Source organism: uncultured Veillonella sp. (assembly GCF_905209685.1).
Taxonomy (GTDB): Bacteria; Bacillota; Negativicutes; order Veillonellales; family Veillonellaceae; genus Veillonella.
This window is the reverse complement of sequence record NZ_CAJLUB010000001.1, coordinates 1-57671: the sequence shown is the minus strand read 5'-3', so window position 1 is coordinate 57671 and position 57671 is coordinate 1. Positions and strand designations below refer to the sequence as shown.

Sequence of the window (57671 nt, the reverse complement as noted above, 5' to 3'; positions counted from 1 at the left end):
CTTGGATAATTCGCCATCCATCAATTCTTCTAGCTCTTTTAAGCTCGCTTCTGGATTGTCCCATCTCAGTCTGGCTACAATCCTCAACTTGTCAGGCAATGCATCAATGCCAATTTCTCTATCGATGATTCGAATTGCTTTTACCTGACGTACTGCAGCATCTACAACCTTTTGTAAATTGGCGGTCTCACAGTTTACTTGCCGATTGATTTGATTTCGCACAGTCTTCATAATGCGCACATTTTCAAACTCCATCAAGGCTGATTGAGCGCCCATGATCTGCAAGCAATTCGTTACTGCGTCGCCTTCTTTAAGGTATACCACATATTCTTCTTTACGCTCCGTCAATCCTGCATGAATGTGAAAGAGTCGCAATACGTGAATAATTTCCTTTGCAAAATTCTCATTACCGGTCATAAACTCAAGATGATAATCACTTTGTGGCTTATTAACAGAGCCTCCACCTAAAAAAGCGCCCCGTAAAAAGGCACGTCGTGCCTCCATAGATTTAAGCCAACTACGAGGAATTTGTTCAGTTACAGGCCATAAAGCAAGATCTTCTAAAGCCTGTCGCCCTTCTATGGATGGCTCCACAGATAAGGTATACATATTTTTCTTACGCAAGTTAAGCCCTTGTCGTACTAATACATTGGTAGGCAATTCATATTGTTTCTTTAAGATGCCTAACAAGCGACGAGCTACTGCATTATTTGCAGTAGCTAATCTAATACCAACAGCGCCCTTCATCCCTAAAATGATAGATCCACCCATGCGCAATAAGCAAGACGCTTCAATTTTCATGGCCACATCTGCATCACTAGAGGATTCATATTGGCATAATTCATTTTTTACATCTTCAGCAAATGACATAGGTATCCCTTCTCATTAATGATCATCTCGTTGGAGATAATACTCTAAGATATGTGGTTCAGTATCCGATTGCATGGCGTGAACAATATCCATAATTACTTTACCCAACCGTTCTGGATCATGAACAGCTGGCTTTTTCGGACTAATTAAAGTAGCCCGAATCGTGCGAATCCCTTTAGCTTGTAGTTTCTTAGTATCTAATGCTACAGGCTCTGAACCTACGGCACTATATTGTTCTACCATTTGAATTGGTAGTGGACCATCGTTTGCCAGTACAGTATCTACAATACCTTCCCCACCATGAGCGATGAGTGCCTCTACGTGATCACTAAGCGTATAACCTGAAGTTTCTCCAGGTTGAGTCATAACATTGGCAATATAAATTTTATTTGCCTTACTAGCACGTATATGAGATGCAATTTTATCAGTTAACAAGTTTGGAATGATACTTGTATATAAACTACCAGGTCCAAAAATGATGACATCTGCTTCATCGATAGCACGTAACGCAGCACCTTCCGGCTTTGGTTGCGCCGGTTCGCTATACATATGGCGAATAGTTTTACCAGAGTTTGGAATATTACTTTCACCTTCTACAATGGTACCATCTGTCATCTCAGCTACCAATTTAATGAACTCTGTAGATGAAGGAATTACACGACCGCGTACACGTAGTAATTTACTAGCTGCTTCAAGCGCTTCCTCCACATCGCCATCGTATACTTGAGCAAGTGCTGTAATAAAGAGATTGCCAAAACTATGTCCAGATAGCTCATTTTCCCCTTCAAAGCGGTAGCGGAAAAGATTTTCCATAACCCCTTCTTGTTCTGCTAATGCGACCAAGCAGTTTCGCAAGTCACCAGGGGCAATCATTTTAAAATCTTCCCGTAAACGACCTGATGAACCACCATCGTCAGCTACTGTAACAATAGCTGATAAATTAGATGTGTGTGTTTTCAATCCACGCAATAGGTTAGACAAGCCTGTACCACCGCCGATAACAACGATTTTAGGACCTTTATCAAGTCGTATATTTTGGAAGATAATATCTGATACCTTACTATCAGGATTAGGCAATACAGCACGAATAATCGTTTTAATAACCTTACTAGTGCCGATTAGCATTAGAACGGCGCCAATCGATAATATAACTGCACCCACAGCAATGAGCACATTATAATTGTAAAAGCCCGTCATATTATAAGAAAAGGCCAGTACAACATCTTCAAGAACGGCAAGCCATTGATAGTTAAACATCAAGGAAATGCCAATGATTAAAAGACCTACACCACAACTAAATAGGGCAAGCCAACGTTTTATATTTAGGCCCGGTATAAGCCACCGAAACCATCTTTTTCGCAACATAAGAACCCCTATCTAGTTACCAAGTGTTTTAATTTCATGAGGATTATAATCTTCTTCTACATTATTTTTCATCATATCTCGATGTTCTACAGAAACACGATACCCCTTTTCTAATAGATGGGAATATAATGCTTCTGCCATGGCTACAGATCTATGCATACCGCCAGTACAACCTACAGCCACGATAAATTGAGATTTTCCTTCTTGCTCATAATTAGGCACAAGAAAATCTATGGTATCAAAGTATCGCTTTTTAAATTCCTCTGTAACCTCAAAGGAATGAATATATTCATTTACAGCTTTTACACGGCCTGTTTTATGACGGAAATCTGGAATATAGAATGGATTTGGTAAGAATCGAACATCCCAAACCATATCAGCATCTAAAGGGATTCCATATTTAAAACCAAAGCTCACTACTGTAATAGACATGCCATGACCTTCGTCTACTTGAGTAAAGCGAGTTTTTAAATACTCTTTCAAGCTAGCTGTCTTCATATTAGTTGTATCAATAATAAAGTCTGCTTTATGACGTACAGAATTTAAAATTTGACGTTCTTCTTTTAATCCTGTAGTAATCATTCCATCTGGAGCTAACGGATGGCTACGACGACTTTCTTTATATCGTCTAATTAAAGTCTCATCAGTAGCATCCATAAAGACGATTTCATAATCCACCTTCATTTCTCTCAATGTTTCAAGAGAGGAGGAAAGAGCTTCAAAGAATTCACCGCCCCGAATATCTACAACCAAAGCCACACGGTTTGTACGTTCCCCACCTTGTCGACAAATCTCACTTAACTTAGGAATAAGTACAGGCGGAATATTATCAATACATAGATAACCCATGTCCTCTAATGCTTGAAGAACCTGCGTTTTACCGGCACCTGACATACCTGTAACAATTAATAAACGAAATGCTTCCATAGTTTTACTCCATTATAAAAGATTCTTTTCTATCCAGTGAGCTACACCATCTTCATTATGATGACCACATACCTCATGAGCCACAGCTTTTACATGATTCGTAGCATTTGAAACAGCTACTGAATACCCCGTTTCACTGAGCATAGAAATATCATTTTCAGCATTACCAAAAGAAATTATATGTTCTAAACCAATGTTATTATCCATGGCTAATTGGGCTAATGCACGTCCTTTTGATACATTAGGGGCAGTGATTTCAAGAAAATCTCGTTGACTGCGTACCAATGTAACTTCATTACCAACTGAAGGCGTTAAGATATCAATAATTCGATCAATACCCTCTTCTGTATCGATAACAATAAGCTTGTTAGGTTCCGAGGAAAGCGTATAGATTCTATCGCCTAAAAACTCAGCTACAGCTCCAGTCTGCTGTTCATAACGATCAGATTGCCAATTTCTATGATGACATAATAAATGATCATCTACATACGATTGTATATGCCAATCATAGTGTTGACCGAGTTCAAAAATGCGATGTACTACATCGATAGGAACCGTTTGTTCGAATAGCTTATATCCCGTTTCTAACTCCTGAATTAATCCACCGGAAAATAAAATCATCGGTACATTACCAAGCTGTAATGCAGTACCAATTGGTTTTGCTGTCTGATACATGCGCCCCGTAGCAATAGTTATACTAATCCCCTTCTGCTGTAAACGCTGCAATACATTTACCGTATACTCAGAAACCGTATTATCGCTACGTACCAAGGTTTCATCACAATCTATGGCGACCATTTTTATATGAGAAAAAGAAGGATTCATTCTTACCTCCTTTACAAGAAAATCTAATACTCTTTATTATACCATTTATAGTGCTTATATAGATAGAATATGCAGTAATGCACTAACATAAAAATATTTGCACACCCCAATAACAGTATTTATAAATCATACAATTTATGACTTATAAATATAACAGCTAATAAATGTAATATCTAAAATTGTCTAACATTACCAAAATTGCATAATAAAGAGTATTCTTATATCAATTTATTATAGGAATATATATTAATCATAAAAAAAGAGACTCCCGAAGGAGTCTCTTTTATATGGTTAACTATCAAATTAGAATTTGTAGTTAAGGTCTGCACGGTAGAAGTCGTTAAGATCGTTACCGGATTGAGTTTTCCAGTCGAAACCGTAGTAAGCGGACAAGCCAACGTTGTTTTGCAATGCATAGTCAACAGTTGCCAACCAACCTTTGGAATCAGCACCATATTTTTGGTTCCAAGTGGAATCAATGATAGGAGCGTTTTCTTTTTGGTTGAAGTATTGACCTTTAACACCCCAAGTACCTTGTTTTGCGATGTTGTAGTTACCAAAGCCAAGACCTGCAGTCCAAGCTTGAGAATGATCAACATGGGAATCTCTCAACCATTCGCCACCAACCCAAACTTTGTCGAAGTTAGCATCAGCGTTGAAGCCATAGATATTTTTGTAACCATTAGTGCTATCTTGGTTTACACGATCGTAGAAACCACCAACCATAGTGTGTTTACCTACTTTACCTTTTAAGCCAAGGTAAGTGTTAGTTACGTTTTGGTCTTTAGTCAAGCCAGCTGCTTCGCCGGATACCATGTAACCGTAAGCTGCTTGAGCCATAATTTTGTCGTTACCAGCGTTCAATTGAGCACCGTCGAAAGTACCGTCAAATGCTAAACCGCCACCGATAGTTTGGCCGAAACGACCAGCTTTCAAGGATACGCGTTCGCCGAATTTATGGTTTACATAAGCGCGGTCGATTGTAGCGTTTGCATTACCACCGTTTTGGGAGTTACCCAATTCGAAGCTACCAGAAGACAAACGAACAACTGCGTCAGTGCGATCGTTTACTTTTGCGTTGAATTGTACACGAGCACGAGCGTCGAATTTGGATTTAGCATGTTCAGCATCTTGGTAACGAAGACGAGCATCGCCAGTAACTTTTACGTTACCTACGCGGTCTTCCAAGCGAGCTACACGAACGCCCAAGTTGTTCAATTCGTTGGAGAATTCATCAGCCAAACGGTTGATCATAGCTTGTTGTTCAGCGTTAGCACGGTCTTGGTTAGCCATAGCTTTAGCTACCATTTGAGCCATTTCGTAACGAGTGATGTTGTTTTGGCCTTTGAAAGTGCCATCTGGGTAACCATTAACGATACCAGCGTTTGCCAATTGGGAAACTGCTTGGTATGCCCAAGAATCTGGAGTTACATCGGAGAATGGGTTAGCTGCGAATGCAGTAGTTACACCCAAAACTGCTGTTGCTGCAAAGATTGCTGCGAATTGTTTTTTCATAGTTGAATTCCTTCTTTCTGAAAAATAGAAATATAAAATGTTACAAGTCATAACATTCACATTCTACTCTGTTCTTCAGAATAAGAATTTCTGGGAGTGTCCACGTTTCCTCGCCACATTCTACATCGAAGTTCTTCGTTTCATGTGTTTGTTACTTCTTGTAGGGTGATATTAGCATAACCAAATTTTCGTGTAAACCCTTTTTTCTCAATTTCATTCTCATTATAAAAATTTTATAATTTAAAATGACCTCAAATTCAGATTTTATCTGGTTTTATAAGGTCTAATTTTTTTTAGTAAAAATATCAAATTTATCTTTTTTTCTGCTAAATGAGATTTATTATCATATATATTATTAAGTTCTACTAATTAATTGAACCTGTATTAATTAGCTAGCGCCTATTTTATGCATAAATGGTTCATAAACACCTCATACAATATATTGTGTGACAGATTCATATATATACTAATCAAATTAATTTTTAAGGTTCACTATATATAGATTTATTTTACTATATATATACTATTATATACAAAAGAAAATATTACCGATTTATATACAACAAAAAAAGACTTCCGAAGAAGTCTTTTTTTGTTTGTGAGGGAATTAGAATTTGTAGTTTAATTCTGCACGGTAGAAATCGGAAAGATCGTTACCTTTTTGGTCTTTAGAGTTGAAACCATAACCAGCGGATAAGCCTACGTTATCTTGTACTGCGTAGTTTACGCTAGCCATGTAACCTTTGTAACCATTAGATGTATTTGTTAAGTCATATGCTTGGTCCCAAGTGGAGCTTACGATTGGAGCGTTAGCTTTTTGGTTGAAGTATTGACCTTTCACATCCCATGTACCTTTTTTAGCGATGTCGTAGTTACCATAACCAACACCAGCTGTCCAAGCTTGGGAATCATTTACGTTGGAAGCTTTTAACCATTCACCACCAACCCAAACTTTATCTTTACGGAAGTCTGCATTGAAGCCGTATACGTCTTGGCCATCAGAGCTTACTGTGGAACCGTTATGGTTCAAGTTACCGCTAGATAATTTAGAGTAGAAACCACCAACTGTAGATTCTTGACCAACTTTACCTTTAACACCTACATAAGCTACGGAAGGATTATCGGATTTGGAGTTACCATCAGCAGCACCTGCCATCATGTAACCATAAGCACCTTGTACTTGAACTTTGTCATTACCTACGTTCAATTGAGCACCATCAAATGTATCATCGTACATTAAACCGCCACCAATTGTTTGTTGGAAACGACCACCTTTAGCAGATACTCTATTACCAAATTTGTGATCTACATAAGCACGATCGATTGTTGCATCAGCACCTTTTGTAGAATCACCGAATTCGTAATTACCTTTTACACGAACAACAGCTTCAGTTTTATCATTTACTTTACCGTTGAATTGAACACGTGCACGGCCATCTGTTAAGGATTTACTGTTATTTTTGTAAACGCCTTTATCTTCAGAACCTTGATAACGGATACGAGCATCACCAGTTACTTTTACATTACCTACGCGGTCTTCCAAACGAGATACGCGAACGCCTAAGCTGTTCAACTCATTGGAGAACTCGTCAGCCAAGCGATTAATCATTGCTTGTTGTTCTGCATTAGCACGATCTTGGTTAGCCATTGCTTTAGCTACCATTTGAGCCATTTCATAACGAGTGATATTGTTTTGGCCTTTGAAAGTGCCATCTGGGTAACCATTAACGATACCAGATTGTGCTAATTGGGATACAGCTTGGTATGCCCAGCTATCTGGAGTTACATCGGAGAATGGGTTTGCAGCGAATGCTGTTGTTACACCTAATACTGCTGTTGCTGCAAAAATTGTTGCGAATTGTTTTTTCATAATGAATTCCTTCTTTCTTATAAATAAGAATTTATATTATCAGAAGACATTCACTGTATAAGTGGTATAACTATGAAAGATATATTAGGAGTGTCCACGTTTCCTCGACTATATTTTCTATCACAGTCTCACCTCTTTATTAGTGGTGCCTTGCTGTGATTAGAATATATCACCGTCCAAATTTTTTGTAAAGCATTTTGTACAACTAAATTTTATGAAATTTCTTTCATGAATAAAAATGAGCTTATAAACATAGATTTTATCTATATTTCTTGAAATTAAATTTTACACAATTTCATTTCATTTCTTAAAAATATGACAAAATCAGACACAAAATTCATAATTTTTAATTACTATAATTAATATAAAGTGTATATATTAATACATATTTCTAATATATTGCTTTCAATACCTAATATTAAATAGAAAAAGCCTCCCTATAGTAATACTATAGGAAGGCTTTTATAAGCATTAAATTGCATAGGATACAAAACCTAATACGTGATCAACTGGAACAGGACCGATAAAACGACTATCGCTAGAGTGATTTCGATTGTCCCCCATCACAAATACATGCCCTTCTGGAACAGTAACCGGTGTAGAACGTGTATAATTCATTATTGTATCTTTAGTATATGGTTCTTGTAATTGTTCACCATTACGCCATACATGACCATCTTTAAACTCTAATACATCACCTGGACGACCAATAACACGCTTAACCCATACATCATTTGTTTGAGCAGCTTTATTAAAGACAGATGCATAGTTCATCAATGGTTCTTCTACATCATCTACCCAAGTACGTGCACGATTAACACGACTATCAATGATTACAATTTGTCCATAATTTGGCATTTCATTCATAATATGATGCCACTTCGTTACAATTAAATATTGACCATTATGTAGTGTATCCTCCATTGATTCACCAGATACCCGTGTTGGTTGAATCAAGAAGATATGGATTACCATAGCAATAACCAATGCTAATACAATGGCATAAATCCAATCTAATATTTCTTTTACTATTTTATTACTCATATTAACTCCTTAATGACCGTTTTTTGTAAATCTACCACCGAATACATCATGTACATCCTGAATCGTAATAAATGCCGATGAATCTACTTCATAAACAGTATTTTTTAACCTCATAATCTCAAGTCTTGTCACCACAGAATACAAAACATGTTTAGGTTGCTTTAAATAGCCCCCTTCACCATACATGATGGTAACACCACGATTTAGGTTCGCATTTAATGCATCTGCAATCTTTTTAGAATTCTCTGCATCGGTAATAATCATGACCCCTTTAGATTCATCAAGGCCTGTAATTGTAATATCAATCATCTTATAGGCAATGAAGTATGCAATCAAGGAGTACATAGCACTATTCCAACTATATACAAAACCCGCTGCGCCGAGAATAATAAGATTCATGGCCATTACGATTTCACCTACAGAGAAGGTTGAACGTTTATCAAATATAATGGCTACGATTTCAGAGCCGTCCAAAGAACCACCGTTACGTATAATGAGGCCAACCCCAATGCCTAAGATGATACCACCAAAGATAGATCCTAAAAATGGATCCGATGTAATCGGTGTGAAATCATGAGCAAAGGTTGAAAAAATAGCCATCCATACGATGGAGAACAGTGTAGAAAATGTAAAGTTTTTACCGTTAGCTCTATAGCCAAGATACAAAAAAGGCAAGTTCAAGAGTACAACGAAAATACTGAAAGAAATTCCTGAAAGCTCTGCAGCCATCAAGGAAATACCAACTACACCACCATCGATGATGCTATTCGGTACTAAAAATAAATCTAAGCCTATGGTGTAAATTAAGGCCCCTAAAATCATCATTAAGCAACGCATAATAAAGTTTGACCAGTTATGCGTTGAAGTTTCATTTGTCATGCACTTCTCCTTTACCGTACAACTGCTCCATAGCATGTAATCGCTTTTCTTCTAACTCACTAGCGTCTATGATGTCCCCTTGTATATCGTTAGCAGCTTGACGTAACTGTTTTGTATACCGTAAGCCAATAACAAAGGCTGTTAAATCATCTACTGGCTCCGGTGGAAATTGCATAGATGTAGGGATAATCTTACGCCATCCTGTAGGAGGATTATATTTCCAATATAATTTACGAGCCTCCTCTGTGCTATGCGATTCATCAATTAAGCTAGTAGTGATTCTGTGATTTCGTCCAATTTGTTGAAGAGATGGATATAAATATTTATGATTTGTACCATTTCCACATACGATATGAACAATACCATAATATTCAGTTAATGTACGTTCAATTTCATCATTGAACTGTTTTGTCATAATAATTTTACGACACACCATAGTACCAGAAGGTGTTACAATTGCTACACCAGTTTTCTCATTGCCTGGATCTACGGCTAAAATGTATGTAGTATCAGTCATATAACTATCCTCGCTTTAAATACAGCAGTTATATTTTAACACAAAATAAAGGTCTTATGTAAAAAATTACATAAGACCTTTATTTAAAGTATATAAAACCAAAGTACTATTTTTTAATAAGCTGGCAATTTTGCCTTATCATTAAAGACAGGCATTTGAGTAATACGCAACTTAAGATGTACAGGACCAGATGAATATGTATCACCATCAACATATGCTTCTACATGAACCTTGCCATGTATAGTAGCAACACGTCTAATAGCAGTAAATAAATCATCCCCTGGTATAGTTCCAATATCACCAGATAAGGAGTCTGGAATTATGCCTTTCGCTCTCGCCTTTTCATTTACTTGCTTCAAGAATTGAAGCATAGCTGATTGAGCATTAGGCCCACCATCCATTACGGCAGAATGGATTACTTCTCCATTTTTATAAATAAATTGTTGTGGATATACTTGGATAATAGCCACTGCAGGTTCGCCAGCAATGATATTGCCAGCCGCTACAACTTGAACGACCATAGGTGTCTTTGCACTATTAAGCTTTTGTGTAGCCACCTCAATATTTTGACGCTCTACATATACAACAGCTTGCCCTTGATCTTCGATACCAAGGCGGCGTAGCACCAATTTATTGGTATCATCAATAATATTTTTGATGGCTGCTTGGCTATCTTCTTCACTTAACCCAGGTCGAACAACAGCTTGTGCCAACAATTGATCAACTTGGAAAAGAATAGTTCCTTCACGCAAATGAATAATGCCATTTTGCAATTGTTCTTGCGTTGCTTGTAAATCCTTAATATGAGCTTCCATCTTAGCTCTTGTAGCTTCTAAGTCAGCTAACTTTTTAGATACTTCATCATATGAGGCTTGAAGTGTTGCTAACTCGGCTTCAGTGGCATCTTTAGCAGCTTGTGCACTAGCTAATTCCGCTTTGGTAGCTTCAACTTCACTGCGAATTTGTTCAATTTCAGCCATGCGTTCTGCTAATTCTTGCTTATTTTGCTCAAGCAATGCTTGACCTCGAATGAGCTCTTGTGTCTTAGCAGCCACCTCATCATTGAGTTGCTTCATATCTGCTCGCAACTGGTCCATTCCAAAGAGTGCTGTTCTTACACTTTGAGAAGTAATGGTTAATACCCCTACTGTAGCAGCAGCAACTAATAAACCTGTTACGATAGTAACAATAATCGATGTATGCTTAGGCCTTAATCCAAAGAGGGACATGCGACGCTTACCAACTTTGGTGCCTAACTTATCCCCCATGTAGGCAATAAGTCCACCCATAAGGGCGATAATAACTAATATTTTAACACCTACTAACATCGAGTCCCTCCTTTCCTAAGATTACACAATTATTTTGTTCAAAAATACGATATTTCGTAAGTCAAATTTATTTCTTTATACGCTAAGTTACTTGGATACACGCCAATTTAAATATAAACCGGCAATGATACCTAATGTATCTGGAATTAATGCGGCAAATACAGTCGGCAATGCACCACCTTTACCTAATGCACCAGCAAATGTCATCACACCATAGTAGATAAAGATGATTAAAATACTGATACCAAAGCCAATAGATGAGCTAGAGCGTTGTTTTTGAAGGCCTAATGGAGCACCTACAAGAGCAAATACAAAGCTAGCTAATGGAATTGTAAAACGTTGGTACATTTCCATTTCTAGTTTATTTGCATTCGTATACGCCGCCTTATACGCTTTAATTTGATGACGTAATTCTTTGATTGTTAATTCTTCTGGTTTACGTTGATCTTGTTGAATATCCTTTGGTGCAGATTTAATTGGCAAGGATTGCTCCTTGAATTTCATTGTACGTTCTACACCATCACCAGCGGAAATATCATAAATGATGCCGTTTTGCATCACCCAATATTGACCATTCCAAACGGCAGTATCTGCATTTTCAACCTGTTGTAGCTTGCCACCTTCACCAAATTGTTGCACCGTAATCATGCTTAACTTTTTAGTTTCTGCATTGTAGCTTTTAGCATACATCAATGTACCTAAATCATTACCATTCATCGTTTTTAAAACGATATGATTTTGTGTTTGAGGTGATGCATTTTTCATAATCTGTTCCCGTACAATTGTTTGATACATATTATTTGTACGTGGTACAACAAATTCATTAAATGCGACAGCCCCAATTGAGATGATGAGAGCGATGATATATACCGGCATCGCTAAACGTAAAAAGCTAAGACCACCGGCACGCATAACAACAATTTCACTGGTGCTACTCAAACGACTAAAGGTCATAAGAGAAGCCAATAAAACTGACATAGGGAATGTTAAGATAACAATGCTTGGTAAAGCCAATACAAAGGCTTTCATAACAAGCAATAATGGAGCCCCATATTCAGTAATATATTGAGCAATTCTAAACAATGTACCGGTACCAATAAAGATACTGGTAAAAGCAAATACCCCAAATAGGAACGGGCCTACAAAGGCTTTTAGTATATATTTATCTAATAATCTCATAGTCCCCTCCTATAATCTAAAGTTATCCCCTAAGTAATGCTCACGAGCGATTGGATTGTTCGCGATTTCTTCAGGGGTACCTTCTAGGAGGATTTTACCACTACTCAAAATATAAGCCTTGTCTACAATCCCCAATGTTTCACGTACATTGTGGTCTGTAATCAAGATGCCAATACCTCGATTTTTAACATGCAAAATAATTTGTTGAATGTCAGCAACCGCTATAGGATCGACACCAGCAAAAGGTTCATCGAGAAGAATAAAATTCGGTTCTAACGCAAGGCAACGGGCTATTTCTACACGACGACGTTCACCGCCAGATAGTTGCATGCCCATACGATCCCGAACGTGGCCAATATGAAATTCTTCAATGAGGGATTCCACAATCGCTTCAATTTCATCAGATTTCTTTGATGTTGTTTGTAACATTGCACGAATATTATCCTCAACGGTCATAGAACGAAAGATTGATGCTTCTTGTGGAAGATACCCAATACCTTCAGCAGCGCGTTTATACATTGGAATATTCGTAATATCCTTGCCATCAACGGTAATGATACCAGAACTAGGTCGTTCAATGCCTACAATCATATAGAATGATGTAGTTTTCCCTGCCCCATTAGGACCTAGGAGCCCAACGACTTGCCCCTTATCAACGCGTAGACTAACCCCGTCTACTACATTGCGCCCGTTAAAGGTTTTGACTAAGTTTTTGGTTTCTATATACATATTTAATCCTTATTGATTTGGAACAATGATAAGTGTACTACGACCACCTAATGTTTCAGCAGAATCATCGGCAAGACGGATTTTGAGCTCTGGTGCATTGAGCACATTACCATTTTGAACAGCATGAGCAGAACCAGATAAAAGTACAACGCCATCATTTTGATTTGGAGTTTGTGTATAGGTAGCACGTTCTGCAGAGCCAGATACATTTCGTTCTGGGTTAGAGAATGTTACATCCCCTTGTGCCACTGCACGAATTTCTTTTAGCCAACCTTCTACTTGATTACCTGTCAATGTAGTCCCTTCTGCAATCAAGCGAGCATTGCCAGATACAAGGCCATATTCTGTATCTGTATTGTATTCAACTTTATCGCCAAAAATTTGACGATCACTACGTTGTAAATGAACACCACCATTAGCAATGAACTTATTGTTATTGTAGCTATGCACTGATTGAGCAGACATAGCCATATCAGAACCAATCATGGATACGCCACCATCAAGGTTTGCTTCTTGAGTTTTTGTGTTGTACCAACCATTAGCACCAGTCATTGTTTTATCAGCTTGTGTAATTACCACATTACCATTTGCATCAGCACGCCCTGTATTGCCATCATAAGATAATGTATCCGCGCTAATAGTCAAAGGATCATTTGCGGCCCAAGCTGTAACAGATGCTGTCATAAGCATAGCTAAGATAGCCATACCAATCTGTTTTTTCTTATTCATTATATTTCCTCGCATTACTTCTTCGTTAACTTCGCATTACCAATAGCTTTAATTTTCTTCAAGGACATGTTGCCTTCAAGTTTATCACCAGTTAATGTTATATCTTTACTGTTATAAGTAAAAGCAGATTTAGATGTCAACGTTTTTGTCTTATTATCAAAATGAAGTGCATCGGTTTTAAACTCGGCACCATCAGTATTTGTGGCTGTAACACCTTGATCAATATCAAGGGAATTGCGATCGCCTGTCAATACGGCATGAGGTGCTGTAATTGTTGTCGTAACATCATCTTGATAGAAAAGACCTTTTAAATTAGTCAGGACAATAGCTTTTGTACGTGGGTCATATTCAATCTTTTCAGCTGATAAAGCCCACACTAGCTTGCCATCTTTTTCCTCTTGTAAGTCAGCTCCTTGGAAGTTAACAAGTTGTCCATTCTGATTTTGAGTGGTACTAACATCACCAGAGTCTTTCATAATATATACGATAAGACCAATTAGAGCCAACACTATAGCGGCCACAATGGCAATTAATTTTTTATTGTTTTTCATGTGCCCTCTCCCGTGCAGCTACCTTCTTATCATAATCAATAATTTGATCCATCTTAGTCATCCAACGATGTTGGAACCATAGCCACTCATCTGGATGTTCCTTAATAAATTCTTCTGTAACGCGTACACATTCTTCAGTCAAGCGGTACATATCTACATCTTCATCACCTGTATCAACATAATGTAAGGCTGGTAAAATATGTACAATATGACCACCTTCAGGCTTACGAGATGCAAAAATTGGAACTACTGGAGAGCCAAATTTTTTTGCAAATGTAGCTGGTCCTATAACCGCTGAAGAGTCCTGCCCCAAAAACGGAACAGGTAAGCCATTAATATAACCATCTTGGTCAGCTAAAAAACCAAGTAATTTTTTCTTTTTTAACGCCTTAGCAGCAGAAACGATTTCATTACCACCGCTAGCAAACACATCAAGACCTACCATCTCACGATATTCATTCATGAGACGTGTAAATTGTGCATTAGGTTGTTTCTTAACAATTGTAGTAGATGGATATCCATGAGCAGCCATGGCAGCCCCCATCCATTCCCAGTTGCCAACATGTCCAGTAAGAACAATGACACCTTTATCTTCAGCGATGGCTTTCTCTAAATGTTCTACGCCTCGCATTTCAATATGTTTATTGATAAAGGACTTTGTCAGATTTGGCATATATAAGACTTCCATAACACTACGGCCAAGATTCTTGAACAACTTTTCAATTAATTGTTCTGCCTCTTGATCATTCATGTTCATGCCAATCTTTATATTTTTTATACCTCTAAGTTTTTGCTTCTTCGCTATGAGGCCATATACGGGCCCTAGACTAGCGCCTATGAGCAAAATGAGCTTGTATGGCAGTCGGCAAACAAGCCAACTAATGCCTTTAACTAAATGGTATTGCCATTCGTTATTCATTCTGCCCACCTCCTTATTGTCCATGAGCATGGGCCTCTCGTGCATAATCTGCTACAACAGTTTCCCATAGTCCTTGTTTCTTCAAGATATATTCTACAGCCTCTCTAACGGCACCATGGCCTCCATTGACGGTAGATATAAATTTAGCTAATTGTTTGACCTCTGGTACCGCATTATTGGGTGCCATCGGTAATCCTACAATTTGAAGAGCCCCTAAATCATTTAAGTCATCCCCCATATAGGCAATTTCCTCTAAATTGATTTGATGCTCATTACAGAGATTTCTTAATGCTTCTGTTTTATTAGCATGCCCCATAAGCAGTGCATCAAAATGAAGCTCTTTAGCACGTCGCTCAACCATAGGAGATATCCGTGCTGTAATGATTGCAAGCTTAAGTCCTGCTTTTCGAGCTGCCGTTAATCCTAGGCCATCTTTCACAGAAAAAGACTTAAGCTCTTCTCCACTCGATGTATAGATTAGAGTTCCATCAGATAGTACGCCATCAACATCAAGAACAATCCATTGAATATTCATTATACAATGCCTCTACGCAATAAATCCGTAATATGAACAATGCCTAGACATTTATTATCTGTATCTACAACTGGTAATACAGTAATAGGGCGCGGTTGATTTTTCTCCATTAAATGAAGAGCTTCCGCCGCTAATTTATCCTTTGTAATCGTACGAGGCATAGATGTCATCATATCCTCTACAGGCCATTCTAGGAAATTACTGCCAGAATCTAGGCCGCGACGAACATCACCATCAGTAACAAGGCCTAACAAATGACCGTCTTCATCAATAACATTGGTCGCACCCAATCCTTTTTCTGTCATTACAAAGAGTGCATCTCGAACGGTTGCACCTTTGAATACCGTTGGATTATCTTCACCACCATGCATAATGTTTTCTACGGTCAACAATAACTTGCGACCAAGAGAACCACCTGGATGGAATACGGCAAAGTTTTCCGGTGTAAAGTGATGGCGTTCTAATAAGCAAACAGCTAATGCATCGCCAAGTGCCAATGCAACTGTAGTACTTGTAGTCGGCGCCAATCCCAATGGGCAAGCTTCACGTTCTACTTCAGCTAGCAATACAATATCAGAATTCTTAGCTAGTGTAGACTCTGGTTTCCCTACAACACAGATTAATTTAGCACCAATGCGACGTAAGGATGGCAAGATACTGATGATTTCGCCTGTTTCACCACTATTGGAGAATGCTAATACTACATCATCTTCTGTAATCATACCTAGATCGCCATGCACACCTTCGCCAGGATGCATGAAGAGTGCTGGTGTACCAGTACTAGCCAAAGTAGCCGCAATTTTACGACCAATATGACCAGATTTACCCATCCCTGTACATACTACACGGCCCTTACAAGCCAAAATCATATTTACAGCATTTACAAAATTGTGATCCAAACGAGAACTTAATTCTTCAATAGCACGTGCTTCCTCATGAAGCACCTGTGCCGCTTGTTCTAAAATAGTCACAAATAACCGCCCCTAACCTTTTACGATTTTATCAATAGCTACCAAATCTTTTAGCAAAGCTTCAAAATTATCTAAGTATAACATGTTTGGACCATCGGATAATGCTTCCTCTGGATTATCATGTACTTCAAAGAACAGACCATCTACACCACTAGCAACAGCAGCACGTGCCAAGTTTGGTACGAACTCGCGATTACCACTGGATTTTGTACCTGCACCACCTGGTAATTGAACACTATGTGTAGCATCAAATACTACAGGATAGTCGAAGGAACGCATAATTGGGAAGGATCTCATATCTACAACGAGATTATTATAGCCAAAGCTAAATCCACGCTCTGTAAGCATAAGATTTTCATTGCCTGTTTCTTTCATTTTATTTAGGACATTTTCCATATCCTTAGGCGCCATAAATTGACCTTTTTTTACATTTACGCATTTACCAGTTTTAGCGGCACCGTATACAAGATCAGTTTGACGACATAAGAAAGCTGGAATTTGTAAAACATCCAATACTTCAGCAGCTGGTTCAATTTGCTCAATGGAGTGAATATCACTTACCACCGGTACATTGAGTTCTTTTTTAATAGAAGCAAGGATTTTTAGACCTTCTTCAAGGCCTGGTCCGCGGAAAGAGCCGTAGCTAGAACGATTGGCCTTATCAAAAGAAGCTTTGAAGATATATGGAATACCTAAGCGCTCACAAATTTCTTTTGCTCGTTTACCAATAGCCAATGTGCGATCATAATCTTCAATAACACATGGCCCAGCAAGGACGAAAAGACCTTTGCCGCCACCAACTGTAATATCTTTAATTTGAACTGTTTTCATTTATTTCTCCTCTTGCTCGTAGATTGCATTTACACGAGCTAAGTCTTCCGGTGTATCAACACCGATAAATCGTTTATCTGTAAGAATAACACGAATAGTATAGCCATTTTCAAGAGCGCGCAATTGCTCTAACGATTCTGTTTGCTCTGCTGGTGTTGGTTCCATCTTTGCATAATTTAGCAAGAAATCTCTACGATATGCATAGATACCAATATGTTTTAGTGGAGCACGTACAAAATCATGACGTGGATACGGGATTAAGGACCGAGAAAAATACATCGCATCATTGCGATTATTTAAAATAACCTTTACTGCAGATGGCTCATCGTATTCATCCTCTAATAAAGGAGTTGCAACAGTTGCCATCTGTAAGTTTGGATCTTCTTCAAAAAGTTGGGCCAAGTCATCAATGAGTTTTGGCTCAATCATAGGTTCATCACCTTGAACATTAATAATGACATCTAAGTCTGTATAATGACTAGCAACCTCGGCTAATCGGTCAGTTCCAGTAGGGTGATTAGGATCTGTCATCATAACAGCTCCCCCAAAGTTTTGAACAGCAGAATAAACACGGTCATCATCTGTAGCAACAATAGTACATTCTGTTTTTGTCGCTTGTGATACCCTTGCATAAACCCGTTCAATCATTGGTTTACCTGCAATATCCGCTAATGGTTTCCCTGGTAATCTTGTAGAACCATAACGAGCAGGAATAACGCATCCAAACTTCACAATAAAACCCCATTTCTGTCATTCGTGTATCTTATTATTATACACTAAATCTCTAAATTTTCTATGAATTCTTGCTTTCCAGAGACAAATTCAATTCCAATAGATAGCACTAGAATCGGTATTTTTAAGTCTTCAATTGCATGCAATTGACTTAGTTTCACTGCATCTTTTTCAGTGATACAAATAGCATCTGCTTGATGAGCAAATGCCTCTTTCCAAATATCTACAACATCATCATTTTCAAAATTATGATGATCACCAAAAGGCATTGTATGAACAACATTATACCCAATATCGGTCATCGTTTGTGTAAAGGATTGAGGATTCCCAATACCACTAACAGCCATAATACGATGCTCTTGATACGCATCAACAGAAGAACCAGGTTCCCCATTAGCCCACTCTTCTAAGGTATACATACATTGAGGCTTGTGGATTGTTTCATATACAGGTGTATTAGGTAACATATGCGCTAAACGCTTACGAATTCCGGAAACAACACCAGGCGCCACTTGATCAACCTTTGTGAGAACAATAATATTAGCTCGCTCTAACCCACTGAGAGGCTCGCGCAATAAACCGCGAGGCAATACATGATCATAACCAAATGGATTAGATGCATCAATAAGAACGATATCAATATCTCGGGCTAATGCGCGATGTTGAAAACCATCATCCATAACTAAACAATCTGCTCCGAGCTCATCTATAGCAATTTTTGCCGATAGAGCCCGTTCGCGGCCGATAATTACATTAGATTTTTGCAATACTTTAGCCAATAGCCATGCTTCATCACCACTGATAGATGGCTCTACTAACATCGTACCGTCTTTGGAAATAATGATATTTTTCTTATTGTCCTCAGCTCGATAGCCACGGCTAAGCACGGTAGGATGAAGTCCTTTTCGGGCCAGCACATCACATATAAATCTCACCATTGGCGTTTTACCAGTACCACCAGCAGTAATGTTACCAACACTGATAACAGGCACGGTAACTTTAGTAACACCTTTGCCCGCATCAAAGCGAGCATTTCGTATGGATACAGCCTTTTCGTAACCTTTACTTAGAAAGCCCAAGCTAGAACGAGCTATATCACCTAATATGGATTGATTTTCACCACTAACAATGGATTTGAATAATGCTTCCCCACTCATAGGTGACTCCTCCTATTATGTAATATCATAGATGAATCTAATAAATCATATCGATCTTATGGAACAATATGGTGTTTTTTAAAGAGTTGACGTAACTCTTGTGTATTACGTTGTGTTGCACCGCGATTTTCACAAATAATATCAAGACAATTTTGTCCCATTTCCGTTGCCAAATCTTTGTCTTTACATAAGCGCAACACCATAGCGGTTAACTCTTTGCCATTTTTAACTTGTTCACAAGCATGACGAGAATTCAATAATGCGAAAATCTCTTTGAAATTAAACATATATGGCCCCACAAGAATTGGTTTACCATGTGCTGCCGGTTCGAGAATATTATGGCCTCCAGTCTTCACAAGAGAGCCGCCTACAAAAATAATATCACCTAAGCTATATAAACGACCTAATTCACCAATAGTATCTAAAACAACTACTGGTATTCCTTCATGAACTGGCTCTGTCATATCACTACGACAAATAGCATTCAATTCATAACGTTTCGCTAACGTTTGAACATCATGACCGCGATATATCTCACGAGGTGCAATTAACAAGCGCGCTTGAGGATATTCTTGTAAGACTTGTTTAAAGGTCTCAAAGATTGTTTCTTCCTCACCCTTATGTGTACTACCGGCAATGATGATGGGATGATTATTACCAAAGCCAAACTCTTCAAGAAGTGATTGTTTTTCTTCAGCTGATACCGTGGCATACGTTTGGTCATATTTCATATTACCTGTTACGGTAATATCAGATGTTTGGGCACCTAATACTTCAATATGTGCAGCATCGAATTTTGATTGCATACAGAAACGCTCAATGGAACGTAACATTTCTTTTGTGAACGCACTAATATATTTATAGCGTTTCATACTGCGATCAGAAATACGTCCATTAACCATCATAACAGGAATATTTTCTGATTGAGCAATACGCAAGAAGTTAGGCCAAATTTCTGTTTCTACAAGCAAGATAGCAATAGGTTTAATAATATGCAAAATCTTACGCGTCAAATACGGCAAATCTAGAGGGAAGAAAATAATTCCTTCTGCCTCTGGAATGATGCGATGGGCCATTGCATGGCCTGTTGCAGTTACAACAGACACCACAACAACCGCTTCAGGAAATTCCTTTTTTACTTCCTTTACTAATGGACTAGTAGCTACAATTTCCCCTACAGAAGCAGCATGAATCCAAATAGCACGACGTCCTTCAATTTTCTTTAGTAGTGAGGCTGGCATATAGCCTGCACTCTGTTTGATACGCTCATAAAATCCATCTTCAAAGGCAAGGCGGTATAGAATAACCGGAATCAAGCCAATCCAATAAAATATGAGTAATACGTTATATATCCAGTACATGATTATCCTTTGTTGGAGAATTGAACGGAATAGAGATGATTGTACAATCCGCCATCAACAGCTAATAGCTCTTGGTGAGTCCCCTGCTCTACCAAGTGGCCTTGATTAAGTACAACAATTTGATGAGCATTTTGAACTGTGCTCAATCGATGGGCAATTACAAACGCAGTACGCCCTTTCATAAGGCGATCTAACGCCTCTTGTACAAGCTTTTCACTCTCTGTATCTAATGCAGATGTCGCTTCATCTAGAATTAGAATACGAGGGTCTTTCAAAATAGCACGCGCGATAGCCACGCGTTGACGTTGACCGCCAGATAAGGAGCTGCCTCTCTCGCCCACCACTGTGTCGAGACCATCAGGCATCTTCTCAACGAATTCAAGTACATTGGCAGCCTTAGCAGCTTCATATACTTCTTCATCAGTAGCATCTAATCGACCATACAAAATGTTCTCTTTAATTGTGGCATTAAACAACACAGTTTCTTGTGGTACAAGCCCGATTTGTTCACGTAACGATTTAAATGTAACATCTTTCACGTCATAACCATCAATCGTGATAGCGCCACCCGTTACATCGTAGAAGCGAGGTAACAAGTTCGCCAGCGTCGTTTTACCAGCGCCAGATGGACCAACAAGAGCTACGCTTTCACCAGCCTTAACAGACAAAGTAAAGTTTTCAAGCGCTGTTTTTTCACCATCATAAGAGAATGAAACATCTTTAAATTCTACATTGCCTTTGATAGATGGCAACGTAATCGCATCAGGTTTTTCCACAACGTCAGTTTTAGTATCTAAAATTTCAAATACACGATCAGCTGCAGCCAATGCTTTTTGAATATTGCCGTAAACTTGGCTCAAGCGTTTAACAGGGTTAGACAAATTGATTGCATAAATTAGGAACGCAATCAAAGAACCTGCTGTAATAGTCCCTGTTACTACAGAATAGCCACCATACCAAAGGATGACTGCCACCGCAATGGCTGCAGAAAACTCAACCATTGGACTTAACAAGCTAGTCAACTTAGTCGCTTTAATAACAGCTTTAAAGTTACGATCATTTTCATCTTCAAAACGCTTCCGTTCAAAATCTTCACGAGCGAATGATTTTACTACTCGAATAGCGCTGATTACCTCTTGTAAAAGTGCTGTAATATCAGCCACACGGCCTTGTACATCATGACCTGCTACACGAAGCTTTTTACCAAATACATTGATAATTACTAGCACTACTGGAACTGTAATAAAGGTAACAAGTGTCAATTTCCAGTCAATAAGTAGCATAGACACGAGAGAACCGATAAGTGTTACAGATTCCGTAATAAAAGAAATCAAATTATCAACTACAGCAGTCTGAAGTGCAGCAACGTCATTGGTAAGATTACTCATGATAACGCCAGTCTTACGACGATCAAAATAAGATAAGCTTAATTTTTGTAGATGATTAAAGATGGCCTCCCGTACATCGATGATGACACGTTGTCCAATGTAAGACATATTATAGGTTTGACCATATGTAGCAAAGCCACGAATTAAGAATATAAGAATGATAGACCCTACTATGAGGTTCAACATAAACATATTCTTATCATCTAATACTTGGTCTACTACATTTTTAATAAGCCAAGGCACTACCAAGTATGCCGCAGCTGCGACGATCATGCAGAACACTGCAAAAATCATGCGCTTATAATAAGGCTTTACAAAATATAAGAGCCTAGAATAACTATTCATTACATTTCTCCTTACCGAGGTTATATACCAGCTCTGCTACACGCTTTACAGCACCTGGTTCACCTAATTTATGATGTACTTCACGCAATTCGCTACGCATCGCTTCATTGCGTTCCACATCATTTAGAAGAGGTTCCACAAGAGATACAATAGCCTCAGGTGTCACTGCATCTTGTAATAACTCAGGGATTACTTCTTTGCCAGCTACAATATTAGGCAAACCTACATGGGTCACATTAACGACCATCTTCCCAATGCCATATGTAATTGGAGATACTCGATACAATAAAATAGTTGGTAACTCCATCATAGCTGTTTCTAATGTAGCTGTACCTGATGCGGCTAGACATACATCACAAATCTGCATCAAATCATAGGTATGATCTTCTGTAATCGTCACCGGCACTTTGTGAGCATCGATGAAAGTTTCTAATTCACTACGGTCGATGGTATGTGCGCGAGGCAAGAAGAATTGAATATCCTCATGGTTCGCCATCAATTGCTCGCCACTTTTTAACATCGTATCTAGCAAGGATAGTACCTCTTGCTTACGGCTACCTGGCATGAGCAATACTTTTTTAGCATCTTTACGAGCTCCAAAGTATTCCTCAGCCGCTTCTTTGCTCATCGTAGGATGTACGATATCCAATAGTGGATGGCCTACAAAGTCTACATCGCATTTATATTTGCGATACGCTTCTGCTTCAAAGGGGAATATGGATGCCACCTTAGTGACATACTTACGAATTGTATTGCCACGGCTACTATGCCATGCCCAAATCGTAGGAGCAATGTAATAGAGAACAGGAATTCCCAATTCATGAGCTACAGCTGCAAGTTTCATATTAAAACCAGGGTAATCTACACAAACTAGAATATCTGGTTTTTCCTTCATCATGACACGTTTTAAGTAGGTGCGAAGTTTAAAGAATTTCGGTAGTGATTTTACAATCTCTACAATCCCAATAACGCCTAAATTTTTAATATCATATACGATGCGAACACCAGCGCGTTCCATCAAGGTACCGCCCATACCAAACATGTCAACCGAAGGATCTATTTCTTTCAGTGCATTAGCAACACTGGCTGCATGAGTATCACCGGATGCTTCACCGGCAGAAAACATGACTTTCATTATGCATCCTTTCTGGAATCTACAAACTCTTGGTCAACAGCACAGATAACAATACCATGACGGTTTGCCAAATCTAGTACATCTTGTTGTTGAACAAAAATAGTCTTTTCAGCCTCTACAGCAAGGACTTTACACCCACTATCAATCATGGACATTAATGTTTTTATCCCTACAGCAGGAACATCAAAACGAACATCTTGATTTGGCTTTTCCGTTTTAACCACAACCGCATCGCCACGACCTAATTCACCACCGCGCAAAATGCACTTATCAGTGCCCTCAATAGCTTCAATAGCCATAGCCGCTTTATGTTTTACAACTACTGTTTGACCAATATCAAGTCCACCCATTTGCTTAGCTAGTTCAAAGCCAAAGCAAATATCTGCCCATTGTTCATCAGTAGGCTGTGTTTTTGAAAGCACCCCCACCTTTGGCATAAATGGTTTAAGGTATACAGTTTGATCTAACACTTTAAACCCTTCTCGTTCGATTTCATCTACGATAGCGAGCATGATAGTGTCATCTTTACGATTTTTAAGGCGTTTAAGAACACCTAAGGTTTTTAAATCAGGGAATGTAAGACCTTTGAAGAGAATTTCCTTAGTCACTTTACCTAACATAGTTAATTCTTCAACGCCTTCTTTTTTCAAGGTTTTAAAAATCTTACCTAATTTGGCAACACCAATATCATAGAAAGCATCGGCCTCAGCCTTTAAAGCCGGGTCTACATCTGGAACTACACCGATAACCACTACCTCATGACCTAATACATGAGCAGCGCGCATGAATTCTACAGGCAAAACACCAATGCCTGCAATCAATCCTACCTTTGCCAAGACTATACCTCCTAGATGACCTACGGCCTATATATCAATGAGTGATTACAAATTTACAATACTTAATGCCTCAAAAAAGACATAATCATATACAATATATTGTACTATAAATAGGCATTTTTTACCATTAAAACACCATGTTTTATGCCTATTTCTTCAACATTTTAGTAGATTTTTTTTATTCCTCTTTTTACGTCTTATGAACGCAAAAAAACTTCAAATATTTTATCAAAATATTTTATATGTATGACCTAATGTTATAAATTTCACATCCCATTAAAAGCATGATATTTATTAAGTACATAAAAAGACCTCGTACATAGTACGAGGTCTTTTGAATTAGTCACGACGTGTACGCATAATACCACGATCGGCATTGCGTAAGAAGCGTAATAAATTTTCAATTTCTACAGAAGAATCAAGTTGCATTTCCATTTCTTCGATAGCCTTAGATAAACTAAAGCCAGAACGATAAATAATACGGAATGCTTGTTTTAAATCTCGGCGTACTTCTTCTGAAATGCCCGCACGAGACAATCCAACAGAGTTAAGGCCAATAACACGTGCTGGTTGACCATCAGCAATGACATATGGTGGAATATCTTGAACCACCTTTGCCATACCGCCAACCATTGCATTACGACCAATTTTAACAAACTGATGGATACCTGCAAGGCCGCCAATAACAACGCGATCTTCAACGATAGCGTGACCAGCAAGGCCTGCACAGTTACTCATAATTACATTATTGCCAACGATACAGTTATGAGCCACATGTGTACATGCTTGAAGCAAGCAATTATTACCTACACGTGTTTCTTCACCTTCTCCAGTAGCGCGGCTAATAGTTACGAATTCACGGATAACCGTTTCATCGCCAATATTACAATAGCTTTTTTCGCCTTTAAATTTTAAATCTTGCGGTTCCAACCCAATAGATGCGTTAGGATAAATCTCACAACGCTTACCAATGGTTGTCCAACCACCAATTACAACATGTGCACCGATTTGTGTGCCATCGCCAATCTCGACGTGTTCGCCGATTACGGCGCCAGGACCTACGATTACATCTTTGCCCAATTTAGCATTTGGATGGACTATGGCTGTACTATGGATGTTGGATTCTGCATTTTCCATGCCTACAACTATCACTACAATCACTCCTCAATTATTATACAAGGGCAAACATGTATTCACCGCTAGCGCACAATTTGTCGCCAACATAGGCACGGCCTTCAACCTTACCCATTTTACCTTTGATTTTAACAATATCCACTTCCATGCGCACTTGATCACCAGGTTTTACAGGGTGACGGAAACGCACTTTATCAATACCTGTAAACATAGGTGTAAGACCGCGATTTTCTTCAGGATATAGTAATGCAATACCACCAACTTGAGCAATAGCCTCAGTCAATAGTACACCTGGCATTACTGGATTACCTGGGAAGTGTCCTTGGAAGAACAATTCGTTGAATGTAGCATTTTTAATGCCCACAGCACGTTTCATTGGTTCTAACTCAACGATGCGATCTACCAAAAGCATAGGATAACGATGAGGTAAAATTTCTAAAATGTCTTCGTGATTAAGAATCATGGCTGTGTCTCCCTTATTTCTTCCATTATACTGCGAGCCAATCTTGAATTTAATTCATGACTCGATTTTAAAGCAATTACATGACCTTCAATTGGTCCCAATAAGAATAAGTCGCCCATTACATCTAATGCTTTGTGACGAACTAATTCGTCGTCAAAGCGAGGTACAGACAAACACTTCTCATCATCATAAACTAAAGCATTATCAAGGTTACCACCTTTTGCAAGGCCCATAGCCTGTAATTGTTCTAATTCCTTCATAAATCCGATAGTTCTAGCAGCACTGATGTGTTCTTTAAAGTATTCTGGCGAAACTTCAAAATCACAATGTTGCGTGCCAAGTAACGGATGGCTGTTAATCGATGTAAATGTAATGCGATAGCCGTCATATGGCAAAATAACTACAAAGCGATCACCATCATAAATAGCGTGAGATCGTGTCACTTTATATACATGACGTGGCGCTGTTTGTTCTTGAATACCTGCCTCTTCTATGAGACCTATAAAAACTGCACTACTGCCATCACCTACAGGAGGTTCAGGAGAATCCATCTCGATATAACAGTTATCAATATTCATAGCACTGAACGCAGCCATCACATGTTCTACAGTGAAAACCTTCGCTTCACCATTTTCCAATGTAGTAGCGCGCATAGTGTTCGTCACATTATCAATGTGTGCTCGCACAGAAGGATGACCTTCAATGTCCGTGCGGACAAACACAATTCCTGTATTTTCAGGTGCAGGTTTAAAAACCATATTTACTGGTTCACCGCTATGAAGGCCAATCCCTTGATATGAAACAGCCTGTTTAATTGTTTGTTGTGGCTTACTCATAAGAAAGTCCTTTCATAATCTGAATTCACGTTTACTATACACCAATATGTATTATACCCTATTTGCATAGGTGATACAAGAAATTTACCATATATTCAGTGATTTTGAAAGCATTTTTCACATAATTAAATTTATATAAATTTAATTATAAATACTGTATTATACACCATAAAAATAAAAGAGACTTTACTATGCTTAATTTATGCGGTATTTAAATCAATACTACATAAGTAGGCATGTAAAATCTCTTTATATTTATTAACTAGTGAAATACATCTGGAGGTGTTTCAATTTGTTCGCCATAGAAACGACGTGTCCACTTCCAACGATTGTGAAGCCAGAACCAATCTTCAGGATATCGACGAATATAATCCTCAATAAACTCATTTAAAAGAGTTGTGGTAACCGCTATATCACGCTTTTTATCATCTGTACGTTCCACATAAATTGGCGGATGTACCTCAATCTCATATTTTTCAGAAAACGGACTATAATGTATAGTCACAAAAATGATTGGTACATCTTGCATACGAGCTAATACAGCTGGACCTGCAGCCGTCAAAGTTTCATAACCAAAGAATGGAACAAGTACACCATCATCACCAGGATCCTGATCCATAATAAGGCCTAAGAAAGCACCTTTTTTAAGTTCATTGATCATTTCTCGTACACCAGTTTTATAGGTTACATGTTGGTGCATGATACGACGATATTCATTGATAAACTTGTCCGCATCACCATTCTGTTTCATTGCCACAGAAATCAACGGATACCCTTCCGAAGCAAGAACACCACCAAGGAGTTCCCAGTTACCACTGTGAACAGCGGCTAAGATTGCACCTCGACCATTTTCCAAGGCATCATCTAAGTACTCTCGATTAATAAACTCCACCATATCTTTGTATGCGCCATCCTTAATCTCTGGATAGCGTAATACATCAATAATCATGCGACCAAAGCGTGTAGTACTAGCTTTCGCAATACGTCGAGCTTCTTTTGGATCATCTGTAATATTACAGAATAGAATTTGGCCGATTGCTAGGCGCTTGCGTTTAGGCGGCACCGCTAGCCACGCAATTTCACCAAGCAATGTACCAATAGCATATTGCAAACCTTTAGGTAATAAGCAAATAAAGGCACTAAAGATTTTCATAAACCTATACATGGATTATTAGCTCTCCTTAAGCTGTGCTTTCAAAGCGTCAATTTCTTTTTGTAATTGTTTTACAGTTTTCACCATATCTGGCAAACGATTTTCATAAGCAGCCAATTTTAACCATTCTTTATGAGGTCTCATTGGATAGCCTGCCATAATAGAGTTGGATGGTACATTACCTGTAATACCAGTTTTACCAGCAAATTGTACATTATCACCAATCGTAATATGACCAGTACAACCAGTTTGTCCAGCAAAGATAACATGATTACCACATTTAGTACTTCCGGCAATACCAACCTGAGCGATTAGGAAGCAATCTTCACCAATCTCAACATTGTGACCAAGATGAACAAGATTGTCAATCTTCGTACCACGACGTACTAAAGTAGAGCCCATTGTAGCATTGTCGATAGTTGTACAAGAACCAACTTCAACATCATCTTCAAGAATAACATTACCAACTTGTGGTATATGTGTATGTACACCATTTTCTGTAGCAAAACCGAAGCCTTCGCCACCAATTACTGCTTTAGCACGTAATACAACGCGTTTGCCTAAAATACAATTTTCATGAACAATAGCACCAGCGTAAATATCAGAACCTTCACCAATACGCACATTATGTCCAATATAAACATATGGACGAATTGTTACATCATCACCAATGACTGCATTATCATTAATTACACAATAGGCACCAATAGCTACATTTTTGCCTATTGTTACATTTTTACCAATAATAGCTGTGCTATGCACTTCTCTAGGAACAACAACAGGTGGATGGAAGAGTTCTAACACTTGTGCAAATGCTGCTTTTGCATTATCGACTACGATTTGTGCCATCGGTGCATCTTTCACTTCAGATTCAACGATCACAGCACCCGCTTGGCATAACGCAATATGTTCAACATATTCACCTACTGCAAAAGTTATGGATTGTTTTACTGCTTGTTCAAAGCTACGTGTTTCAGTAATAACAATAGAGCCATCACCTACAACACGACCGCCTACTAATGTTGCGAGTTCCTGTAAAGTTTTTTCCAAGGTAAACTCCTCCCCCTGTGATAATTCTTAATTATTGTGCACTTTCTTCAGTATTAACTGCTGTAGCTTGACCAGATTGTTGAGCATTTTGTTGCGCATCTTGTTGTTCTTGCGCTTTAGCTGCATTTTCAGCTTCCTTGATTTGGTCATCAGAAGCTTTACCCATTTTAGCGATCAAGTCGTCAGTTACATCAGAACCGCCACCTACAACAGCACCTTTTTCAATAACTACATCAAGTTTTTTCTCTTTTACAAGTTCACCAACTTTTTGTTCTTGATATTGACGATATTCTTGAGCTTTTGCATTTGCAAAGGCATTTAATTCTTGATTAGCTTGGTTAAATACATTTTGTTTAGATGCTTCATCAGCAGCAGCAATTTTAGCATCTAGTTCAGCTTTTTTAGCGTTAATTTCTTTAGTAATTTCAATACCTTTTTCAGTACTATTTGCTACTTTCACGCTATCAACGTAACCAACATTATTAGAACCACAACCACCTAAAATAGCCATGGAAGCTACTAAAGATGCACCTAATACTAAAGATTTAATACGTTTATTCATAATATAACTCCTTATTGAACTCGATAGGACGCCTTCACTGCATCAGTAATATCAAGCCCCTTAATATTACCACCATCATCGATGATGACTAAATCCAAATGTTGTTCCTCTGCAATAATTGCTACACGCATACGAACATCTTCTAAAATGGCTTCATGAAGTGCACTCACTTCAGCTTCCTTATCTGAAAGCTTTTTAGCCCAAGAATCATTCCAATCCTGTGCTACAGGTAAGTTATTATTAGCAATGATCGATTGTGCTTGTTGTTGAACCATAGTATCTCGTTTAGCCGCCAATTCCTTTTGTAAGGATGCAGCATATTGGTTAAGTTCTTCTTGACCTTTTTGTTGCATAGGCGCAAGTTCTGCCTGTACTTTAGCCTTAATAGAGTCTACATCAAGATTCGATGGTTTTCTCTTAGCTAATAATTCCTTTAATCGCTCCTCTTTCTTAGCCTTCTCTGCCATAGCTGCTTGCTTTTGTGCATCATCAATATACACACGAGCATCATAAGCATATAAATCTAATTGGAGATTAACGATTTCAAGATCATATTCATTGGAACTAACCTTTAATTCCGACAAATATTTTTGAGTAAGTTCGTTTCGTTTTGCATTCAATTGCTGATTCAATTCATTTTCTTTTGTTGCAATACGAGTTTGCAATTCCACCGTAAGAGCATCTGACAAGGTTGAATCTAATGCAAGAGATTTCAACTGTTCCTCTTGTGTCTCTGACTTGGCATTTAAAGCTTGTTGTTCTAATTCATATTGACGTTGCAAAAGATCCAATTCATTTTTAGCTTGTTTATAATCCTCATAGGAAGGATTAAATTCTAATACATCATCAATACGTACAACACCTATTGATACCCCATCAGGACTCTGCTGACGATTTGTCACAAATCCATAGGCCCAAACCATAGCACATAATGCAACAACGAGAAATATGGCAAATCCGATATATCGTTTTTTCCCGTTCATTGTCGTTCTCCCTTACATAGAACTACAGTTTATTTTTTTGCATCAGTAGCTAGTTTTTTTAATACTTGATCTGTAATATCAACGCCACCGTATAGTACTGTGTCTTTAGTCATAACAACGCTAAGACCTTTAGCGTCGCCCACTGCTTTTGCAGCTTCCATAGCTTTATCTTGAACAGATTTAGCAATTTCTTGATCTTTTTTTGCTAAGTTTTGACGTGCTTCTTCAGCGAGCTTTTGTTTAGTCGCATCATCTTGTGCTGCATCAATTTTAGCTTGTGTTTCTTGTTGTAATTGGCTTTGATAGCTCATGTATTCCTGAGCTGCAGAGATATAAATTGGATTATCTTGAGACATCATACGAGATGTATCGATAACACCAATTGTACTATTACCACTATTACCGCTTGGTGTAGCCATTTGTGTATAGGCTAATGCGCCAATACCAATAATAAAAATAGCAGCAATGACGATGGAAAAGATTTTCACATTCGCCTTGTTGTTCATCATTCGCATCATAATAGAGTGCCCTCATTTCTTTAAATTACTGCATCAAAGGATGCCATATAGAGATATTGGTGAAAGCCTCTTTAGAAAAGAGGCCTCCACCATATACATTTACTATATTAGAATTGTGTGCCGAAGCTGAAGTGGAATTTATTTTTATGTTTACCCACGCCATAATCAAGTTTAACTGGGCCAATTGGTGTAGTAATACGAACACCAGCACCAACGCCATAGTTAAATGTTTTCTTGCTGTTGTACCAAGATACATTTGGTGCATCCCATGCATCACCGATATCAGTGAACAATACACCACTAACCTTTTTAACGATTGGGAAGCGGAATTCCAATGTAGCATTGTACATATACTTGCCACGGAATTGATCATCTTCGTAACCACGTAAGGAGTCTGCACCACCCAATGTGAACAATTGGCTATAAGGAGCATCACCTTGGATAAAACCACCACGCGCGCGGAATGCCAATACATTCTTAGCACCTAGTTTTTTATACATACGTGCTTCAGCTGTGAATTTGTAGAAGTCGAAGTCACCGCCTAAGCCATGACCAGCCCATTGTGCTGTATAAGAAATACGACGACCACGTGTAGGTTCATAAATATTATCACGGGAATCGTATACCTTTTGCCATGTAATGGAATTGATACGGCCAAAGTTTTTATCTACATATTTATCATTTGCAAAGTTGTAGGAACCATTATTCCAATTTTTACCTTTGCCCGCATTTTTATCATAACGGAAGCCGGAGCTGTCATCATCATCCCATTTATAAGAATCTTTACGGGATTCAAGAGTTAAGTAATCACGAGTATATTCCCCTGTTTGACGACCGAAGGAAATATTGAAACCACGAGATTTCTTGTTATATTCAGCTACTTCATTACCATCTTCGTTGTAATCAGTGTATTCATCTTCACGGTTGAAGAAGGAGAAGCCCAAGGATGTACCTTTGCTATCAATCCAAGGTTTCAAGTAAGAGATTTGGTAGTTTTTGTATTTTTTCTTACCACCGATTTCCCAGTGAACTTTGAATTTATCACCAGTACCGCGGAAGTTATCTTCACCAAATTCAATGATACCCATCAAACCATCAGATTTAGAGTAACCAGCACCTAATGTAATAGTACCTGTTTTATGTTCCAAAACATCGATTTCAATGATTACATTGTTAGGGTCTTGATCACCTGGCAACATGCGAACATTTACATCATCAAAGAAGCCTAGGTTGTATACGCGTTCTACAGAACGGCGTACCAAGAATTTATTGAAAGGTTTACCTTTCTTTTGAACGAATTCGCGAGTAATAACTTTATCGCGAGTTTTCTTGTTACCAGCAGGAACGATATCTTCAACAATACCTTCTACGATATGAACATGAAGCACGCCTTGGTCATCTACGCGAATACCATCAACGTGTGCCAACATGTAGCCATCACGAGCGTATGCTGCGTTGATACCTTGAACCTTTTGGCCTACGTATACAGAGTTAAGAACTTGACCTGGTTGAAGATCCATGAATTTAGTCAATACTTCAGAAGTATAAACTGTATTACCTTCGAATGCCACGCCAGTAGTAATCGGATTTACTGTAACAGCAAAGTCCAATTTAACGCCTTCAGGTACTGTTGTAAATACAGGGTTTACTTCAGAGAAGTAACCAGTATTACCAAGGTTAGTTACGTCTTTAAATACGCCATCAACAGATACAGCATCGCCGATTTTTTCTGTCAAGATAGGCAATAATTGTGCTTGTTGTTCAGCTGTTACACCAGAGATAGATAAACCAGTAATCAATTTACCTACATATGGATTAATAGACTCAGCATTAGCAGATGTAACATATTGAGCTTCTACAGTTGTAACAGCTTGAGTTTGGCCATTTTCAGCAGCCTTATCAAGGTCAGTACCACCAGTAGTTTTAGACACCATTTTTACTTGTTTGTCATCTGTTTTCAAAGCAGCATTATTAACTGTAACAGTTCCGTCAGAACCTCTAACTACAGTACCATCGCTAGATACAGTTGTATCACCACGAGCTGCTAAGATAGCTGCATCAGTTTCATCTTGTGTTGTTGCAGGTGTAGCTGCATCAGCATTGTAAACAGCTTGTGTAGTAGTAGCATCATTAGTAGTTGCTGCACTAGTTGTTGTTGTGTTATTTAAATCTGGAGTATAGCCAGCTTGTACCTCTGCAGCAAATACACTGCCTGTCCCCATGACAGCAGTCAACACAGATGCTGCAAGCATACTTTTATAGGCTTTTGGTTTAAACATAAATTCCTCCTAGAACTCATCCCCATAAAAAGTTTACATCTTGTTTTATAAAGACTAATAAATCTTTATTATTATAGCATAAAATACTGGGAATGAGTACTATATTAAACAAATTTTATGAAATTAATATGACTAGAATGTGCATACCCATGGGATTTGCACACTCTAGCCATAAACTTAGAAGCTTCTTGTCCAACGACCACCTAAATAATTGTTTCCTTGCGATGTACGCCATGCAGTAAACTTGAGGTTTCGTTTTACAGAATACTCAACACCATATTTATTTTGTTTATTATTGATACCTTGAGAATAAGTAAGCATTACCTTTGGCACAATATACTTGCCAATTTCAATATTGTAATTACCTGCCGTTTCCCTATTAGTTGGTTCATCAGGATCAATGGAACCTGTCGTAATATTAATCCGATCCAAACCTAATGTATTTTGTAATGCATCTTGCACATAGCCAAAGGCAAACATTTGTAAGCCTGCTGTAGCAACAGCATTCACATCATCATTTGTCAATGTACTACTATTAGAATCAGCACCACGACCAAAGGTTAACATGGAAATAATTTGCTTTCTAGACAAGCTAGGATTAGACGACAAAGTAAGATCCATATGGTCTACAGTCCCTTTTACACCAAGCATAATATTGTAGTTGCTTACATTCGTTTCAGCCTCTAATTGTAAGTTTGGTAAATAAGAGCCACCTACAAAGTGTGCATTCCCCTTCGTAATATTAAATACATGACTTAAGTATTTGAACGTACCAGATTTAACATCGAACTGGCCACTAGCAGTTGGGTTTTGTAATGTGCCACCGAAATGAACATCACCACCGATAAACATGTTATATAGAGTTCGATCATATAAGCGTACGCCCTTGCCAGCATGAATATTAACATCTACGCCCATGTTGGTGCTACTTTCACTAGACTGCAAGGAAAGAGGAATTTTAAATTGGATGTTTTCTAGGTCCAAATTTCCTATCAAGGTAGGTAATCCATCACGTTCCGCAATGTAAAGTTCACCATTTAATGGACCTCTCACATATTCACTACGAACATCGAGTCCATCAAGTTGAACGGCAGCCTTATAGTTGGTAAGCTCATGACCAGACCAATTTACCTTAGCAGCTAAACCAGCACTACCTTTCCCCATATTGATACGAGATTGGAAATCCCCTTGTTGTCCAGAGAAGATTAAGTCTCCGTCAATGCCTGTAATTTCATTATCTACATTGGCCAATTTCATAGTACCATTACGTACAGATACTGTGCCGTATGCCTCAGGTTGGTCTATAGTCCCCGTAAGCCTAATTGCACCCTTTAACGGCCCCGTTGCATCTTTAACCCTAGTAGTAACAAGAGGAATAACAGCCATATCAGCTTCGTTAAAGTCAATTGTTACATCCATAGATTTAGCATCACTAGCTTCTAAATAACCAGATGTATAAAGAGCCGCCAATGGAATTTTGCCATAAATACTAAGTTTATAACCACTCTTAGCACCTTGAATACGCTGAATTTGAATGACATGATCTTGCATTGTAGCTAACGCAAAGCCTTCATCAATGCCAATTCCATTAAACGAACCGGACTCTACGGCACCGGATAATTCAACCTTAGGATTTTTCGTTTCTCCAGTAACATTCACAACACCTGTTACCCAGCCTGTTGCTTGAATATCCTTACCTACGAGTGGTAGGAATGGCACTATGTCGACATCCTTTAAAGCTACTTGTAAATCAGCTTGCCCATCAAGATCCAAAGTACCACCCATTGCAATGAGTCCTTCACCAACAGGTAGTTTTAAGGTAGTAATTTTAAATTTACGATTTGCAAGACTCGCATCAATTGTTGCATCCCCTACTACCTTATCATCAATGCTAACATCGTTAATTTTACCATTTACAATAACACTTGGATTGTCCTTCGTACCTCCAAGTTCAACGGAACCATTCAATTGACCATCGAGGTGCTCATCGGCTCGATCTAGTAATGCCAACAAATTCTTTACACTACCATTGGTAACATCTAAAACGCCAAATAATTGTTTGCTATCGTCAAGCTTCATGCCACCTTTAGCAACATAACGACCACCATTCGATTCAGCAAACGAAAAATCTTGTACATTTACAACAGACTTATCGGCATAAACATGGCCATGAATATCCGTCAATAGCTGTCCATTAATGGATAAAGCATCTGATAAAATATAGCCATTAAACTGAGGGTTATCCATGGAACCCGTTATAGTACCACGGCCTGCTAGTAAACCATCCACCTTATAATCGGTATTGATGAGCAATCTACCCATATCGATTTTCTTACCTTCAAAATCAATATTAATAGCTTCTTTTGATACAGTACCGCCACCAGTAATGGTCGCACCATAACCTTCAATATCAAAGCGATAAAATTCTAATCTTTCATTTTTATAGTTATACTTTGCAAAAGCGTTAGTTATAAGTTTGCCATATGCAGACCCATCCCATAAATGAGCTCGGCCTTCTACAATAGGATTGGCTACAGTCCCAGTTATATGGTTATCAGTTTCAAACCATCCTGTAATAGGAATATCGGTTACAGGACGAATTAGATTTTCAATACGTACAGCACGAGCTTTAGCATTTAAATCTAGGGCGTCAGTATTGATATTATACCAACCGGTAATATCATAGCCACCACTACCGTCACCAATATGACCATTTGTAATTGTTAGAACATGATTGTCTAAAGTAATATCACTATGAATATCATTAAAATGAGCACCCTTATAGAGAACCTCTTGCCCCCATACAGTACCAGTCACATTAGGATTATCTAAGGCGCCTTTTACATTAATAGATGTGCTAACAGTACCAGCAACATCGTCACCTATGATTGAACTAAGTGATGTTAACGGTAACGCATTACCAGAAATTGTGGCATCCACTTGACCATTTTGAATAGAACCATATCCACTAAAGGATCCAGTTCCCATATTTCCAACCATAGTTATATTGGTAAGATTGTCACTATGGGTTAGATCCGCTTTTACAGAATCCAACACTATACCACGGACCCCAATCTGATGGCCCTGAACAGCGCCTACAAGATCTGTAACTTGATTATTCTTACCCAAAACGTGGATTTCTCCATCAATAGTTCCCGTAATAGGCATCGTCAAATATTGTGTGAAAGTATCCAACGATAAGGTATGAACATTAGCAACAGCGTCAAAATCACCTGTATCTACGACGTATTGACCTTTAACTTTAGCATTACCAGAGCCAATAGATAATTGAGCATCATCGATGCGAACCAATCCATTATCGTATACTACATTTCCCTGCACGCGGTCCACATGGTACCCTTTATAAGAAATACCATCACTACCTATGGTGGCATCCACCCGCGGCGCTACAGTAGTGCCTCCAATATGAGCACGACCACCGACAATACCAGTAACCCCCACATCGGTAATGGCTTCTAGATTCACCTTATCCGCTACAACATTAAGGTTGAGATATTCTTCGTCTTTCCCCAGTGTAATAAGACCATTAAGCTTCGCCGCTTGATCATTGATTCGCCAAGAGCTATGGCTAATAACAATTTGGTCATGATTGAGCATAATACGACCTTCACCATCAGTAATAGTATACATTGTATTGCCTCGCTTAAAAGTGCCTGTTAAACCTTTAAAGCCTACATTGCCACTCATAACATATTGTCCATCTTCACTTTTAATATTGAGATGTAAATCTTGTAATTTCCCCTTCGTTACAACAAGATCTTTGCGCAACGGAACAAAGCTCATAATACCAGCAGTATCAATTTCATCAGCTTGTACAAACACATCAAAATTAGACACATCATCCATATCTATTTTGCCATTTACAAGGACAGATGAACCATCTACATCAGCAGTAAAAGCCCCTTTGGACATACCACTCATATTAAGAGCAACGGTACCATCAAGGTTTTCAACATTGCGTTTAATGCCATCTTTAGTACGTAGCGCTACATGGCCATTATTAATGGTAATATCACCATCAAAACCACCCGATTTATTCGGATCAGATGGTTTTACTAATTTTTCTATACTCCAAGATCCATCGTTCAATTGCCATATATGAAGATCAGGTGCCTCTACAGTAACAGTCGATATAGCTGTTGCCCCTGATGTATTACCCCCAATTATACTTGGTAATGCAGATAGTTTAACCCCAACGGCTACATCTTGTGCCGTCCCTACTAAGTGACCATCCCGATCTTTAATCACCACATCTGATAAAACTACATCACCATTCCAATTGATACGAAGAGAATCATAGTCCACAGATCCGTTTATGGCATTATTTACTTGTTCTTTAACCATAGGTGCTACATAGGTCTGAGCTATAGGGTTTATACTAGCACCCACTGCAGATAAGCCTAAAATTGCAGCCCCTATGAGACACCACTTTTTACGGGTCATAATGATCTCCCATACACATTATGAATAATATAAATATATATACTAATCTTACCACACACAAAGTAATAACTATAGTATTTTAAGGGTAAATTTTATAAAACTAATATATTTTTTTACTAATCATTTTCTGCAATAACTACAGATAAAATTATTTTAAACATTACCATAACATAAAAATGAAAATATACAATGAATTTACGCTTTATAAATCTATAACAAAAAAAAGACGACCGAAGTCGTCTTTTTTAGTATTCTATTATTGATTGCCACCAAGTTGTGCTAATTGTTCAGCTGCACCACTGTTTGCAATAATTTCTGCACCTTGTCCAACTGGAGTATTCAATGGAACACCTGTCAATTGTTCAAGAGCTGCAATGCTAATATTGTAATTATAAAGAGCTTGTACATAGTTATTACGAGCATCTGTTAATTTAGTTTCCGCATCGAGTACATCAAGGTTTGTACCAACACCAGCACGATAGCGAAGTGTAGCAATACGGAAGCTTTCTTGACCTTGAGCAACTGCAGTTTGAGTGCTTTGGATTGTTTGCTCTGCAGAACGCAAATTCAAGTATGCTTTTTGTACTGCTAATAATACAGCATCAACAGTAGCTAAATTAGCCTCTTTCGCTTGTTCAAGTTGTGCATTTGCTTTTTTAATAGCATTTTGTGTTGCACCGCCATCCCATAAGCTCCAAGATGCAGTAGCACCTACACTCCAGGATTTTGTACTTGTTCCAAAGTAACCATCTGGATCGGCATAACCACGACCAGCTTTTACAGCTACAGTTGGCAAGTAGCCAGATTTAGCAGATTTTACAGCCTCTTCTGCAGATTTTACATCGAGAGCAGATTTTACAAGGGCAGAACGGTGAAGCAAAGCATATGCTTTAGCTTGTTCCAACGTAATATTGTAAGGTTTATATTGTAAGTCATGTTCTGCTGTATTAATAGCTGTTTGTGCAGGATATGCAATGACTTGATTCAAGCTAGCCTCTGCTAAATTTGCAGAATTTTGCGCTTTTACAAGATTTGTTTCAGAATCAGCAAGATTTGTTTTAGCAGCCAATACATCAGAACTTGCTACCAAACCAACATTATATTGAGCTTGCACATTTGTTACATGACCTTGGTAATCTTTAACAGCTTGTTGAGCCACATCAACAAGATTACGGTTCATGATCAATGTATAGTAGCCACTAATAGCATCATATTTTGCTTGTTGCAATGCTTCTTCATAGCTAGCGCCAGTGCCTTCACGAGTATAACGTGCAGAATCAATACTTGCATCGAGTTGAGGATTAAATACAGGAGCACTAATGGAGAAGTTATGACTACCAGATTTACCACGGCCAGTGTCACCGCCTGTTTTTTGAGCAGACCAACCATAGCTTACACTAGGGTTCTTGCCTGCTGCTACTTGGCTCACTGCAGATTTAGCAGCTTCATAGCCCCATTTAGTTTGTTTTGCTGTACGGTTATTCGCCAACGCCAACTCTATGGTACGAGTCTCATCGAGGTCCAATTTGCTCTCATATGTTTTACTATCTTGAACAGATTTTTCGGCTAATTGCTTTTGTGTTAATTGAATCGCTTCTTTTTGATATTTGCTTAATTGGTCTCCATTATTAACGGAAGTTGTAACTACATCAGCAGCCATTGCACCTGTAGTAGCTAAGGAGAGCATTACACCTAAGGATAAAACCTTTTTATTCATAATATGTACCTCCATACTCACCTAAAGTGAATGTATTAGTCTTTAAAATACTTGTTTGATACCAAAGTAGGTACCACCATTCGTGGAACCGAACGGTCTGGTCATTTGAATAACCCCATAAGTATCTTTATGTAAACGTATATCACTACGAATACGATATTTGCGATTGTTAAGGTCATATACCGCTGCGGATAATGAAACTGGACCACGTAAATTATAGTCAACGCCAAGTCCTAATTCACTTTCAAAAATACCGCCCCGTACTAGCCATTTAGAGCTAATGAATCGACCTGCATTTAAATCGAATTTAGTGCCATCGCCGATATTGGAAAGGCCAAGCTCAGCCATACCTTTATCATTATAAGCACGAACACGACCATTGATGCGGAATTCATCATCTGTTGTGTTATATAACAAATCTACAGAAGGCTCAACTTTAGTAGATGACTTTTTTTCAACATTATTTCCATCTACTACATTTCCACTTGCATCAGTTTGATATGCTTTACCACCCATCAATTTGTTGATGCGAGCTGAAATCTGTGCCGTATTATGTAATGTTTCCTTAATATTTTCCTGTGCTTTAGGATCAGTTACAGTAGACTCCATAGAACGAGCCATATTATCTACACGATCCGTAGTTTGTTTTAAGTTAGTCAAAATAGCACGCATATCATTGCCTGCATTACCATCTGCATTAAATTGTTGAGCAGCTTGATTTAGCTGTGCCGTTACATCAGCCATATTTTGTGTAATCGCTACAGCATTATCAGCCATCGTCGCAGTAGATTGCAAGGAATGTTTAAGTGCATTTTGCGTTGCTGGATCACCAATAATATTATTGATAGATTGCAACATTTTTTCGGTGCCATCCATTAACTTTTGAGCACTTTGCATCGCTTTATCCATAGCGTCTGCACCTTCGCCCTTAACAGAGTCACCATCTTGTAAAAACACCTTAGATTGACCTGGTGAAATTTGAATAAATTTATCACCTAAAAAACCATCTGATCCCAATGTGAACGTAGAATCACTTGGAATTTGTGTTTTTTCATCAAGCTTCATTTTTACTACAACACCATGCGGAGTAATCTCGATATCAGAGACATTACCGATGGCCACACCTGAATATTTAACTTGATTGCCATTTTTTAGGCCATTAACTTGAGCAAAATCGCCAGTAATCGTCATTTGTGGCTTAGCCCATATATCAATGCGACCTACAAAAAGTATTCCCGCAATAAATAGAGCTATACCTATTATTGTGAAAGCCCCTACCTTGGCCTCCGTCGTCCACTTCATTACACATCTCCCATCGCAGATACATTAATTGGTTCTGCTTCACCATGAATAAACTGTTGTACCTTTTTATTTGTAGAATTCTTAAAGTCTATTGTATCAGAAATTTCCACAAATTTCCCCTTATCAAGTAAAGCTATGCGATTTGCCACGTAAAACGCGGATTGCATATCATGTGTTACTACAATAGAAGTACAACCAAGCCGTTGTTGCATCCCCTTAATTAGCATACTAATCGTACCAGATGTAATAGGATCCAAGCCGGATGAAGGTTCATCATAGAGGATTAAGCTTGGGTCTAGCGCTATGGCGCGAGCTAAGCTAACGCGCTTTTTCATACCGCCTGACAATTCGTTAGGCATATAGGATTCATACCCTTTCAAACCGACCCAATCTAGTCGCTCTGCTACAATGCGTCGTATCTCATCGTCGCCTAAGTCCGTATGTTGACGTAAGCCAAAGGCCACGTTTTCGCCTACCGACATAGAATCAAACAGAGCAGAGTATTGGAATACCATCCCCATTTTTCTTCGTACTGTATTAAATTCATCTTCAGATAATGTTGTAATATCTGTGCCATCTACAATAATCTGTCCCGATGTAGGGCGCTGCAAGCCAATTAATAATCGAAGCAATGTACTTTTACCACTGCCACTACCACCTAATATAACCAACGTCTCCCCATCATTGATAGTAAGATTAATGGAGTCTAAAATCACACGTGACTCATAGGCAACTACAACATCGCGTAGTTCTATCATAAATCCCTCTAGCGTATCTACTAATATAACAAGGTAGATAAAAAGTAATTTAATACAAATACTAAAATAATACTAGTTACTACAGAACTAGTTGTGGAAAAGCCTACGGCTTCTGCGCCCATTTTAGTTTCCATCCCCTTATAGGAGCCTACCAATGCAATAACAGCACCAAACACACTGGACTTAACTAAGCCTAATGTGAAGTCTGAAATAGTAGAAAACATTTGAATAGAATCTAAATAGGTACTTGGCGCTAAACCCTTAATTGCAGTAGCCACAAAGTAACCACCTGCAATGCCAATTACTACACCATAAAACGCCAATATAGGCACCATAATCATACATGCTACTACACGAGGTACCACAAGATAACCAATAGGATCGACAGCCATAACACGAAGCGCATCGATTTGTTCGGTTACCTTCATTGTACCAATTTCAGCCGTGATGGCAGCGCCAACACGGCCAGCTAGTACTACCCCTACTAAGATGGGACCTAATTCACGTCCCATAGCAACAGCCATAAGACCACCTACAGTGCTTTGTGCACCATATGTAATCAATACATCTGTAATCTGTAAGGTCATAACTGCACCAGCAAAGAGTAACGTTAAACTGATAATCGGCAACGAATCTACGCCTAAGTGAGCCATCTGCTGAAACACATGCCACAGATTAATCATTTTCAGTTGTCTAATTGTGTGCCACACCAATAATGTAGCACTCCCCATCTGTGATAGGCCGTTCATTACAGCTCGTCCTATCGATTCTAGCCAATTCAACAGTTTAGCCCTTTCCCCTTACATTTTCAGCTTATTCAGCTGCATTAGTATCATTTACTTTAGATTCATCCTTTTTATCAGGTGTTTTTTGGTCTTGTTTATCAGATTTTTTCACATCTTGTTTATCAGACTTTTTCACATCTTTTTTACTGGATTTATCCTTTTTGGATTGGTCTTCCAATTCTAATTTATGTTCCATCTTGCTTTGATTTTTAACTTCTTTTACGCGTTTAGCTAATGCTTTATCGCGATCGGCTGGTTTCATAACATGAATTGTAAATTGACCATCACCTTGAACGATGTATTCCGTATCAATAGCAGTTTTTTCTATTTGATTATCATCGTCCTTACTAGAACTCAAATCTTCTTGACCTGTTTTTTTCTTTACATCCCCTGGCATAGGTTTTGATTCCACATCTTTAAGTTTAGCTTTTTTAACAGATTGGGAACCATCTTCATCAACAAGACTAATGCCATCTTCTAAAAACTCTACAACGATTTGATTATTTGTATCAGTCTTTTGAATTTCATCATAAAGTTCATTAAAATCTTTATGAACTTTTAAGCGACGTAAAATTTCATCAGTTAAATTATATTTTTGCTTTTCTAATACATAAGGTAATGGGATTTCACCGCCCCCACGCACCTCTAAGGTATACTTGCCAACAGCTTGATCCTCAGGAACCTTAAAGAAGATTTGTTTAACGACCTTCTCACCGCGGAACGGCTCCAACGTTACATCTACAACGATTGTATCACCAGGGGAAACAATGGTTGAAGATGCAGAGGCATCAACAAGCTTAGCTGTTTTCTTATCTTGTGTCACCTCAGTTTCTACAGAGATGTCAGAAATTTCATAATTAATGAATCGGTTATTCATAAGAACGTCGATAACATTATAGAACTCATCAACAGCCTTCTCAGAGATAGAGTCAGAGCTATAGAACATATTAGTTCGCGTCAACGGTTTATGCTCTTTACCTCTTGGTGTGATTGTATAAGAAATGGTAGCCGTACCAGCGCCACTACGATCCAACGTTTTATTCAACATGTTATATAGAGATGTAGCCGCTAAAGTCGGTGTCATCTCACTATCTTCAATAACCTTAACAGAGCTAGTTTTATCACGCCCCATATCAAGGTCTTTCAAATGGAATCGCATAGGGATCCCTGGAGAAATCACACCAGAAACACCTGCAATACCAGCACCTCTATCTTCAGTTACAGAGCCAACTTCCTTGCCCATAGAGCCCAATTTGAAAGCAGCATCATAACTTTTAACTACTGTAAAGATGCTTGCATTATGCATGAAGTAGTTTGAGGAGCCATGTTTTAAGAATGGATGACCAAAGGCAACAATCTTTTCCCCATCTACATAGGTAACAGTACCAATGGCCCCCAGTTTTAGGTCACCATCAACTAGTAATGCTGCTACAGAACCACCGGCTTCTAGAGGTTTAGCAATTTCATCACCACTAGCACTAGCCGTATCATATGTTTCATATTTATATTGTGGCAACTTGGATTTGAAGTAATCCATGGATGCTGCATCAAAGCCATAAGCCATAAGTGGCGTGCCAAGAGGGATCAATTGTTTATCATCCCATGGTTTGGATAAGTTCTTCTCATATGGAATATTCCATAATTTCACCATATCCTCGATAGGGGTAATCATCCCAATCGTACCATCTGCAAAGCCCCAGCCATAAGCAACAGCACCAACGAGCTTACCATTTATATATACAGGACTACCACTCATGCCATGAGCGATGCCGCCTGTTTTTTCCATAACAGGACCAGAGAACTTCGCTAAAATAAGATGACCAGATGGTCCCTTATCCTTCATGACACCAAGTACCTTTACATCAAAGGTAGAAATGGTATCTCCTACAATTACAGTTTTTGCAATGCCTTCCATACCTGTAGTTACATCATTGACAGGCATGAAATCAACAGCCTGTGCAGCTGTAAGTGAAGTACAGAAGAAAAGCGCCAGTATCGCTTTTCTATACCGACGCCAAGAATGAGAAAACTTCATTCCTTCTCTCCTTTATTTACTTTCTACTGTGACAACGATTTGATCACGAGAAACGTCTGAGCCCACTGTAACATTAACCGCCGTTACAGTACCAGTTACAGTAGATTTAGCAGCAGCCATAGGGCCAGCCAATGTCTCTACAGTTACCAATGTTTGACCTTCTGTTACAGCAGAGCCAACAGAAACTGTAGAAGCAACTTTACCTGTTAATACACTTTGGTATGATACAGGGGCCGCCATTACAGAGCTAACACTTAAAATGCCTAAAGCAGCTAATGCCAACACTACTCTTTTCATAACGATCCCTCCTTTTACAAAATTAGTTATGTATTTATAGTATACTAAATTATTACTAATATTTCAAACAAAATTGTATGCAACGAATTCATTTTATAATTACAATATCCTCATAGGTCGTAGGATTTGAAGTCGCTTTATGAACGTATGTATCATTGACTACTAAATCAACACTACCTTGATTCGATAATTCAGCACCATCCACGACGCCTAGTTTGGATAATAGTTGAGCCCCTTCTTGTTGTGTAACCCCTACGGATTGAAGCCCAGCTTTATCAACAGTAAGAACCACCAAATTATGATCTTTAGTAGTTCCTATAAAACTACGAGCTTTATTATGGGTCCCATCAGCACCAACATAGTTACCATTTTTCAAAACCATAGTACCTGCTTGTAAAGCTGCTCCACCAGTGGTATTCACTTGTGCCAACTCCGGTCTATTTTGAATCGTAATCGGTGTGCCCACCTTTAATTTACGTAACGCATCCCTAGATTCTCCATGACCAGATAATACGTATTGGTTTTCTCCAATTTTAGAATTCCCTTTTTGACCACTAACCACCTTGCCATTAGCAACAGTCACTTCGTATCCAAAGTCATTAGTCTTTGTAGATGCCCCATACGCTGATGTATATAGAGTCAAAGCATTTTCTTTACGACTTGTATTAACAGAGGTAATCAGGAATGTATCCTTCTGTGTTTTAGCCTGTAGTAAAGGTCTTTTTTCTTCAATAAAATATCCACGATTTGGTGTATATCGCAAGGTGCCACGGTTAGAAATACGCTCTAAATCAATAGTTCCATCACTTGCTACCGAATAAGGGCGATCAAAACTACTACCTTTTACCTTTGCGCCAATTATAGCAGTATGCGATTGAACTACAGATGATAAGGGTTTACCTTCCGAAACATGAGCGACCACCATAGATGAATCATTGTCCACAGATAATGCAAAGGCTTGGATTTTTCCTTCTGCTACAGTGTTATTAATCTTGCTATACGTAACAGATTTATTTACATCCTTTGTTGTTTGTTGAGCATAGCTAGAAAACAAATCAACTACAATACGCGATGGCTTCTCCAATGTAAATTCATGATGTTGTACATCCTTGTTAGCCGTCAATGTTACTTGCAAAGATCCATTAACAGGTTGTAAGCCAATGCCTTTTAAAACACCTGTTTTTGTATTATTTTGCGCTATAGGACCCGTCAATCCATTTGTAGTACCACCAAGGTTAAGTGTAAGGGCATGTGTGGACTCATTATAAGACTTAGTCCAAGATACAGGCATTTCAGATACATCCAATACAATTCGACTTGTGCCTTCATGATTAGATACACGTACGCCTGTTAAATTCCCAGCCTCAGCATAAGGTATGGTACTGCCTAGAAAACCTAAAACAGCAAAAGTCATATATAAATATCGTTTCATATACAATTCCTCTATAGCGACAAACCATATTAATAAGGTTTATTTTTATACATCAATTTTATGCAATATACTTTTACTATAGTATACATCATAAAGATGAAAATTACAAAAAGAGGGCACTAAAAAACGAAGTTACTATCTACAGTTATTCCAATCATCAATGGCCTAACTATAAATAGCAACTTCGTCAATTTACATAGTATGTCAATACAATATTTTATTGTAATTCATCCAAGGTATCACGCAATTGTGACATTTCATCAAGAGCTTTAGCAACCCCTTTGATAACAGCATATCGTGGAGACTCTACCAAATACGATGCAATACCTACAGAACGTGTAATAACACGATCTAACCCATCGATGAGAGCACCGCCACCGGTAAGAATGATGCCGTGATCATTAATAGCCGCTACAAGTTCTGGTGGCGTTTTTTCTAAAATAGATTTAATTCCTTCTAGAATATTCATCACTTGCGCCTCTAAGGCACGTTGAATTTCTAAGGAATTAACAGCAACCATCTTAGGTAGTCCAGAGCTTGCATCACGCCCTCTAACCTCTATAGTTCGCTCCTTAGCACGACGATCTACAGTCCCGACAGAAATCTTAATCTTTTCTGCTGTTAAAGGTCCAATAACAAGTCTCTTCTTACGACGGATGTAACGGATAATAGATTCATTGAAGGAATCTCCCCCAATGCGAAGGGATTCACTTACAACAACACCCGTATCACAAAGAACTGCAATATCCGTAGTACCGCCACCAACATCGACAACCATGGCCCCAACTTGGTCTGCATCATTGAGACCTGTCCCCATAGCTGCCGCCAATGGTTCCTCTATCAAGACAGTCTTCTTGGCCCCAGTTCTAAGCAAAGCTTCTAAAATGGCCCGTTTTTCAACAGGTGTAATCCCAGATGGTACACATACGATAATACGCGTTTTCATCAATCTAGAAGCAGGCACGACTGAACGAATAAAATACTTTAACATAAATTCGGTCATATCATAATCTGCAATAACACCTGCTTGAACAGGGCGAATAACAGATATGCCTTTAGGTGTACGTCCTATCATAGTACGTGCAGCTTCGCCTAAGGCAAGAATATCCCCTGTTTTATCATCTTTCGCAATATAAGCTGGCTCATCTAAGACTAAGCCCTTACCTTTAGCGAAAATAAGAATATTCGCAGTTCCTAAGTCGATGCCCAAGTCAAAGTTTAATGAACGATTTAATCGTCCCATTAAATCGCCCACCTGCTCAGGACGAACTAGGCGCTTCAAGGTCATAGCTGGTGTAGTTTTTGCAATAGCTACAGTCTCACGATTACGACGTTCCACACGGCGCATCTTCGTGACTCTAACCATGGCTTCACGCATATTGGAAGCTAAATGGCTAGCTTGCTTTGCTACGCCCTCAGAAAGCTTTGTGGACTTGCGTTTTGTCCTACGCAATGGCTTTCGATTAGTGCTAGTTTTAGCATTTTCAACCTTAGCAGCACCTAAGTTTTGTTGCTCGTTGTATAAAGCCGGCCCTTTTGAGCGCCGGCTTCGTTTCTTTTTATTCTGTTTTGGCTCTGTACTTTTATTCGTCAACCCGAACAATATCAGCACCTAACCTTTGCAATTTACCTACGAAATCATCATAACCACGATCGATATGATGTAAACGACCAACTTCTGTTCTACCTTCTGCAGTCAACGCAGCACAAACAAGAGCCGCACCTGCACGCAAGTCTGTAGCATTAACTACAGCACCATGTAAGCGTGGCATACCTTCTACAATCGCTTGACGATTGTCGATATCGATATGAGCACCCATTTTGCGAAGTTCAGCAACATGCATAAAGCGGTTTTCAAATACAGTCTCTGTTACTGTACTTGTGCCTTCAGCGATTGTAGTAAGCGCCATAAATTGAGCTTGCATATCTGTTGGGAAGCCTGGGTATGGTAACGTTTTGATATCAACAGCTTTGATACCTTTACCAGTACTGATAACGCGAATGCCATCAATTTCTTCCTCTACAGTAACGCCAGCTTCTTTTAATTTAGCTACTACTGGTTTTAAATGTTCAGGCAATGCATTTTCTACAAATACGTCACCACCAGCCATAGCAGCTGCAATCAAGTATGTACCAGCTTCGATACGGTCAGGAATAACCGTATGAATTGCACCATGTAATTGAGGCACACCTTCAATGCGAATTACATTAGTACCAGCACCGCGGATATTAGCGCCCATTGCATTTAAGAATGTCGCTAAATCAACGATTTCAGGTTCTTCCGCAGCATTTTCGATAACAGTTTTACCTTCCGCCATAGAAGCGGCCATAATTACATTTTCTGTAGCCCCTACACTTGGGAAATCCAAGTAGATTTGAGTGCCTTTAAGGCCTTCTGGAGCATGTGCATATACATAATCTTCAGTAATTTCAATTTTAGCACCTAACGCTTCGAAAGCTTTTAGGTGAAGATCAATAGGACGTGCACCGATAGCACAACCACCTGGCATGGAGATTTTAGCCTCCCCTTTACGCGCCAAAAGTGGACCCATTACAAGGAAAGATGCACGCATTTTGCGTACAAGCTCATAAGGAGCTTCCGTAGCAGTCAATGTAGATGCATCGAAGATAATTTCATCATCTGCTTTATTACGAGTAATTTTAACCCCCAAAGACTCGATAACTTGGCAAATTGTACCTACATCTTCCAAATTTGGAATTTCAAGTAATTTACTAGGCGTTGATGCTAGCAAAGTACCGGCAATAATAGGGAGTACCGCATTTTTAGCGCTACTAACACGTACACGGCCTTCCAACCGGTTGCCACCTTGAATGATTAGCTTTTCCAACAGAATTCCTCCTACACTTTATATCGATCATCTTGTATGAACTACAAGACGTTGTATTTATAACGTCATATACTAAATGTTATTATACTATTTTTCGATATATCTCATCAAGAGACTGTGAGAAAATACTGAGAAAAAAAGCCCCTCATTTTGAGGGGCCTAATTATTATTTTGCTTTTAAGGATTTTAGTTTCTCATCCATATGTACTGTGTCTAAGAAACGAACAGTACCAGTTTTAGAGCGCATTACGATAGTATGTGTACGCGCACCACCTGGGAAGTATTGAATAGCATTCAATAAGTTACCGCGAGTAATAGCAGTAGCCGCGAAGATAACATCATCTGTACGAACTAAATCATCCAATGTAAGTACTTGATTTACATCGGTAATACCCATTTCATGACAACGACGAATTTCTTCTTCTGTTTCTGGTTTCAAGCGCGCTTGCATATCGCCACCTACGCATTTCAAAGCAGCTGCAGCCAATACGCCTTCTGGTGCACCACCAGTACCAACAACCATGTGTACCCCAGAACCTTCAATACAACATTCCATAGCTGGGTTAACATCACCATCAGAAATTAACATAATACGTGCACCAAGATCACGGGCTTCTTTCATCAAACCATGATGACGTTCACGATCAAGCATAACAAGTGTAATTTCATCGACATTGCGATTCATTTTTGCCGCTACATTTTTGATATTTTCAGTTAAAGATTTAGTAATATCGATAGCACCTGCACCACGAGGACCAACGCAAAGTTTTTCCATGTACATATCTGGTGCATGTAACAAGCCACCTTTTTCAGCAATAGCCATAACTGCAATCGCACCATTTTGGCCTTTTGCAATCAAGTTTGTGCCTTCAATTGGGTCAACTGCGATATCTACTTCTGGACCACCAGCACCTACATGTTCACCAATGTAAAGCATAGGCGCTTCATCAATTTCGCCTTCGCCGATAACTACTGTACCAGAAATACGAACAGAGTCAAATGCTTGACGCATTGCATCTACAGCAAGACCATCCGCTGCATCCTTTTGACCGCGGCCAAGTAACCGACCACTGCGTAAAGCAGCCGCTTCAACGACACGAGCAAATTCCAAAGATAATGTACGATCCATAATAGGCCTCCTTATAAGTCCTGTGTGTATTGTAATATGACTCTTACATTGAGCCGAATACTTAACTTATTGATTAGCTTGTTTCCAATCTGCCATAAATTTTTCAAGCCCTGCATCCGTCAACGGATGTTTCATAGCTTGCATAAGTACTTTGAATGGCACTGTTGCAATATGAGCACCGGCTTTAGCACATTGTATGATATGCAATGGTGTTCTCACACTAGCTGCAATAATTTCAGTTTCAATACCATGAATAGCAAATATGTCTGCAATATCTTGAATTAATGTAAGGCCATCCATGCTGATATCATCAATGCGACCCACAAATGGGCTCACATAGGTAGCACCTGCACGGGCTGCCAATAAAGCTTGGTTAGCAGAGAAGATTAATGTTACATTTGTTTTAATACCTTCTTTGCTCAACACGGCAACAGCTTTAAGGCCTTCTGGAGTCATAGGCACTTTAATAACTACATTAGAGCCTAATTTTACAAGCTCATGAGCTTCAGCGATCATGCCTTCTGCATCGGAAGCAATAACCTCTGCACTTACAGGACCTTCTACAAGATTTGCAATTTCAGAAATAACTTGTTTTAAATCGCGTTTAGCTTTCACGATAAGGGATGGGTTAGTAGTAACACCATCGATAAAACCAAAAGCATACGCTTCTTTTATCTCATCAAATTCTGCGGTATCAATAAAGAACTTCATCAAATGCCCCCTCTTATTTTGCTGCCTTGATTACTTCTACGCCACCCATGTAAGGAACAAGTACCTTAGGAATTACAACAGAACCATCAGCTTGTTGGTAATTTTCCAAGATAGCTGCTACTGTACGGCCCACAGCAAGACCAGAGCCATTTAATGTATGAAGGAATTCTGGTTTACCTTTAGGTCCACGACGGAATTTAATATTTGCACGACGAGCTTGGAAATCAGTCATATTGGAGCAAGAAGAGATTTCTCTGTACTTGCCTTGAGCTGGCATCCATACCTCTACGTCATATGTTTTAGCAGAACCAAAGCCAATATCACCTGTGCAAAGTGTAATTACACGGAATGGTAATTCCAATAAACGCAATACTTCTTCTGCATTATCAGTTAACTTTTCTAATTCTGCATAAGAATCTTCAGGTTTAGCTAATTTAACCATTTCAACTTTGTTGAATTGATGTTGGCGAATAAGACCACGTGTATCACGACCTGCAGAACCAGCTTCAGCACGGAAGCACGCTGTAAATGCAGTGTAGTATTTAGGCAATTCTTCTTCACTCAAGATTTCACCGCTATGATAATTAGTTAATGTAACCTCTGCTGTAGGGATCAAGAAGTATTCAGTATCCTCTACATGGTACATATCTTCAGCAAACTTAGGCAATTGGCCAGTACCTGTCAATGTCTCACGAGTTACCATATATGGAGTCATCATTTCAGTGTAGCCTTGTTTATCTACATGAAGATCAACCATGAAGTTAATAAGAGCACGTTCTAAACGAGCACCTAAACCTTTATATACTGTGAAACGAGCACCACTCATTTTACCAGCGCGATTGAAATCAAGGATATCAAGATTTTCACCTAAATCCCAATGAGCTTGTACATCAAAGTCAAATTGACGTGGTTCGCCCCATTTACGTTGTTCCACATTTTCATCTTCATCAGCACCAACAGGAACAGATGCATCGCACATATTTGGCAACATCAACGCCGCATCACGTAATTTAGCTTCTACGTCGCGGATACGATTATCAAGCCCTGCAATATCATCGCCTACTTTTTTCATTTCTGCGATTTTATCATCCGCATTTTCTTTATTGCGTTTTAATTGGCTAATTTCTTCAGTTACGGAATTACGAAGAGCTTTTAACTCCTCTACTTTACCAATCAACTGACGACGTTCATCATAAGCGGATACAAAGGTTTCTAAATCGCCATTCGTGTGACGATTATCTAAGTTTTGTTGCACTAAATCAATATTTTCACGGACAAATTTCAAGTCTAACATACTATAAACCTCATCTTCCAACTATGCTACGAACAATATATTCAATACGTTTAAGTATACCATATATTGGTGTATTTATCATTAAATTATAAGCTATCTACTAGATTTCTAATTAATTTTTATGCTATTCATCATCATCTTCTTCTAGTAAATAATCTTTAGCCATCCATTTTCGGGTACCTGTGAAAGAAATGGTTACCCATTTTTCCGTTGGGTTCCCTCCGATTTCTTGGTCAATTTCATTGCGAATTGCATCGATTTCAGCAATCGTTTGATATGGGAAGTTCTTGCGAACTAAAATATCAATTTCAATAATTCGAGTATTCCCATATACTTGTACACTAGAAACGTAATCTTTGAAATTGTACTTTTCCATAAAGCGATCCATAATTTCTTGCACTTCATTATGTAATGAAGTTGGTGCCCATCCCAATACTTGTTTTACGGATGGGATAATAATGCGGAACGCGGATGGTATCATCTGTACGGCCAATACAATGAGAACAATCGGGTCAATATAAGCGGCCCAATCAGCATATTCAGTTCCTTCTAACATAATAGCCACTACAAAGCTGATTAAGATAGCTGCTTCCAGTAAAGCATCAACATACCAACTCACATTATCAAATTTAATTAAATTAGACTGTAAGCTTTTATTAATCCGTCGTACATATAAGTAATAGATTGTGTCAGCGACGGTGAAGAAGATGGCATAATAAATAGCTGGTCCAAAATCTACATGGCGGCCACCCGATATAAGATCTGTAATGCCACTAGATAGAGCGTAAATTACAATTAGTAATATAAAGAAGCCTTCTACGGCAAGTACCAAAGGTTCGAACTGCCAATAGCCAAATTGAAAGCGCTTACTCGTTTCACGGGCTATTAACTTGGCTGTCATGAGCATCATGATCTTAATTACAACATCGACAAAAGAAAATACACCATCTAATAAGACCGCGCTAGATCCTGTAACAATCCCCATTATAGTGCCACTTACTGCTACAAGGGCCATTAGCCCTACGGATTGCATAAGTAACTTCTGTTCTATAGAGCGCCTTGCCCCTAATATATCCATCAAGTACCCCACTTTCTTAATTTATATATCTTTTTATTATACACCACGGGCATTGAAGCGCAACACGAGGTCAAAATAAAACAGGTAGCTTGCATGATATACAAACTACCTGTACTGGCTATTATTTAAATTTTGTTCCTCTTTTTAGCGTTATCAGAACTGAAATATCAACCTTGGGGATTAGGTAATACGCGGCCCGCTACATAGCGCTCAACGATATGTCGATCATCACCAACATATAACCAACGCTCTAATCGCTCCTCTAAGGTGCGCTCATTTGGGTCAAATAGTGATGTATCATCAATAATAAGAGCATCTAGTTCACAACCTTTTTCAAAGCTCCCCACCTTACCAAAGAACTTGCCTCCACCCTTCGTAGCCATGTAGAAAGCTTCACTTAATGTGAGAGGCGCATAATTTGAATCTACTTCCACCCATTTCATTTTAGATAATCCAATGGCTTCTGTAAGAACCTTTGCCATTGATACAATATGACCACCAGATATATCAGAGCCTAAACCAATTGGTATATTCCGTTTCATTAGCTTGCGAATTGGTGCAATGCCACTTGATAGGTTTACATTTGAAAATGGACAATGAGATACCATAGTTTGTGTTTCTGCCATACGATCCATTTCTACGTCACTTAAATGAATGCAATGAGCCATTACCGTTGGCGTCCGCCCCATCAATTTATGTTCATAATACACATCTGTATAATTTGGTGACTCAGGATGTAATGCTGCTACCCAATCAATTTCACCGTGATTTTCAGATAAATGGGATTGAACTGGGACCTTGTACTCTTCTGATAATGTACCAAGGCCATCCATTAACTCGCTCGTGCAAGATGGTACAAAACGAGGGGTAATAATAGGTTTTACCAATGGACCAAATTGAGCCGATGCCTCTAACCAGTCTTTCGTATCCGCTAAAGATTGACTTGTTTCTTCAATCAAGAAATTTGGGCTATTGCGGTCCATATTGACCTTGCCTACATAGGCAGATAATCCAGCTTTTTGTAAAAGTTCCATCAACACTAATGTGCTCTCTTTATGGATAGTGCCAAACAGTATACTTCTAGTAGTCCCATTGCGCCATAAGTCTTGGACAAAGGCGCCATATACTAGCCGTGCATAATCTAGATCACTAAACTTTGCCTCTTCAGGAAATGTATAGGTTTCTAACCAAGGTAAGAGTTCTTTATCCATCCCAAGGCCACGATTACAATACTGTGGAGCATGTGCATGTGTATCTACAAATCCTGGAATAATGAGATTATCACCATAATCAGTAACCTCACAATCTGCATAGGCTGGTGGAATACTTTCACCACAATATACAACTACACCATCTACGGCAATAATATAGCCATGTTGAATGGATATAAATTCTGAAGGACGCGGTGTATATAAGATATTCCCTTTTAAAATAACTGTCGAATTCATATAACCTCCTCGCGTAATTAGAGCCCTAAAATGCTAAGCTCATATAACACGCTAGTTTTTTCTTTAATAGACTATGCTATATGATTCATAGTATATGCTATTTAAATAGCAAAGTGAATGATGAACGCCACAGTCATGATGTACATAATAGGATGAATTTCACGACGACGGCCAGTTGTCAGTTTAATCAATGTATAAGAAATTTTAGTAAATTCCTACAGTCCTTGTATAAAATCGTATAAATTTACATTTCATATTCTTTTTTCAATACATAACCATACGCTTGTTTATAGCCATTCGATTGTTCAGTAATGTATACACCTTGTATTTCTGGAGCAAAGCCAGGCAGTTGATTAATGCCTTCCTCTAAAGCCAAGAAATAGTCACACGCAGTCTTAGACCAACGTTCTCCAGGTTGCACGCACAATACACCAGGTGGGTACGGTAGAGCGCCCTCAAGAGCAATACGACCTTCTGCTTCGCGTAGCGGCACTAATTCTCCCTTGTTACGTTGAAACTCAAAGTTTGCCTCTTGTGGATTCATGACATAGTCTGGGAAGTATTCACGAGAAAATAGCCGTTGTTGTAAGAGGCTTACATTTTTAGACTTATAAAAATCATGCATTTCTTGACATAGCTGACGAATACTATAGCCTTTGTATGTATCTATATAGCTATTGTAAATAGATGGCAACACTTCTTCCATCGGTGCATCTCGGTCTATGAGATTTTCAAAGCGAACGAGTTCCGCCACGAGTGCATCCATCTTACTCTTAGATTCTGCTGGCGTCATCAAGAATAAGATTGTATTTAAGTCACATTTTTCAGGGATAATACGATTCTCCCTTAAATAGTTAGCAAGAATATTCGCTGGGATGCCAAACGCTTCATATTCTCCAGTTTCCACATTGACTCCTGGTGTAATCAATTGGAATTTACAAGGATCAATGAAATACTGCCCCTTACCATAGCCGTTAAACGAATGCCACTTGGCTTCTGGTTCAAAAGCAAAGTAATCTACATCACCTGCCATTTCCTGCGTATTTCCGTCTTCCCATTTTTTGCCATGCACTATCGGTGGTACTAACGGACGGAGATATTTGCATTGCTTCAATACGACTTTACGAGCATCAATAGCAACTTCAACACACTCACGCCACAGTTTTTGTCCCAACTCACCTTCATGGATTTTGGCATTTACATCGAGAGAGGCAAATAAGGAATAAAATGGCGATGTAGACGCATGCATCATAAAGGAGTTATTAAAACGTTTATGATCGACATAACGGTCTTTCCCCTTTATATGACTATCCTTCTTATGAATTTGAGAGGTTTGAGAAAAACCTGCTTGTTGCTTGTGAACAGATTGAGTCACCAAAATCCCTGGATCATCAGGGCCTAATTCTAAGAGTAACGGGCTACAATCTTTCATCATAGGAATAAATTGTTCATATCCTACCCAAGCAGAGTCAAAGAAAATATAATCACAAAGATGACCAATTTTATCTAATACTTGGCGTGCATTATAAATCGTACCATCATAGGTGCCTAATTGAATGACTGCTAGCCGAATAGGACGTTTAGCTCGAGCCTTTTCAGGGGATTTTTCTGCAATCAAAGTTCGAATATAACTTTCATCAAAACAATGATCTAAAATGCCGCCAATGGACCCAAATGGATTGCGCGCTGTCTCAAGATATATAGGGGTAGCACCAGACATAACAAGACCACCATGGCAGATGGATTTATGATTATTACGATCATATAAGATAATATCGCCCGGTGTTAAAAGAGCATTAAGTACTACCTTATTCGCTGAAGATGTACCATTTAACACAAAATAGGTCTTGTCAGCATTATAGACTTTCGCAGCATGCGCTTGCGCATCATAAGCATAGCCTTCGTGAATTAAAAGATCCCCTAATTTTACATCTGCATTACAAAGGTCTGCTCTAAATATATTCTCCCCAAAAAAATTGTAGAAGGCGCGACCTGTAGGATGTTTATAGAAGAACTGACCACCTTGATGTCCAGGGCAATCAAATTGCGAATTTTGATCGCCTACATAATCAGATAAAGCCTTGAAAAATGGTGGTAAAATAGAATCTTCATAGCTTGCTACAAGCTTTTCTATCTCTGATTTGCAATCGTCCATATTTGTAGAGGCAAACTCTATAATGGATGCTATGCACTCCTTATAACAAGATAAATCCTTAGATTCATCAAATCTTAGGACAATAACAGGTATACCAAAGGTATGAATTTGATTATTATTGATACGATCTAAGTCACAATCACCAATAACAACGGCACCGACATCTATAAAATCTGTATCACAAATAGGAACACATATACGACCCTCTAAAGAGCCAATTTTGGATTGTACAGAATCAGATAAAGCAACCTTTAAATGTTTCACAGCCTCCTCCTTTCGTAACTATGTATCACACTCGATATATACATCAACACATATGGAATAAAACATAGTATAAAACATATAACAAATAAAAAGACTCCCTACTCAAAGAATAGGGAGCCTTTTAGTTTTAGATTATTCAGCTGCTTCTTCTTCAGCTTCAATATGCTTAGGAGCTTCTGGTTTCATCAATGGGAACAACAATACATCGCGGATGGATGCAGAGTCTGTTAAGAACATAACAAGACGGTCGATACCAACACCTAAACCAGCTGTTGGAGGTAAACCGTATTCAAGAGCTGTAACGAAGTCTTCATCCATACGGTGAGCTTCATCATCGCCAGCTTCACGTTCTTTCAATTGATCCAAGAAACGTTGTTTTTGATCGATTGGGTCATTTAACTCGGAGAAGCCATTTGCCAATTCACGGCCATAAATGA

The 57671-nt window shown here is 38.7% G+C and carries 50 protein-coding genes (1 of these 50 running past the window's edge); all 50 read right to left on the bottom strand.

What is annotated here, in order from left to right; translation table 11 throughout:
* A protein-coding gene (gene whiA / locus QZ055_RS00250; RefSeq protein ID WP_105086207.1) for a DNA-binding protein WhiA crosses the window boundary here: on the bottom strand, nt 1–870 show its 5' portion. Its footprint begins 78 nt before the window's first position; the window shows 870 of its 948 coding nt (coding positions 1–870); its start codon is at nt 868–870; its stop codon lies off the left edge, out of view.
* A gap of 15 nt (nt 871–885) precedes the next feature.
* Entirely contained in the window at nt 886–2235 is a 1350-nt protein-coding gene (locus QZ055_RS00245; RefSeq protein WP_295231336.1) for a gluconeogenesis factor YvcK family protein, read from the bottom strand.
* Nucleotides 2236–2247: 12 nt separating this feature from the next.
* Nucleotides 2248–3162 carry an RNase adapter RapZ gene (gene rapZ / locus QZ055_RS00240; protein ID WP_295781274.1) on the bottom strand — a complete coding sequence of 305 codons (915 nt, stop codon included), beginning with the start codon at nt 3160–3162 and terminating at the stop codon, nt 2248–2250.
* A gap of 12 nt (nt 3163–3174) precedes the next feature.
* Entirely contained in the window at nt 3175–3987 is an 813-nt protein-coding gene (locus tag QZ055_RS00235) for a Cof-type HAD-IIB family hydrolase (RefSeq protein WP_295823833.1), read from the bottom strand.
* A gap of 303 nt (nt 3988–4290) precedes the next feature.
* Nucleotides 4291–5502, bottom strand: coding sequence for a putative porin (locus QZ055_RS00230; protein ID WP_295823832.1), 1212 nt, complete (start codon nt 5500–5502; stop codon nt 4291–4293).
* 607 nt (nt 5503–6109) lie between these two features.
* The gene (locus tag QZ055_RS00225; RefSeq protein WP_105094769.1) at nt 6110–7372 is read right to left on the bottom strand and encodes an S-layer homology domain-containing protein; all 1263 of its coding nucleotides are present in this window, start codon (nt 7370–7372) and stop codon (nt 6110–6112) included.
* Nucleotides 7373–7843: 471 nt separating this feature from the next.
* Nucleotides 7844–8416: a signal peptidase I gene (gene lepB / locus QZ055_RS00220; protein WP_005387312.1), complete on the bottom strand. Its 573-nt coding sequence runs from the start codon at nt 8414–8416 to the stop codon at nt 7844–7846.
* A gap of 9 nt (nt 8417–8425) precedes the next feature.
* Nucleotides 8426–9295, bottom strand: a complete 870-nt coding sequence (locus QZ055_RS00215; protein WP_119207012.1) for a YitT family protein — start codon at nt 9293–9295, stop codon at nt 8426–8428.
* Nucleotides 9285–9812, bottom strand: coding sequence for a hypothetical protein (locus QZ055_RS00210; protein ID WP_295823828.1), 528 nt, complete (start codon nt 9810–9812; stop codon nt 9285–9287). Before QZ055_RS00210 ends, QZ055_RS00215 begins: the two co-directional genes overlap by 11 nt.
* Nucleotides 9813–9925: 113 nt before the next feature.
* A complete protein-coding gene (locus QZ055_RS00205) occupies nt 9926–11140 on the bottom strand; it encodes a DUF3084 domain-containing protein (protein ID WP_295823826.1) in 1215 nt (404 codons plus the stop codon).
* An 87-nt stretch (nt 11141–11227) separates the two neighbouring features.
* Complete coding sequence (locus QZ055_RS00200; RefSeq protein WP_005387304.1) at nt 11228–12319, bottom strand: LptF/LptG family permease; 1092 nt, start codon at nt 12317–12319, stop codon at nt 11228–11230.
* Nucleotides 12320–12328: 9 nt separating this feature from the next.
* Complete coding sequence (lptB, locus tag QZ055_RS00195) at nt 12329–13048, bottom strand: LPS export ABC transporter ATP-binding protein (protein ID WP_119207016.1); 720 nt, start codon at nt 13046–13048, stop codon at nt 12329–12331.
* Nucleotides 13049–13057: 9 nt separating this feature from the next.
* The gene (locus QZ055_RS00190; RefSeq protein WP_119207017.1) at nt 13058–13777 is read right to left on the bottom strand and encodes an LptA/OstA family protein; all 720 of its coding nucleotides are present in this window, start codon (nt 13775–13777) and stop codon (nt 13058–13060) included.
* A gap of 14 nt (nt 13778–13791) precedes the next feature.
* Nucleotides 13792–14328 (bottom strand): LPS export ABC transporter periplasmic protein LptC, encoded by a 537-nt coding sequence (gene lptC / locus QZ055_RS00185; protein WP_005387299.1) that lies wholly within the window; start codon nt 14326–14328, stop codon nt 13792–13794.
* A complete protein-coding gene (locus tag QZ055_RS00180) occupies nt 14315–15247 on the bottom strand; it encodes a lysophospholipid acyltransferase family protein (protein WP_039969452.1) in 933 nt (310 codons plus the stop codon). Before QZ055_RS00180 ends, lptC begins: the two co-directional genes overlap by 14 nt.
* 13 nt (nt 15248–15260) lie before the next feature.
* Nucleotides 15261–15782 carry an HAD family hydrolase gene (locus QZ055_RS00175; protein ID WP_295804944.1) on the bottom strand — a complete coding sequence of 174 codons (522 nt, stop codon included), beginning with the start codon at nt 15780–15782 and terminating at the stop codon, nt 15261–15263.
* Complete coding sequence (locus QZ055_RS00170; protein WP_005387293.1) at nt 15782–16753, bottom strand: SIS domain-containing protein; 972 nt, start codon at nt 16751–16753, stop codon at nt 15782–15784. The genes QZ055_RS00175 and QZ055_RS00170 overlap by 1 nt, the downstream gene beginning before the upstream one ends.
* A gap of 12 nt (nt 16754–16765) precedes the next feature.
* Nucleotides 16766–17584, bottom strand: a complete 819-nt coding sequence (gene kdsA / locus QZ055_RS00165) for a 3-deoxy-8-phosphooctulonate synthase (protein ID WP_005387291.1) — start codon at nt 17582–17584, stop codon at nt 16766–16768.
* The gene (kdsB, locus tag QZ055_RS00160) at nt 17585–18316 is read right to left on the bottom strand and encodes a 3-deoxy-manno-octulosonate cytidylyltransferase (RefSeq protein WP_005387289.1); all 732 of its coding nucleotides are present in this window, start codon (nt 18314–18316) and stop codon (nt 17585–17587) included.
* Between the two features lie 44 nt (nt 18317–18360).
* A complete protein-coding gene (gene lpxK / locus QZ055_RS00155) occupies nt 18361–19473 on the bottom strand; it encodes a tetraacyldisaccharide 4'-kinase (RefSeq protein ID WP_295823823.1) in 1113 nt (370 codons plus the stop codon).
* Nucleotides 19474–19529: 56 nt separating this feature from the next.
* On the bottom strand, nt 19530–20834 hold the full coding sequence (locus tag QZ055_RS00150; protein ID WP_295804946.1) for a 3-deoxy-D-manno-octulosonic acid transferase: 1305 nt from the start codon (nt 20832–20834) through the stop codon (nt 19530–19532).
* A gap of 2 nt (nt 20835–20836) precedes the next feature.
* A complete protein-coding gene (locus QZ055_RS00145) occupies nt 20837–22567 on the bottom strand; it encodes an ABC transporter ATP-binding protein (protein ID WP_005387284.1) in 1731 nt (576 codons plus the stop codon).
* The gene (lpxB, locus tag QZ055_RS00140) at nt 22560–23702 is read right to left on the bottom strand and encodes a lipid-A-disaccharide synthase (RefSeq protein WP_295823822.1); all 1143 of its coding nucleotides are present in this window, start codon (nt 23700–23702) and stop codon (nt 22560–22562) included. Before lpxB ends, QZ055_RS00145 begins: the two co-directional genes overlap by 8 nt.
* Nucleotides 23702–24538 (bottom strand): LpxI family protein, encoded by an 837-nt coding sequence (gene lpxI, locus QZ055_RS00135; RefSeq protein ID WP_005387281.1) that lies wholly within the window; start codon nt 24536–24538, stop codon nt 23702–23704. The genes lpxB and lpxI overlap by 1 nt, the downstream gene beginning before the upstream one ends.
* A 339-nt stretch (nt 24539–24877) precedes the next feature.
* Nucleotides 24878–25690 carry an acyl-ACP--UDP-N-acetylglucosamine O-acyltransferase gene (lpxA, locus tag QZ055_RS00130; protein WP_174683260.1) on the bottom strand — a complete coding sequence of 271 codons (813 nt, stop codon included), beginning with the start codon at nt 25688–25690 and terminating at the stop codon, nt 24878–24880.
* A gap of 19 nt (nt 25691–25709) precedes the next feature.
* A complete protein-coding gene (gene fabZ / locus QZ055_RS00125) occupies nt 25710–26135 on the bottom strand; it encodes a 3-hydroxyacyl-ACP dehydratase FabZ (protein ID WP_004695477.1) in 426 nt (141 codons plus the stop codon).
* A complete protein-coding gene (gene lpxC / locus QZ055_RS00120) occupies nt 26132–26971 on the bottom strand; it encodes a UDP-3-O-acyl-N-acetylglucosamine deacetylase (protein ID WP_005387276.1) in 840 nt (279 codons plus the stop codon). The genes fabZ and lpxC overlap by 4 nt, the downstream gene beginning before the upstream one ends.
* A gap of 262 nt (nt 26972–27233) precedes the next feature.
* Entirely contained in the window at nt 27234–28136 is a 903-nt protein-coding gene (locus QZ055_RS00115) for a lysophospholipid acyltransferase family protein (RefSeq protein WP_039969450.1), read from the bottom strand.
* A gap of 6 nt (nt 28137–28142) precedes the next feature.
* Entirely contained in the window at nt 28143–29174 is a 1032-nt protein-coding gene (lpxD, locus tag QZ055_RS00110) for a UDP-3-O-(3-hydroxymyristoyl)glucosamine N-acyltransferase (RefSeq protein ID WP_295823820.1), read from the bottom strand.
* 31 nt (nt 29175–29205) lie between these two features.
* The gene (locus tag QZ055_RS00105; protein ID WP_005387264.1) at nt 29206–29736 is read right to left on the bottom strand and encodes an OmpH family outer membrane protein; all 531 of its coding nucleotides are present in this window, start codon (nt 29734–29736) and stop codon (nt 29206–29208) included.
* A gap of 11 nt (nt 29737–29747) precedes the next feature.
* Nucleotides 29748–30719 carry a hypothetical protein gene (locus QZ055_RS00100; RefSeq protein ID WP_295823818.1) on the bottom strand — a complete coding sequence of 324 codons (972 nt, stop codon included), beginning with the start codon at nt 30717–30719 and terminating at the stop codon, nt 29748–29750.
* 29 nt (nt 30720–30748) lie between these two features.
* On the bottom strand, nt 30749–31237 hold the full coding sequence (locus QZ055_RS00095) for an OmpH family outer membrane protein (protein ID WP_295232335.1): 489 nt from the start codon (nt 31235–31237) through the stop codon (nt 30749–30751).
* A gap of 107 nt (nt 31238–31344) precedes the next feature.
* Nucleotides 31345–33516: an outer membrane protein assembly factor gene (locus tag QZ055_RS00090; RefSeq protein ID WP_005387260.1), complete on the bottom strand. Its 2172-nt coding sequence runs from the start codon at nt 33514–33516 to the stop codon at nt 31345–31347.
* A gap of 177 nt (nt 33517–33693) precedes the next feature.
* The gene (locus QZ055_RS00085; RefSeq protein ID WP_295823816.1) at nt 33694–37980 is read right to left on the bottom strand and encodes a translocation/assembly module TamB domain-containing protein; all 4287 of its coding nucleotides are present in this window, start codon (nt 37978–37980) and stop codon (nt 33694–33696) included.
* A 256-nt stretch (nt 37981–38236) separates the two neighbouring features.
* Nucleotides 38237–39697 carry a TolC family protein gene (locus QZ055_RS00080; RefSeq protein WP_105090300.1) on the bottom strand — a complete coding sequence of 487 codons (1461 nt, stop codon included), beginning with the start codon at nt 39695–39697 and terminating at the stop codon, nt 38237–38239.
* Between the two features lie 42 nt (nt 39698–39739).
* Entirely contained in the window at nt 39740–40999 is a 1260-nt protein-coding gene (locus QZ055_RS00075; protein ID WP_105090299.1) for an MlaD family protein, read from the bottom strand.
* Nucleotides 40999–41757, bottom strand: coding sequence for an ABC transporter ATP-binding protein (locus QZ055_RS00070; RefSeq protein ID WP_295233068.1), 759 nt, complete (start codon nt 41755–41757; stop codon nt 40999–41001). Before QZ055_RS00070 ends, QZ055_RS00075 begins: the two co-directional genes overlap by 1 nt.
* A 20-nt stretch (nt 41758–41777) precedes the next feature.
* Nucleotides 41778–42539, bottom strand: coding sequence for an ABC transporter permease (locus tag QZ055_RS00065; RefSeq protein WP_039969447.1), 762 nt, complete (start codon nt 42537–42539; stop codon nt 41778–41780).
* 31 nt (nt 42540–42570) lie between these two features.
* Complete coding sequence (locus QZ055_RS00060) at nt 42571–44577, bottom strand: SpoIVB peptidase S55 domain-containing protein (protein WP_005387254.1); 2007 nt, start codon at nt 44575–44577, stop codon at nt 42571–42573.
* Between the two features lie 12 nt (nt 44578–44589).
* Nucleotides 44590–44874: a biotin/lipoyl-containing protein gene (locus QZ055_RS00055; RefSeq protein WP_005387253.1), complete on the bottom strand. Its 285-nt coding sequence runs from the start codon at nt 44872–44874 to the stop codon at nt 44590–44592.
* 88 nt (nt 44875–44962) lie between these two features.
* The gene (locus QZ055_RS00050; protein ID WP_295823815.1) at nt 44963–46306 is read right to left on the bottom strand and encodes a phosphodiester glycosidase family protein; all 1344 of its coding nucleotides are present in this window, start codon (nt 46304–46306) and stop codon (nt 44963–44965) included.
* Nucleotides 46307–46523: 217 nt separating this feature from the next.
* Nucleotides 46524–47909, bottom strand: a complete 1386-nt coding sequence (locus QZ055_RS00045) for a rod shape-determining protein (protein ID WP_227720993.1) — start codon at nt 47907–47909, stop codon at nt 46524–46526.
* Nucleotides 47890–49155 (bottom strand): UDP-N-acetylglucosamine 1-carboxyvinyltransferase, encoded by a 1266-nt coding sequence (murA, locus tag QZ055_RS00040; protein ID WP_105086170.1) that lies wholly within the window; start codon nt 49153–49155, stop codon nt 47890–47892. The genes QZ055_RS00045 and murA overlap by 20 nt, the downstream gene beginning before the upstream one ends.
* A 166-nt stretch (nt 49156–49321) precedes the next feature.
* Nucleotides 49322–50284, bottom strand: a complete 963-nt coding sequence (glpX, locus tag QZ055_RS00035; protein WP_005387249.1) for a class II fructose-bisphosphatase — start codon at nt 50282–50284, stop codon at nt 49322–49324.
* A gap of 66 nt (nt 50285–50350) precedes the next feature.
* The gene (fsa, locus tag QZ055_RS00030) at nt 50351–50995 is read right to left on the bottom strand and encodes a fructose-6-phosphate aldolase (RefSeq protein WP_105090294.1); all 645 of its coding nucleotides are present in this window, start codon (nt 50993–50995) and stop codon (nt 50351–50353) included.
* Nucleotides 50996–51008: 13 nt separating this feature from the next.
* Entirely contained in the window at nt 51009–52289 is a 1281-nt protein-coding gene (gene serS / locus QZ055_RS00025) for a serine--tRNA ligase (RefSeq protein WP_295823813.1), read from the bottom strand.
* Between the two features lie 124 nt (nt 52290–52413).
* A complete protein-coding gene (locus tag QZ055_RS00020; RefSeq protein WP_119206308.1) occupies nt 52414–53367 on the bottom strand; it encodes a cation diffusion facilitator family transporter in 954 nt (317 codons plus the stop codon).
* 167 nt (nt 53368–53534) lie between these two features.
* On the bottom strand, nt 53535–54815 hold the full coding sequence (guaD, locus tag QZ055_RS00015) for a guanine deaminase (protein ID WP_295823807.1): 1281 nt from the start codon (nt 54813–54815) through the stop codon (nt 53535–53537).
* Nucleotides 54816–55059: 244 nt separating this feature from the next.
* The gene (gene speC, locus QZ055_RS00010; RefSeq protein ID WP_295823805.1) at nt 55060–57234 is read right to left on the bottom strand and encodes an ornithine decarboxylase; all 2175 of its coding nucleotides are present in this window, start codon (nt 57232–57234) and stop codon (nt 55060–55062) included.
* Nucleotides 57235–57366: 132 nt separating this feature from the next.
* Nucleotides 57367–57671, bottom strand: a 305-nt coding sequence (locus QZ055_RS00005; RefSeq protein ID WP_295823803.1) for an amino acid--tRNA ligase-related protein, incomplete at its 5' end; no start/stop codon positions are given.

Bases quoted from the DNA above. Each gene is read 5' to 3' on its own strand.
- QZ055_RS00245 (WP_295231336.1), bottom strand. From the start codon at position 2,235: ATGTTGCGAAAAAGATGGTTTCGGTGGCTTATACCGGGCCTAAATATA.
- rapZ (WP_295781274.1), bottom strand. From the start codon at position 3,162: ATGGAAGCATTTCGTTTATTAATTGTTACAGGTATGTCAGGTGCCGGT.
- QZ055_RS00235 (WP_295823833.1), bottom strand. From the start codon at position 3,987: ATGAATCCTTCTTTTTCTCATATAAAAATGGTCGCCATAGATTGTGAT.
- QZ055_RS00230 (WP_295823832.1), bottom strand. From the start codon at position 5,502: ATGAAAAAACAATTCGCAGCAATCTTTGCAGCAACAGCAGTTTTGGGT.
- QZ055_RS00225 (WP_105094769.1), bottom strand. From the start codon at position 7,372: ATGAAAAAACAATTCGCAACAATTTTTGCAGCAACAGCAGTATTAGGT.
- lepB (WP_005387312.1), bottom strand. From the start codon at position 8,416: ATGAGTAATAAAATAGTAAAAGAAATATTAGATTGGATTTATGCCATT.
- QZ055_RS00215 (WP_119207012.1), bottom strand. From the start codon at position 9,295: ATGACAAATGAAACTTCAACGCATAACTGGTCAAACTTTATTATGCGT.
- QZ055_RS00210 (WP_295823828.1), bottom strand. From the start codon at position 9,812: ATGACTGATACTACATACATTTTAGCCGTAGATCCAGGCAATGAGAAA.
- QZ055_RS00205 (WP_295823826.1), bottom strand. From the start codon at position 11,140: ATGTTAGTAGGTGTTAAAATATTAGTTATTATCGCCCTTATGGGTGGA.
- QZ055_RS00200 (WP_005387304.1), bottom strand. From the start codon at position 12,319: ATGAGATTATTAGATAAATATATACTAAAAGCCTTTGTAGGCCCGTTC.
- lptB (WP_119207016.1), bottom strand. From the start codon at position 13,048: ATGTATATAGAAACCAAAAACTTAGTCAAAACCTTTAACGGGCGCAAT.
- QZ055_RS00190 (WP_119207017.1), bottom strand. From the start codon at position 13,777: ATGAATAAGAAAAAACAGATTGGTATGGCTATCTTAGCTATGCTTATG.
- lptC (WP_005387299.1), bottom strand. From the start codon at position 14,328: ATGAAAAACAATAAAAAATTAATTGCCATTGTGGCCGCTATAGTGTTG.
- QZ055_RS00180 (WP_039969452.1), bottom strand. From the start codon at position 15,247: ATGAATAACGAATGGCAATACCATTTAGTTAAAGGCATTAGTTGGCTT.
- QZ055_RS00175 (WP_295804944.1), bottom strand. From the start codon at position 15,782: ATGAATATTCAATGGATTGTTCTTGATGTTGATGGCGTACTATCTGAT.
- kdsA (WP_005387291.1), bottom strand. From the start codon at position 17,584: ATGAAAACAGTTCAAATTAAAGATATTACAGTTGGTGGCGGCAAAGGT.
- lpxK (WP_295823823.1), bottom strand. From the start codon at position 19,473: ATGAGTGGGGAAGCATTATTCAAATCCATTGTTAGTGGTGAAAATCAA.
- QZ055_RS00150 (WP_295804946.1), bottom strand. From the start codon at position 20,834: ATGTACTGGATATATAACGTATTACTCATATTTTATTGGATTGGCTTG.
- QZ055_RS00145 (WP_005387284.1), bottom strand. From the start codon at position 22,567: ATGAATAGTTATTCTAGGCTCTTATATTTTGTAAAGCCTTATTATAAG.
- lpxB (WP_295823822.1), bottom strand. From the start codon at position 23,702: ATGAAAGTCATGTTTTCTGCCGGTGAAGCATCCGGTGATACTCATGCA.
- fabZ (WP_004695477.1), bottom strand. From the start codon at position 26,135: ATGATTCTTAATCACGAAGACATTTTAGAAATTTTACCTCATCGTTAT.
- lpxC (WP_005387276.1), bottom strand. From the start codon at position 26,971: ATGAGTAAGCCACAACAAACAATTAAACAGGCTGTTTCATATCAAGGG.
- QZ055_RS00115 (WP_039969450.1), bottom strand. From the start codon at position 28,136: ATGTATAGGTTTATGAAAATCTTTAGTGCCTTTATTTGCTTATTACCT.
- QZ055_RS00105 (WP_005387264.1), bottom strand. From the start codon at position 29,736: ATGAATAAACGTATTAAATCTTTAGTATTAGGTGCATCTTTAGTAGCT.
- QZ055_RS00100 (WP_295823818.1), bottom strand. From the start codon at position 30,719: ATGAACGGGAAAAAACGATATATCGGATTTGCCATATTTCTCGTTGTT.
- QZ055_RS00095 (WP_295232335.1), bottom strand. From the start codon at position 31,237: ATGATGCGAATGATGAACAACAAGGCGAATGTGAAAATCTTTTCCATC.
- QZ055_RS00090 (WP_005387260.1), bottom strand. From the start codon at position 33,516: ATGTTTAAACCAAAAGCCTATAAAAGTATGCTTGCAGCATCTGTGTTG.
- QZ055_RS00085 (WP_295823816.1), bottom strand. From the start codon at position 37,980: ATGACCCGTAAAAAGTGGTGTCTCATAGGGGCTGCAATTTTAGGCTTA.
- QZ055_RS00080 (WP_105090300.1), bottom strand. From the start codon at position 39,697: ATGAATAAAAAGGTTTTATCCTTAGGTGTAATGCTCTCCTTAGCTACT.
- QZ055_RS00075 (WP_105090299.1), bottom strand. From the start codon at position 40,999: ATGAAGTGGACGACGGAGGCCAAGGTAGGGGCTTTCACAATAATAGGT.
- QZ055_RS00070 (WP_295233068.1), bottom strand. From the start codon at position 41,757: ATGATAGAACTACGCGATGTTGTAGTTGCCTATGAGTCACGTGTGATT.
- QZ055_RS00060 (WP_005387254.1), bottom strand. From the start codon at position 44,577: ATGAAGTTTTCTCATTCTTGGCGTCGGTATAGAAAAGCGATACTGGCG.
- QZ055_RS00055 (WP_005387253.1), bottom strand. From the start codon at position 44,874: ATGAAAAGAGTAGTGTTGGCATTAGCTGCTTTAGGCATTTTAAGTGTT.
- QZ055_RS00050 (WP_295823815.1), bottom strand. From the start codon at position 46,306: ATGAAACGATATTTATATATGACTTTTGCTGTTTTAGGTTTTCTAGGC.
- glpX (WP_005387249.1), bottom strand. From the start codon at position 50,284: ATGGATCGTACATTATCTTTGGAATTTGCTCGTGTCGTTGAAGCGGCT.
- fsa (WP_105090294.1), bottom strand. From the start codon at position 50,995: ATGAAGTTCTTTATTGATACCGCAGAATTTGATGAGATAAAAGAAGCG.
- serS (WP_295823813.1), bottom strand. From the start codon at position 52,289: ATGTTAGACTTGAAATTTGTCCGTGAAAATATTGATTTAGTGCAACAA.
- QZ055_RS00020 (WP_119206308.1), bottom strand. From the start codon at position 53,367: ATGGATATATTAGGGGCAAGGCGCTCTATAGAACAGAAGTTACTTATG.
- guaD (WP_295823807.1), bottom strand. From the start codon at position 54,815: ATGAATTCGACAGTTATTTTAAAAGGGAATATCTTATATACACCGCGT.